Annotated in this window: 52 protein-coding genes; 35 read left to right on the forward strand and 17 right to left on the reverse strand. The window is 37.4% G+C overall.

Going from position 1 to position 57,671, the window contains the following annotated elements:
- Positions 1 to 296: 296 nt before the first annotated feature.
- The 5 genes from ACY9Z2_RS12360 to ACY9Z2_RS12380 are packed head-to-tail and all read left to right on the forward strand — an operon-like array spanning position 297 to position 3,133.
- Entirely contained in the window at positions 297 to 692 is a 396-nt protein-coding gene (locus ACY9Z2_RS12360) for a GntR family transcriptional regulator (protein ID WP_463609958.1), read from the forward strand.
- Positions 692 to 1,801 carry a DUF1648 domain-containing protein gene (locus ACY9Z2_RS12365; RefSeq protein ID WP_463609959.1) on the forward strand — a complete coding sequence of 370 codons (1,110 nt, stop codon included), beginning with the start codon at positions 692 to 694 and terminating at the stop codon, positions 1,799 to 1,801. Before ACY9Z2_RS12360 ends, ACY9Z2_RS12365 begins: the two co-directional genes overlap by 1 nt.
- A gap of 4 nt (positions 1,802 to 1,805) precedes the next feature.
- Positions 1,806 to 2,294 (forward strand): GNAT family N-acetyltransferase, encoded by a 489-nt coding sequence (locus ACY9Z2_RS12370; RefSeq protein WP_463609960.1) that lies wholly within the window; start codon positions 1,806 to 1,808, stop codon positions 2,292 to 2,294.
- 27 nt (positions 2,295 to 2,321) lie between these two features.
- Positions 2,322 to 2,663 carry a bacillithiol system redox-active protein YtxJ gene (gene ytxJ / locus ACY9Z2_RS12375; protein ID WP_463609961.1) on the forward strand — a complete coding sequence of 114 codons (342 nt, stop codon included), beginning with the start codon at positions 2,322 to 2,324 and terminating at the stop codon, positions 2,661 to 2,663.
- Between the two features lie 11 nt (positions 2,664 to 2,674).
- Positions 2,675 to 3,133 carry a DinB family protein gene (locus tag ACY9Z2_RS12380; RefSeq protein WP_463609962.1) on the forward strand — a complete coding sequence of 153 codons (459 nt, stop codon included), beginning with the start codon at positions 2,675 to 2,677 and terminating at the stop codon, positions 3,131 to 3,133.
- A 45-nt stretch (positions 3,134 to 3,178) separates the two neighbouring features.
- Here ACY9Z2_RS12380 and ACY9Z2_RS12385 read toward each other — a convergent pair whose 3' ends face one another.
- Both ACY9Z2_RS12385 and ACY9Z2_RS12390 read right to left on the reverse strand, forming a co-directional pair.
- Entirely contained in the window at positions 3,179 to 4,312 is a 1,134-nt protein-coding gene (locus tag ACY9Z2_RS12385; protein ID WP_463609963.1) for a zinc-dependent alcohol dehydrogenase, read from the reverse strand.
- Between the two features lie 231 nt (positions 4,313 to 4,543).
- Positions 4,544 to 5,584: a bifunctional transcriptional activator/DNA repair enzyme AdaA gene (locus tag ACY9Z2_RS12390; protein WP_463609964.1), complete on the reverse strand. Its 1,041-nt coding sequence runs from the start codon at positions 5,582 to 5,584 to the stop codon at positions 4,544 to 4,546.
- A gap of 210 nt (positions 5,585 to 5,794) precedes the next feature.
- Here ACY9Z2_RS12390 and ACY9Z2_RS12395 point away from each other — a divergent pair, with 210 nt between their 5' ends.
- Both ACY9Z2_RS12395 and ACY9Z2_RS12400 read left to right on the forward strand, forming a co-directional pair.
- Positions 5,795 to 6,622 (forward strand): STAS domain-containing protein, encoded by an 828-nt coding sequence (locus tag ACY9Z2_RS12395; protein WP_463609965.1) that lies wholly within the window; start codon positions 5,795 to 5,797, stop codon positions 6,620 to 6,622.
- A 107-nt stretch (positions 6,623 to 6,729) separates the two neighbouring features.
- Entirely contained in the window at positions 6,730 to 7,548 is an 819-nt protein-coding gene (locus tag ACY9Z2_RS12400; RefSeq protein ID WP_463609966.1) for a squalene/phytoene synthase family protein, read from the forward strand.
- A gap of 51 nt (positions 7,549 to 7,599) precedes the next feature.
- Here ACY9Z2_RS12400 and ACY9Z2_RS12405 read toward each other — a convergent pair whose 3' ends face one another.
- Complete coding sequence (locus ACY9Z2_RS12405; RefSeq protein ID WP_463609967.1) at positions 7,600 to 7,785, reverse strand: hypothetical protein; 186 nt, start codon at positions 7,783 to 7,785, stop codon at positions 7,600 to 7,602.
- A 26-nt stretch (positions 7,786 to 7,811) separates the two neighbouring features.
- The gene (locus ACY9Z2_RS12410) at positions 7,812 to 8,213 is read right to left on the reverse strand and encodes a hypothetical protein (protein WP_463609968.1); all 402 of its coding nucleotides are present in this window, start codon (positions 8,211 to 8,213) and stop codon (positions 7,812 to 7,814) included.
- A 308-nt stretch (positions 8,214 to 8,521) separates the two neighbouring features.
- Between ACY9Z2_RS12410 and ACY9Z2_RS12415 the strand changes: the two genes are divergently transcribed.
- Both ACY9Z2_RS12415 and ACY9Z2_RS12420 read left to right on the forward strand, forming a co-directional pair.
- On the forward strand, positions 8,522 to 9,991 hold the full coding sequence (locus ACY9Z2_RS12415; RefSeq protein ID WP_463609969.1) for an MDR family MFS transporter: 1,470 nt from the start codon (positions 8,522 to 8,524) through the stop codon (positions 9,989 to 9,991).
- Between the two features lie 151 nt (positions 9,992 to 10,142).
- Complete coding sequence (locus ACY9Z2_RS12420; RefSeq protein WP_463609970.1) at positions 10,143 to 10,880, forward strand: MerR family transcriptional regulator; 738 nt, start codon at positions 10,143 to 10,145, stop codon at positions 10,878 to 10,880.
- A gap of 257 nt (positions 10,881 to 11,137) precedes the next feature.
- On the opposite strand, the gene ACY9Z2_RS12425 is transcribed toward ACY9Z2_RS12420, so the two are convergent.
- Positions 11,138 to 11,803 carry a haloacid dehalogenase type II gene (locus tag ACY9Z2_RS12425; protein WP_463609971.1) on the reverse strand — a complete coding sequence of 222 codons (666 nt, stop codon included), beginning with the start codon at positions 11,801 to 11,803 and terminating at the stop codon, positions 11,138 to 11,140.
- Positions 11,804 to 11,877: 74 nt separating this feature from the next.
- Between ACY9Z2_RS12425 and ACY9Z2_RS12430 the strand changes: the two genes are divergently transcribed.
- Positions 11,878 to 12,327 (forward strand): GNAT family N-acetyltransferase, encoded by a 450-nt coding sequence (locus ACY9Z2_RS12430; protein ID WP_463609972.1) that lies wholly within the window; start codon positions 11,878 to 11,880, stop codon positions 12,325 to 12,327.
- A 319-nt stretch (positions 12,328 to 12,646) separates the two neighbouring features.
- On the opposite strand, the gene ACY9Z2_RS12435 is transcribed toward ACY9Z2_RS12430, so the two are convergent.
- Both ACY9Z2_RS12435 and ACY9Z2_RS12440 read right to left on the reverse strand, forming a co-directional pair.
- Positions 12,647 to 13,000: a DUF4383 domain-containing protein gene (locus ACY9Z2_RS12435; RefSeq protein ID WP_463609973.1), complete on the reverse strand. Its 354-nt coding sequence runs from the start codon at positions 12,998 to 13,000 to the stop codon at positions 12,647 to 12,649.
- Between the two features lie 137 nt (positions 13,001 to 13,137).
- The gene (locus tag ACY9Z2_RS12440; protein WP_463609974.1) at positions 13,138 to 14,571 is read right to left on the reverse strand and encodes a copper resistance CopC/CopD family protein; all 1,434 of its coding nucleotides are present in this window, start codon (positions 14,569 to 14,571) and stop codon (positions 13,138 to 13,140) included.
- 303 nt (positions 14,572 to 14,874) lie between these two features.
- On the opposite strand from ACY9Z2_RS12440, the gene ACY9Z2_RS12445 reads away from it, so the two are divergent.
- The 4 genes from ACY9Z2_RS12445 to ACY9Z2_RS12460 all read left to right on the forward strand — a co-directional run bounded on the left by ACY9Z2_RS12445 (position 14,875) and on the right by ACY9Z2_RS12460 (position 21,960).
- The gene (locus ACY9Z2_RS12445; RefSeq protein WP_463609975.1) at positions 14,875 to 18,567 is read left to right on the forward strand and encodes a 5'-nucleotidase C-terminal domain-containing protein; all 3,693 of its coding nucleotides are present in this window, start codon (positions 14,875 to 14,877) and stop codon (positions 18,565 to 18,567) included.
- 426 nt (positions 18,568 to 18,993) lie between these two features.
- Entirely contained in the window at positions 18,994 to 20,040 is a 1,047-nt protein-coding gene (locus ACY9Z2_RS12450) for an ArsR/SmtB family transcription factor (RefSeq protein WP_463609976.1), read from the forward strand.
- Positions 20,030 to 21,247 (forward strand): MFS transporter, encoded by a 1,218-nt coding sequence (locus tag ACY9Z2_RS12455; protein ID WP_463609977.1) that lies wholly within the window; start codon positions 20,030 to 20,032, stop codon positions 21,245 to 21,247. Before ACY9Z2_RS12450 ends, ACY9Z2_RS12455 begins: the two co-directional genes overlap by 11 nt.
- 59 nt (positions 21,248 to 21,306) lie before the next feature.
- Complete coding sequence (locus ACY9Z2_RS12460; protein ID WP_463609978.1) at positions 21,307 to 21,960, forward strand: reverse transcriptase-like protein; 654 nt, start codon at positions 21,307 to 21,309, stop codon at positions 21,958 to 21,960.
- 29 nt (positions 21,961 to 21,989) lie between these two features.
- Here the strand turns inward: ACY9Z2_RS12460 and ACY9Z2_RS12465 are convergent, their stop codons facing one another.
- Complete coding sequence (locus ACY9Z2_RS12465; RefSeq protein ID WP_463609979.1) at positions 21,990 to 22,994, reverse strand: YeiH family protein; 1,005 nt, start codon at positions 22,992 to 22,994, stop codon at positions 21,990 to 21,992.
- Positions 22,995 to 23,098: 104 nt separating this feature from the next.
- Between ACY9Z2_RS12465 and ACY9Z2_RS12470 the strand changes: the two genes are divergently transcribed.
- Positions 23,099 to 23,983: a LysR family transcriptional regulator gene (locus tag ACY9Z2_RS12470; RefSeq protein WP_463609980.1), complete on the forward strand. Its 885-nt coding sequence runs from the start codon at positions 23,099 to 23,101 to the stop codon at positions 23,981 to 23,983.
- A gap of 461 nt (positions 23,984 to 24,444) precedes the next feature.
- Here ACY9Z2_RS12470 and ACY9Z2_RS12475 read toward each other — a convergent pair whose 3' ends face one another.
- Positions 24,445 to 26,430, reverse strand: coding sequence for an acetoacetate--CoA ligase (locus tag ACY9Z2_RS12475; RefSeq protein ID WP_463609981.1), 1,986 nt, complete (start codon positions 26,428 to 26,430; stop codon positions 24,445 to 24,447).
- Between the two features lie 148 nt (positions 26,431 to 26,578).
- On the opposite strand from ACY9Z2_RS12475, the gene ACY9Z2_RS12480 reads away from it, so the two are divergent.
- Positions 26,579 to 27,160 (forward strand): cysteine dioxygenase family protein, encoded by a 582-nt coding sequence (locus ACY9Z2_RS12480; protein WP_463609982.1) that lies wholly within the window; start codon positions 26,579 to 26,581, stop codon positions 27,158 to 27,160.
- A gap of 92 nt (positions 27,161 to 27,252) precedes the next feature.
- The gene (locus ACY9Z2_RS12485; RefSeq protein ID WP_463609983.1) at positions 27,253 to 28,479 is read left to right on the forward strand and encodes a molybdopterin-dependent oxidoreductase; all 1,227 of its coding nucleotides are present in this window, start codon (positions 27,253 to 27,255) and stop codon (positions 28,477 to 28,479) included.
- A gap of 542 nt (positions 28,480 to 29,021) precedes the next feature.
- Here the strand turns inward: ACY9Z2_RS12485 and ACY9Z2_RS12490 are convergent.
- The 3 genes from ACY9Z2_RS12490 to ltaS all read right to left on the reverse strand — a co-directional run bounded on the left by ACY9Z2_RS12490 (position 29,022) and on the right by ltaS (position 31,604).
- Entirely contained in the window at positions 29,022 to 29,270 is a 249-nt protein-coding gene (locus tag ACY9Z2_RS12490; RefSeq protein WP_463609984.1) for a DNA alkylation repair protein, read from the reverse strand.
- Positions 29,271 to 29,381: 111 nt separating this feature from the next.
- Positions 29,382 to 29,552, reverse strand: a complete 171-nt coding sequence (locus tag ACY9Z2_RS12495; RefSeq protein ID WP_463609985.1) for a YfhD family protein — start codon at positions 29,550 to 29,552, stop codon at positions 29,382 to 29,384.
- 108 nt (positions 29,553 to 29,660) lie between these two features.
- Complete coding sequence (gene ltaS / locus ACY9Z2_RS12500) at positions 29,661 to 31,604, reverse strand: lipoteichoic acid synthase (protein WP_491737605.1); 1,944 nt, start codon at positions 31,602 to 31,604, stop codon at positions 29,661 to 29,663.
- Positions 31,605 to 32,164: 560 nt separating this feature from the next.
- On the opposite strand from ltaS, the gene ACY9Z2_RS12505 reads away from it, so the two are divergent.
- A complete protein-coding gene (locus tag ACY9Z2_RS12505; protein ID WP_463609987.1) occupies positions 32,165 to 33,658 on the forward strand; it encodes a peptide MFS transporter in 1,494 nt (497 codons plus the stop codon).
- 774 nt (positions 33,659 to 34,432) lie between these two features.
- Positions 34,433 to 34,597, forward strand: a complete 165-nt coding sequence (locus ACY9Z2_RS12510) for a hypothetical protein (protein WP_463609988.1) — start codon at positions 34,433 to 34,435, stop codon at positions 34,595 to 34,597.
- Between the two features lie 71 nt (positions 34,598 to 34,668).
- On the opposite strand, the gene ACY9Z2_RS12515 is transcribed toward ACY9Z2_RS12510, so the two are convergent.
- The gene (locus ACY9Z2_RS12515) at positions 34,669 to 35,283 is read right to left on the reverse strand and encodes a spore coat protein (RefSeq protein WP_463609989.1); all 615 of its coding nucleotides are present in this window, start codon (positions 35,281 to 35,283) and stop codon (positions 34,669 to 34,671) included.
- Between the two features lie 68 nt (positions 35,284 to 35,351).
- Positions 35,352 to 35,807, reverse strand: a complete 456-nt coding sequence (locus ACY9Z2_RS12520; protein ID WP_463609990.1) for a hypothetical protein — start codon at positions 35,805 to 35,807, stop codon at positions 35,352 to 35,354.
- 138 nt (positions 35,808 to 35,945) lie between these two features.
- On the opposite strand from ACY9Z2_RS12520, the gene ACY9Z2_RS12525 reads away from it, so the two are divergent.
- From ACY9Z2_RS12525 to ACY9Z2_RS12535, 3 genes are all read left to right on the forward strand, one after another.
- Positions 35,946 to 36,893 carry an MBL fold metallo-hydrolase gene (locus ACY9Z2_RS12525; RefSeq protein WP_463609991.1) on the forward strand — a complete coding sequence of 316 codons (948 nt, stop codon included), beginning with the start codon at positions 35,946 to 35,948 and terminating at the stop codon, positions 36,891 to 36,893.
- A gap of 128 nt (positions 36,894 to 37,021) precedes the next feature.
- Positions 37,022 to 38,530 carry a BCCT family transporter gene (locus ACY9Z2_RS12530; protein WP_463609992.1) on the forward strand — a complete coding sequence of 503 codons (1,509 nt, stop codon included), beginning with the start codon at positions 37,022 to 37,024 and terminating at the stop codon, positions 38,528 to 38,530.
- 116 nt (positions 38,531 to 38,646) lie between these two features.
- Entirely contained in the window at positions 38,647 to 40,173 is a 1,527-nt protein-coding gene (locus ACY9Z2_RS12535) for a UDP-N-acetylmuramoyl-L-alanyl-D-glutamate--2,6-diaminopimelate ligase (RefSeq protein WP_463609993.1), read from the forward strand.
- Between the two features lie 85 nt (positions 40,174 to 40,258).
- On the opposite strand, the gene ACY9Z2_RS12540 is transcribed toward ACY9Z2_RS12535, so the two are convergent.
- Positions 40,259 to 40,648, reverse strand: a complete 390-nt coding sequence (locus ACY9Z2_RS12540) for a hypothetical protein (RefSeq protein WP_463609994.1) — start codon at positions 40,646 to 40,648, stop codon at positions 40,259 to 40,261.
- A 226-nt stretch (positions 40,649 to 40,874) separates the two neighbouring features.
- On the opposite strand from ACY9Z2_RS12540, the gene ACY9Z2_RS12545 reads away from it, so the two are divergent.
- From ACY9Z2_RS12545 to ACY9Z2_RS12560, 4 genes are read left to right on the forward strand one after another with little or no spacing between them, the layout of a single operon-like run.
- Entirely contained in the window at positions 40,875 to 41,249 is a 375-nt protein-coding gene (locus tag ACY9Z2_RS12545; RefSeq protein WP_463609995.1) for a GntR family transcriptional regulator, read from the forward strand.
- 12 nt (positions 41,250 to 41,261) lie between these two features.
- On the forward strand, positions 41,262 to 41,951 hold the full coding sequence (locus ACY9Z2_RS12550; protein WP_463609996.1) for an ABC transporter ATP-binding protein: 690 nt from the start codon (positions 41,262 to 41,264) through the stop codon (positions 41,949 to 41,951).
- Positions 41,948 to 42,781 carry a hypothetical protein gene (locus tag ACY9Z2_RS12555; protein ID WP_463609997.1) on the forward strand — a complete coding sequence of 278 codons (834 nt, stop codon included), beginning with the start codon at positions 41,948 to 41,950 and terminating at the stop codon, positions 42,779 to 42,781. Before ACY9Z2_RS12550 ends, ACY9Z2_RS12555 begins: the two co-directional genes overlap by 4 nt.
- A gap of 12 nt (positions 42,782 to 42,793) precedes the next feature.
- Complete coding sequence (locus ACY9Z2_RS12560; protein ID WP_463609998.1) at positions 42,794 to 44,035, forward strand: hypothetical protein; 1,242 nt, start codon at positions 42,794 to 42,796, stop codon at positions 44,033 to 44,035.
- Positions 44,036 to 44,081: 46 nt separating this feature from the next.
- Here ACY9Z2_RS12560 and ACY9Z2_RS12565 read toward each other — a convergent pair whose 3' ends face one another.
- Positions 44,082 to 44,681 (reverse strand): short chain dehydrogenase, encoded by a 600-nt coding sequence (locus ACY9Z2_RS12565; RefSeq protein WP_463609999.1) that lies wholly within the window; start codon positions 44,679 to 44,681, stop codon positions 44,082 to 44,084.
- A gap of 130 nt (positions 44,682 to 44,811) precedes the next feature.
- Between ACY9Z2_RS12565 and ACY9Z2_RS12570 the strand changes: the two genes are divergently transcribed.
- Both ACY9Z2_RS12570 and ACY9Z2_RS12575 read left to right on the forward strand, forming a co-directional pair.
- Positions 44,812 to 45,306 carry a GNAT family N-acetyltransferase gene (locus ACY9Z2_RS12570; protein WP_463610000.1) on the forward strand — a complete coding sequence of 165 codons (495 nt, stop codon included), beginning with the start codon at positions 44,812 to 44,814 and terminating at the stop codon, positions 45,304 to 45,306.
- A gap of 19 nt (positions 45,307 to 45,325) precedes the next feature.
- The gene (locus ACY9Z2_RS12575) at positions 45,326 to 45,805 is read left to right on the forward strand and encodes an ASCH domain-containing protein (protein ID WP_463610080.1); all 480 of its coding nucleotides are present in this window, start codon (positions 45,326 to 45,328) and stop codon (positions 45,803 to 45,805) included.
- A 50-nt stretch (positions 45,806 to 45,855) separates the two neighbouring features.
- On the opposite strand, the gene ACY9Z2_RS12580 is transcribed toward ACY9Z2_RS12575, so the two are convergent.
- Positions 45,856 to 46,725: a YitT family protein gene (locus ACY9Z2_RS12580; RefSeq protein ID WP_463610001.1), complete on the reverse strand. Its 870-nt coding sequence runs from the start codon at positions 46,723 to 46,725 to the stop codon at positions 45,856 to 45,858.
- 489 nt (positions 46,726 to 47,214) lie between these two features.
- Here ACY9Z2_RS12580 and helD point away from each other — a divergent pair, with 489 nt between their 5' ends.
- The 7 genes from helD to ACY9Z2_RS12615 all read left to right on the forward strand — a co-directional run bounded on the left by helD (position 47,215) and on the right by ACY9Z2_RS12615 (position 57,337).
- Positions 47,215 to 49,527, forward strand: a complete 2,313-nt coding sequence (gene helD, locus ACY9Z2_RS12585) for an RNA polymerase recycling motor HelD (RefSeq protein WP_463610002.1) — start codon at positions 47,215 to 47,217, stop codon at positions 49,525 to 49,527.
- 48 nt (positions 49,528 to 49,575) lie between these two features.
- Complete coding sequence (locus tag ACY9Z2_RS12590; RefSeq protein ID WP_463610003.1) at positions 49,576 to 49,926, forward strand: VOC family protein; 351 nt, start codon at positions 49,576 to 49,578, stop codon at positions 49,924 to 49,926.
- 17 nt (positions 49,927 to 49,943) lie between these two features.
- Positions 49,944 to 50,717 (forward strand): 3-hydroxybutyrate dehydrogenase, encoded by a 774-nt coding sequence (locus tag ACY9Z2_RS12595; protein ID WP_463610004.1) that lies wholly within the window; start codon positions 49,944 to 49,946, stop codon positions 50,715 to 50,717.
- 66 nt (positions 50,718 to 50,783) lie between these two features.
- Positions 50,784 to 53,993 (forward strand): AfsR/SARP family transcriptional regulator, encoded by a 3,210-nt coding sequence (locus ACY9Z2_RS12600; RefSeq protein WP_463610005.1) that lies wholly within the window; start codon positions 50,784 to 50,786, stop codon positions 53,991 to 53,993.
- Positions 53,994 to 54,659: 666 nt separating this feature from the next.
- Complete coding sequence (locus ACY9Z2_RS12605; RefSeq protein ID WP_463610081.1) at positions 54,660 to 55,856, forward strand: substrate-binding domain-containing protein; 1,197 nt, start codon at positions 54,660 to 54,662, stop codon at positions 55,854 to 55,856.
- Between the two features lie 25 nt (positions 55,857 to 55,881).
- On the forward strand, positions 55,882 to 56,646 hold the full coding sequence (locus ACY9Z2_RS12610; RefSeq protein ID WP_463610006.1) for an ABC transporter ATP-binding protein: 765 nt from the start codon (positions 55,882 to 55,884) through the stop codon (positions 56,644 to 56,646).
- The gene (locus ACY9Z2_RS12615) at positions 56,633 to 57,337 is read left to right on the forward strand and encodes an ABC transporter ATP-binding protein (RefSeq protein WP_463610007.1); all 705 of its coding nucleotides are present in this window, start codon (positions 56,633 to 56,635) and stop codon (positions 57,335 to 57,337) included. Before ACY9Z2_RS12610 ends, ACY9Z2_RS12615 begins: the two co-directional genes overlap by 14 nt.
- The last annotated feature ends 334 nt before the right edge of the window (positions 57,338 to 57,671 follow it).

The raw sequence follows: 57,671 nt of genomic DNA on the forward strand, positions 1-57,671 counted from the left end.
GCACGAGGAGGCTCACCAGCCGCCCGCGGAAAGCGACTGTCCGCAGCGGAAATCAGTGTTGCTGTTACCATAAACATGAATTTTCATTAGTGCGCTTTTTACTTCAAATGCGAAGTCAAATGCACCAAATTAGAATTACGAATAATAAGACATTTACTATTAAATTATAGTAATCATACCAGAAAACTATGAATTAACACAATTAGATTGTTTAAATTATTCGACTTGCAATTATGTAATAACTGTTATACAATTAATATAACAGTTATACAAATGAAAGAAGAAGGTGGTTCAATGTGTATATTAACCTTGATTTAGAAGCGACAGCACCGATTTACACACAATTAAAAAATCAAATTATAGCAGGGATAGCTAAGAAAGAAATTTTGCCTGGAGAAGGATTACCGTCCGTCCGATCACTTGCAGCAGATATTGGAATAAATCTTCATACAGTAAATAAAGCTTATCAACAGTTGAAACAAGAAGGGTTTATATTAATTCATCGACAAAAGGGAGTAGTTGTCAATCCTGATGGAGTACCTGAAGCGGATGAAGCATATATTAGTCAACTTAAGCATACATTACATCCACTAATTGCGGAATCGGTCTGTCGTGATGTAAGTGAAGAAGAGTTTCTGGATCTTTGTAGAGGGATTTTTGCTGAATTTAGCGAGGGAGAAGGTGGAGAATAATGAATGCAATGATGATTTTTTTGCTGTTAGTTATCATGATTCCGGGGTTTATTTCACTTATGTTTATCCCGTATTGGACACGCAAGACGGAAAGTTTTGGTGTTTCGATACCGGAGGAGGTTTACCACAGCAATATATTACAAGTGATGCGGAAAAAGTATGTTGTTATAACAGGAATATTAAGTGGCATTGTAGCGATTGTTTTTCTCATGATGGGCGTCTATTTTGAAAATGCGGAAACAATGAGTATTTATTTATCCGTATTGATTGGTATATTTATTATCGCAAATTTTTTTATTTATCTTTCATTCCATCATAAAATGAATCAGTTAAAGTCGGAGAATAATTGGTCAGAGAAAAAGTCACAAATGGTAGTAATTGATACAGCATTTCGCAAACAAAAGCTCACACATTCAAATTTATGGTTTATCGTTTCATTTATTATAGCTTTTGCAACTATCTTTCTTACATTTCGATTGTATGATCGAATACCGGATCGAATCCCGATGCAGTTTGATTTTGAAGGGAACGTTACAAATTGGGCTGACAAATCGTATCGGACATTACTCGTTATGCCAATTATGCAAGTGTATCTAGCGCTTTTATTTCTTTTTGTCAATACAGTCATAGGAAAATCAAAACAACAAGTGAATGCAGATAACCCTAAAGATTCAATGCGGAGAAATGTGATATTTAGACGTAGATGGTCCGCATATATCATTATTACCGGTATAGCGTTAACGCTTCTACTTACATTGACACAGCTTTCGTTTATTTTTCCTATTAATCAGCAGGTATTAGTTATCGTGCCGATTGTATTTGGAATTGGGGTCACCATCGGGGCGATTATTTTATCGATTACAACCGGTCAGGGTGGTAGCCGTGTGAAGATGGGAACCGCGGATGAAAAAGGAAATGTCATTGACCGTGACGATGATCGTTACTGGAAACTAGGTATGTTTTATTTTAATAAGAATGATCCATCCATATTTTTAGAAAAACGATTTGGGGTTGGTTGGACAAATAACTGGGCACATCCATTGTCATGGGTTATTATAATCGTAATCATTGCAGGAGCAGTGGGTATACCGATATTGTTAGGAGTATAACAGGATGATAATAGACAACATGCGAGAAAAAGATGCAGAACAAGTATTAGCAATATTTCAAGAAGGCATCGACACAAAAAATGCTACGTTTGAAACGAAGCCTCCAACTTGGGAGGAATGGGATCGTGACCACGTTTCGTCGTGTCGGTTAGTCGTACGTGATGGAGAGCGTGTATTAGGCTGGGCTGCCTTAAGTCCAACCTCTAACCGGGAGGTATATAAGGGCGTGGCAGAAGTAAGTATTTATTTGCGTCTTAATTGTGTTGGGGAAGGTTTAGGAAGTAAATTGCTACAAGCTATCATTGTGGAAAGTGAAAACCATGGATTTTGGACGTTGAAATCAGGCATTTTTCCGGAAAATAAGGCAAGTATTGCTTTACATGAAAAGTTTGGATTCACCATATTAGGTACACAGGTACGGATCGGCTTGATGGATGGAGTATGGCGAGATGTCGTGCAGATGGAGCGTAGGAGTGAAATTGTTGGGGTATAATGGCTAAAACAAAAAGGAGGAACGATAATGGTTGCATTATATGAACTTGAAACAAAAGAAGAATTCGATCAAGTGTGGGAGAAATCAAAACCAATTATCTTATTCAAACATAGTACGACATGTCCGATTAGTGCTGGTGCATTCGATGAATATAATACATTTTTAGCAGAAGTACAAAAAGAAGTCGAATGTTATCTAGTTAAAGTTATTGAGAGTAGAGACGTTTCCAATCACATTGCAGCGGTAACTGATGTCAAACATGAATCCCCACAAGCTTTTCTTATTGCAGGTCAGGAAGTCTTGTGGCATGAGTCCCATTCGAAAATTACGTTTGATAGCCTGAGAAATAGCTTGAAGCAGTTAGATTAGGGGGAATGTCGATGCAAAAGGAAAAAATAATTCGCCATCACCAAGCAATGCTTGATTGGGCTGAATCGTTAAGAGAGGTTTCTGATGAGAAATGGTTTCGTCCAATTGCGGAAGGTAAGTGGAGTCCAGCTGAAATTATTCGTCATTTTGTGCCTTGGGATGAATTTATTTTGGAGAAGCGAATACCGTACTTTGGCACAGATCAAGCATTGCCAAAAGGACCAAGCGATGCCGAGGTATTTAATAAGGAATCGGCAAAAAAAGGTAGGGCAGATAATCAAGGGGCAACGATTGATGTTTTTGTTGAAACAAGGAAACAGTTGGTAAAAGGCATTACGGAGATTAAAGATGAGCTATGGTCAAAGGATATTAAGATTGGTTCAAGCGAACTTAGTTTATTTGATTATTTTGATGGATTGGCTGAGCACGATTTGCATCATAAGAAGCAGGTAGAGGCTTCCATACACTAAGAATTTTGATCCGCACATAGGTATTACGTGCGGATCTTGTTTCGTTTATGGCTTTACTATTACTTTTATATTTCCGTCATCTTTTTTATCAAAAATTTCATATCCTTTTGCCGCATCATCTAGTGAAAAGCGATGTGTAATAATGTCTGTTGGATCAAACTTGTTGTTTTCTATCATATCGTATAGCTTTGGCATTAAATGAATTACTGGTGCTTGTCCCATTTGGATGGAAACATTACGGCTAAAGAAATCTCCTATTGGAAATCTATTAGCCTCCGTACCGTATACCCCAGTGAGTTGGACTGTTCCAAATTTACGGACAGCCTGTGAGGCGGTTTTAATCGGACTAATCGTTCCAAACTGGTTATCAAATTCAGAACCAAAAGTTTCGTTTGGTGGCACTGTGCCGTCCATACCTACACAATCAATTACAACGTCAGCGCCACCTTTTGTTTCCTCATGTAATAATGCACCAATATCTTCATTTGTTTTAAAGTCATATATTTCCGTATTGTTCGTACGTTTAGCGTGTTCTAGACGGTGGTCGACTTGATCAACTGTAATAACTCTATTAGCCCCTTTTAGCTTGGCAAATTTTTGCGCCATTAATCCTATTGGGCCACTACCGAGGATTACTACTGTGTCTCCCTCTTTCATACCACTATGTTCTACACTCCAATAGGCTGTTGGAATTACATCGGATAGAAAAAGAACACTTTCGTCATCTAAATTACTTGTTTCAGGCACTTTAAAGGATGTAAAATCTGCATACGGAACGCGTAGGTATTCAGCTTGACCACCTGGGAAATTACCAAACATTTCGGTGAATCCAAATAAACCACCGACTTCTCCATGTGGATTTGATACATCACATTGGCTTTCCATTTGATTTTTGCAAAAGTAACATTCTCCGCACCCTATATTAAATGGAATTACTACTCGATCGCCTTTCTTTAAATGCTTTACTTCAGGTCCAACTTCTTCTACAATTCCCATTGGTTCGTGTCCGACTACATAATCTTCTTCTGGTTCAATTCCCCCATGATAGAGATGTAGGTCAGAACCACATATCCCACTTGCTGTTATTTTGACAATCATATCGTTCTTCTCTGTAATAGAAGGAGTATCGACTTGTTTCGTCTCCATTTTTTCTTTCCCTTGAAACGTAACAGCTTTCATCTATCTCACTTCCTTTTCTAGAGGTTAGTAACATATTTCCAGTAATCTATTATTCTAAACGTAGAAAAGAATCAGTGATTTATTTATTAAAAGATAATAAAGTATAAAATCTGTCCAGTTCCAGCGCCTAGACACTCAAGACATAAGCAGTCCACTTTCGTGTGGTAAAAACCACCACACTGCAGTGTTCTGCTTATGCTTGTCGTGTCTTTCAAGGCGTTTGCGCTTTTCTTAAGTTAATTTTTCATGATTTAGTAACCATTTTTTCCGAGCTATCCCCCCACCATAACCTGCTAGCTCGCCATTTGAATTGATCACCCTGTGACATGGAATTACAATAGCAAGTTGATTGGCTCCGTTCGCCCGTGCTACAGCCCGGAATGCAGAAGGGTTTTCAATTGTATGGGCAAGTTCCGAATAGGATCTCGTTTCACCGTATGGAATTTTCATTAACATTTCCCAAACACGCTTTTGAAAAGGAGTGCCAAGGAAATACAATGGGGTACGAAATGCTGTTAAGTTGCCATCAAAGTAGAGTGTTAATTCTTTTTCAATAGACTCAATTGGAGTTGTCATGCCAGGAATGATTATTGATTTCGTGCGCTCCCGCAACCGTTCAATTTCTCTTTCTAGCCCCCTTCGATCGACAAACTCTAATAAATATAAAAAATCGTCATCAGCAATCGCTAGCATTGATCCGAGCTGTGTATCTAACCAGTGAGCTTTTAGAACATTATTAGTGGATGATTTGGTGGATGCAGCTCCCATAATACGCGAAAATGCATCTCTAAAACCGCTGTCCGATTCGTATCCTGTTGAGAGTTGTGTATCTATTACAGATTCCCCGGAGCGTATTAGTTTCATCGCGATTCCCATTCGTCTTGCTCTAGCATATTCCACAAATGTCATGCCAAATCGTTTTTTGAAATGTCGACGTGCGGTTGATTCATCGATCGATAGTTCTTGAAAGTCCTTCTCCTTCCATCTTTTTTCGGGATTCGCTTCAACTGCATTCACTAGTTTTTGTACAATTTCAGAAACCTGGTTAGGGTGAGATAAAGGCTGACATCTTTTGCACGGGCGATAGGATGCAAGTAAGGCTTCTTGAGCAGTTTCAAAAAACTCACAGTTCTCAAATTTAGGCTTTCTAGCTGGACATGTTGGTCGGCAGAATACACCGGTTGTTTTAATTCCCGCGTAAAATGTACCTTCGTATTCTGAGTCTCGATGTAACAAAGCTTGATAGAATTCTTCTTGGTTTTTGGTAATCATTTTTTCATCCTTTCGTCACATGCGTTTTTTCTAGTATAAATGATTAACAAAATTACCGTCACCGAAAATCAGGCATCAATTTTTTTTAGTGGAATTGTGTTTTAGTTGTGAGTGACAGGGGGAATCCATTCATAGTATAATATTCATGGATAGTTATACCTTATTCACTAATGTGGATAGATTAAATGTGTAGATGGAGTTGTGGTAGTTTTGAAAAATAACTCATTATCAGAAGAAGTAACATTGATTGGAAATAGGATTGAAGACAGGAAATATGATATTGCACGGGAAATGGCTTCAGATCGGGATAATGATACCGAACAGGCGTTAGAAATTCGCGCTGAGATAGTACATATCATTGCAGACTCTTTTAGATTAGATAAACAGGAAGTCATGGACCGCATAACTGAATGGGGTAAACTAACTGGTGAACAGGCGATTGCTTATGGTGTAGCTTTGGATGACTCACTTAAGAGTACTTCTGCTATTCGCCAAATTATGTGGAAGAAGATAGAGGAAATTGTACAAGATAACAATCTATCAATTGATGTTGTTTTTGAGGTAGCACGAAACATTGATCCAATCTTAGACCAGGCAGTATACGCATATAGTACAGCTTATGTTAAATCATATAAAGAAGTATTAGATAAAGCACAAGAAAATTTTCTGTCTCTATCAGCACCAGTGGTTCCAATTCTTGCCGGTATTGCCGTCTTGCCGATTATTGGTGGCATTGATACTGACCGTGCAGACGTCTTACTCCAAACAGCATTACAGGAATCCGCTCAACAGGATTTAACGCATTTATTTATCGACTTATCTGGTGTTTCTGTAGTCGACACGATGGTTGCTCACTACATCTTTAAAATTCTACAGTCGCTTGAACTCGTAGGTGTAAAAGCAGTTTTGGCTGGTATCCGTCCAGAGGTTGCACAAACGATGGTAACATTAGGAATAAACTTTTCAGAAGTAAAAACATATAGTACGATGCAGCAAGCATTATCCATGCATATGAAATCAGAAAATATGATTAAATAAGGTATCTGGTACTTTTTCAGTTTTTTAGAAAAAGTATCAGGTACCACTTTTATATAAATTTTTGTTATACTTAACTATACCTCGTACTCTACGAAGGAGGATAAATGTTGAGAAACGGAACAAATTTGCAGAAGGATGCAATGCACATATTAAAGCTAACAAGTAGAACTTTTTACATACCAATAAGCCTATTAAAACCTAAGCTGAAGGAAACAGTAGGATCAGCATATTTATGTATGCGTGCGATTGATGAGATTGAAGATCATGAAATGCTGGAATTAGAAGTGAAACGAAGCTTATTACAGTCAACTAGTGAATTGCTGAAAAAAGAATTCGATAACCAAGCATACCTCGAGCTAATAGAACCCTATAAAGAACTTTTACCTGAAGTGACAATTAGACTAGGGGACTGGATTGAATTCTGCCCTGAAGAAATAGTCGAAAAAATTAAGGCGTCAACTAGCGAAATGGCAGAGGGAATGGCCAAGTGGGTAGAGAAAGAATGGCGAATCGAAACGAAAGAAGACCTGAATAATTATACATACTATGTAGCAGGTTTGGTTGGAGTAATGCTTTCCGATATTTGGGAATGGTATGATGGAACGAAGACTGACCGTGACCTTGCTATCGCTTACGGTCGTGGACTGCAAACAGTGAATATTTTACGCAATCAGCAAGAAGACAAAGAACGTGGAGTAAGTTTTATTCCAGATAATTGGACAACAGAGGATTTGTTTGTGTACACGGAAAAAAATCTTCAGCTTGCTGATGAATATATGAAAGATATTAAAACGCGCAATATCAAGTTGTTTTGCAGAATTCCATTGGCTTTAGCAAAACGTACGCTTAAGGCTTTGAAGAGCGGTCGTGAGAAAATATCTAGAAACGAAGTCGAAACAATTGTTGAAGAAATTAGAAATGAATAGTAATGATCAAAAGCACAGCTCTTTCGATGGAGCTGTGCTTTATTCGGAATTTTATTTTCCAAGTAATGCTTTAACGCCAAGGTAAAGTAAAACTAGACTAAAGACAATGACAGCTAATCCACCAATTATTTGGAAAAAGGTTGCAATACCTACTGTAATAACTGATGAAGTAGGAATATTAGCTAATGCAAAGCCTGCTAAAATACAAGCTAGATATAGCCAAACATGTTCCCTCATTTATTATTCCTCCTTTCCGAAAAACGTTAATAACACTGAAACGATTCAACTCGGTCTAAATCAACTCCGTAGTATACCCATCGATAGCCGGTCCATCTAAAACCTGATATGGATCGCCAACCAACAAACACTGGAAAAAACCAAAATGAATCCCAGTTTAACCATATATACGTGAATCGATATAGACAGCCGCGGATAGCACCAGGGTCAACAGCTTGTGTTGTGAATTGCTGTTGGGTAGGGATGAATGCTGGTGGTGGAGTAGTCGGTGCGCCAACGGTTGGTCCGCCACCTGGTGATGGAATTCCAGGTTGACCTGGGCCCGGTCCTGGTAAGCCACCACCTGGAAATCCAGGGAGATAGTCTGAAATGAAATCTGGGATGTTGAACTGTCTTTCATCATCGTGTGAACGATTATTACGCTTCAATCTTTATTCCTCCTTTAAGAACCTTCATAGTATTATATGGTGATCTGTCTAGAGTGGGATTAATTTTTGAGAATTCATAGATGTTTATATCAAAACCAATGTTATACTAATGAGACTATATAATGGATTGGGAATGGAGAGTGTCTAAAAATTTTAGAAAAGGGAATAGCGTGTGGAAACCTTTTCTTCAGACTAATCGTATGAACCAATGGAAAACTATAAAAGAAGGGTCTTATCATGAATAAAAAGGAGTTACATAACGAGTACCTTTGAACAAAATTTGAGTTTACTAAAAGGAGATTTACTTCATGGACGAAAAAAAGAAATATGAATATTTAGCGGATGATCCAAATAGTAAAGTTATGCCGATCATGCTTTCGTTAATTATTGGAGCATTTTTTGCTATTTTAAACGAGACCTTATTAAACGTGGCACTGACAACTTTAATGGAAGAATTTGATATAACGGTAACGACTGTGCAATGGATGGCAACTGGTTTCATGCTCGTGATGGGGATAATCATTCCGACGTCAGCTGTCTTAATGCAGTGGTTTACAACAAGACAGTTATTTTTAGGAACAATGACGGTATTCACAATCGGGACAACAATTTGTGCGATTGCACCGACATTCCCTATTTTATTAGCTGGTCGTTTTTTGCAGGCGGCAGGTACAGGACTGTTGATTCCGATAATATTTAATACGTTTTTACTTATTTATCCGCCGAAACGACGAGGGACGGTGATGGGGATTGTTGGTCTCGTTATTATGTTTGCACCGGCAATTGGTCCAACTTTATCAGGTGTTATCGTGCAGCATCTCGGATGGCGCTATCTATTTATAACCGTTATTCCTTTCGCTGTATTTTCTGTAGCGTTTGCATATCGTTATTTGACTAACGTGTCAGAGGTTACAAAACCGAAAATAGATGTAATATCGATTATTTATTCTACCATCGGATTTGGTGGAATTGTTTACGGATTTAGTTCAGCAGGTGGGGAAGAAAGTGGATTCTTAAGCCCAGTTGCTTATATCCCAATCGTAATCGGTTGTATATCCGTAGTACTATTTTCTCTAAGACAGTTTAAGTTGAAAGAACCTTTAATGGATCTCCGCGTGTTTAAGTATCCTATGTACACACTTGGGGTGCTGATGTTTCTCATTATCATAATGGGAATGTTCGCTTCAGAGATTATTTTACCAATTTATATGCAAGGGCCACTTGCGTTAACTGCTGCTACTGCTGGATTAGTGTTGTTGCCAGGGAGTTTATTGAATGGATTACTTTCGCCTGTAATGGGAAATTTATTTGATAGAGTAGGACCGCGATTGTTAATGATACCTGCTAGTATCTTGTTATGTGGAGTTATGTTTGTATTGACCGGATTAGATATGCAGACACCAGTATGGGTAATTATTGCAAGTTACATCGTATTAATGATTTCTATTTCAGCAATCATGATGCCTGCTGAAACAAATGGTCTTAATCAGTTACCTAAGCATTTATATCCACATGGGACAGCGGTGATGACAACACTGCAACCAGTGGCAGGAGCAATTGGTGTGTCTGCATTTATCAGCATTATGAATGCACGAAAAAACAGTATATTGGATAAAGCAGCAACACCTGATGATCCTATTACGATAAGCAAAGCAATGGTTTCAGGAGTTGAGCTTGTGTATTATATTGCACTTGGCTTTATGATACTCGCGTTTATTTTATCCCTATTTGTCTACCGTGCTGAACCAATAAATGAAGAAAAAAGTGAAACTCATTAATTATATTAGTGGGTTTTATTTTTTGGCTGTTTTGTTGAATTACTATAGTAAGAAAATAAAGGAACAAAAAAATTATGAAAAAATCAATTCCTCTATTGACTCTCACGTTACGTGATATTTTATAGTGATACATGAAGGGAGGTAATAAGCAATGAAAGTAAAAGAAGTTGCCAACATCGTAGGAATTAGTGTGCGCACACTACATCATTATGATGAAATTGGTCTGTTAACTCCTGAAGAAACGACTGAGTCAGGATATCGGATTTATTCTGAAGAGAATTTGGCTACTTTACAACAAATTTTATTTTTTAAAGAACTTGGCTTCCCTTTGAAAAAGATTAAGGAAATTATGGATAGTCCTAGTTTTGATCGAAACGAGGCATTAGAGGTGCAACGAAATATGTTACTTGAAAAACGTCGGAGAATGGATGACATGATTACCTTAATTGATAAGACAATACAGAATACGAAAGGAGAAATAACCATGAGTAGTCAAGAAAAATTTGAAGGCTTTGACTTTACCCATAATCCTTACGAGCAAGAGGCGCGGGAACGTTGGGGCGATAAAGCAGTTGATGAATCTAATGAAAAGCTCAGCAAAATGTCCAAGACGGAACAACAAGCGCTTGGTGATGAATTTAACGCGATATATAAAAATTTAGCATCATTACGTCACAAATCTCCAGAATCCGAGGAAGCTCAGGATGGAATTGAAAAATGGTTCGTTTATTTAAACAAAATGGGTAATTACTCGCTTGAAGCTTTTAAAGGATTAGGGCAAATGTATGTGGATGATAACCGTTTCACAAAAAATATTGATAAATTTGGTGAGGGACTCGCGATATTTATGCGTGATGCAATGGCTGTTTACGCTGATCGTAATAAATAAGACAAGAGGTGAGGTTGGGATAAAAGTAATTTTATCAAAGAGAATCCGAACTATAATTTAAAATGGTGTAAAAAAACCGCTCCGGAAATATACTTCGCTTTCCGCGGGTGGCTGGTGAGCCTCCTCGTGCTTCGCACTCCGGGGTCTCTCCGATGCCATTCCTCCCGCAGGAGTCTATGTATATTTCCGGAGCTAATATAGATCATTGTTCGTCATTTAATGATAGGACTAGATATTTCCCAGCCTCATCTCATTCTTTATTTACACTCAAGAATTCCGCTTAAATCATTGTAAACTTTATCTGGTGGCAATTGTAGACCTTCTATTGGTAATTGTTGACGATTTATCCATGCGGTATGAAATCCGTAATTTTTTGCACCTGAAATATCCCATCCGTTCGAGGACATGAACAATATCTCATCAGGTTTCACATTTAACTTTTTTGCAGCATATTCGTAGGATCTAGGCGCAGGCTTAAAGTGTTTAATTTCATCGGCACTAATAATCTTTTCAAAATTATTATGAAGTATGGAATGCTCGATTAGTGGATCAAGCATGTCGTGTGAACCGTTTGAAAATACAGCAAGTTGCTTATGTGAAAGTTGATCGAGTACATTTTCTACTTCTTCAAAAACCGCAAGCTGTGTATAAGCTTTTAACAACTCCTCTGCAGATTCACTATTGAGCGTTAAACCATGATTTGCAACAGTATAGTACAACGCATCTCTCGTTATTGAGGAAAAAGTATCATAGTTACCCATGATTTCTCGCAAGTTTGCATATTCTAGTTGTTTTTTACGCCAGGTTTGACTAATGTCTTTTCCATTTCCAGGAAATAATTCGTTGCATTTTTCAATAACAGAATGCACATCGAACAGTGTTCCATAAGCATCGAATACAAATGCATTTATTGTTGAATTCACAATGAAAACTCCTTTTCATTTTATTCCTATTACTATAACCTTAGATTGATGAAGTAAAACAAGGAGAGCTACGTATGATTCAGAAGCTAAATTTACATGCCGTTAAAGTAGTCGAGGATATTTTAGAGGTGCAATTGTTGGCATACCAAGTGGAGGCAGAAATAATTGACTTTGATGGGATCCCACAATTAAAGGATACTGTTAGTTCAATCATGGATTGCGGAGAAACGTTTATTGGCTACAAAACGGAAGATAGGCTAGCCGGATTTATTTCCTATACAATCGAAAATAATATAATGGATATTTGCAGGCTAGTCGTTCATCCTGATCACTTTAGGAAAGGAATTGCTAGTTCATTAATGGAATACGTAATGAATAAATATGCCAAGTTGGAAAAATTCATTGTAAGTACAGGTGAGAAGAATACTCCAGCAATTGCATTGTATGAACGCTTTGGGTTTAAGGTCGTTCAAAAACAAGAAGTGGCGGAAGACGTATATATTGTTTTGATGGAGAAGAAATGATAAAAAACAGGCCCAAATTAAGCCTGTTTTTTTATAACGTTAAAAAGTATAAGTTATGGTGGACCTTATAAGAAAAACTTCGGCACTCGCTATTGAGGACGAGGTGAATGCCGAGTTTTTCTAAAAAGATAAGAATGTATAAAATCTGTCCAGCTCCAGTGCCTAGACACTCGAGACATAAGCAGTCCACTTCTGTGTGGTAAAAACCACCACACTGCAGCGTTCTGCTTATGCTTGTCGTGTCTTTCAAGGCACTTTCGCTTTTCTAATCTATCCCGCCTTAACGGGTAGTAAAGCCTTCACTGAATGAAGTTTCACTTTATGCAGCTTTAGATTGTGACTTACCTGCTGGTGAAGCAAATCCTACATAAATTGATGCAAATGCAATGATAAAGTGCAGTACGTTATCTGCCGGTAGAAGAACAAGACCTGCAATGTTCGTTACGAACAATCCAAGTACTGCTACTAGTAGGTAAACGATACCAAAGATTTTCGCGTACATTGCACTTTTTGCTTCGCTTCCACTCACCGCTATTGCGATTACACCTGAAAGTAGATGAACAATGTTGTGTGCAACTGTTAAATCAAAGATGTTTTCCATAGGTAAGAAAAAGCCTACAATTCCTAAGATGATAAAAATAATACCTAATACTTTTGCATACGCTCTAGCCATTTTAATTTCCTCCTTTTGATTTGTTTTTACATTTTATAATCATTGGTGATGATCGGTAGATTGATAGTTGTCATCACTCCTCTCCCAAGTTGCTTTTATATATTAATTCCCATGTTGCAGGAAATTTAATCCAGTAACTATTTCGTCATTTCTGTAGCGGTACTCGATACTTCATTCGTAGAAGTATTAAATTCTGGCTTTGGACTAATAAATGTCAGAATACTAACTAATAAAACAATCCCTATCATTAAGCTGAAGTCCCATTCTATAAGTTTTTTTAATTTGGAATCATCCTTATCCTGCTTCCTCCACGTTTTTCTAATGATTGACGCTAGAATGACGACAAGTAATACAAGGAAAATTTTAAGTAACAATACTCTGCCCCATAGCGTTTCAAAAAGTAACCAAAGATCTGGTAAAAAGATAATTGTCATTATGCTTCCTGTAATTGTGAGCGTAATAATACTAATTAGGGCATACTTTGAAAAATAAGGTAAGAATTCTTTTACAAATGCCCGATGATTTTTCCAAAAGGCAATGATAATTAGTAATCCGCCGACCCATACTGTTGCTGCAATGAGATGGACCATATCAAGTGCTGTGGTAATGAAAAGTGGCTCATAGGAAATTGCATGACCGGCCAATACTTCACCAACTAGTAAGGATATCATCCATAAACCGTCTATAATACGTGAGCGATGTAGGATGAAAAATCCCACTATTGTTATGACAAACATAAGTAACCACGCAAATCCAAACGCTGTTCCAAAAAAAAGTGATTGTAAGTCATTGATGGCAGTTACTAAACTATTAAATTGAAGGTAACCATAACCAATTAGCATGATTAATACTGAAGATCCTAATATTTTTGATCCTTTTAAATAAGACGCTTTTGCAGATGATGCCAATATGGAGGAAGCGATTCCCCAAAAGACCCAGCCTGCAAGTGCCAAAATACTAATGTAATAGAGCAAGCGAATAAGATACGTTGATGTCGGATGATCATGCTGTGTTTCTGCCTTATCTACTTGTGTAGGTGTTTTAGAAGCTGATTTCTCCTGTGTCTTAGAAATTTCTTGTGATGTTGACTTATCTTTAGTTGTAGATTCGTGATGGGAAGAAGATTGTTCTTCCTGTACTGTTTGTTCATTTGTGTCAGGTGTAGGTTGTTCCTCTTCTGTTTTTATTGGTTCAGGAATGGTTAATTTGAATTGATACGTTCCTTCTACCGGGTGTCCATCTGTTGAAACGACTTTATAGCTCACATTGTAGCTTCCTGATTCAAGCTCAGGTAATTTTAACAAAATGCTTTTTTGATCGTCACTGATCGTCTCATTTGTATTTTTAATCTGATTGCCTTGCCCATCACTGATTGTTATCGATGATAAATTAGGTGCAATCGTAGAACTGAATGAAAGTGTAATGTTATTTGGCGTTTCTTTTAGTTCACTATCCGGCTCCGGTGTTGCACTTACCAATGAGGTGTGTGCTTCAACAGGAGTCGGGATTGTCACAAAGAGAATGACTAAAAGTGACATCAGGGTATATAAGATATTTAATTTTTTTCCCATTGAAGCACCCCCTCATTAAAGCTAACGAAGTAAATGGCAATTTGGATCACTGTACAATAAAATTAATCGCAACGAATGTATTCCTACTTATTACCCAAATGATTCAAACGTAAACAGTAAAATAATTATAGGTCCTTCTAACTGTTTTTATAAAAGCCTCTTATTTGTAGTCAGTTTTTACTATAAATTTACAAAATTTGAATTGTATCATTCTATTAAATGTGCCATATTAATAGTGTATTGTGCGCAATTATGTCATATCATAATGCGTTTGTGATACAAAAATTAAATTGGAGGGTACCGATGAGAAATTCTACTGTTAAGAGGTTGTTGAATCTATTTCTTATTTTCACGCTCGTATTTATGAACTATTCTACTATTTTAGCAATACCTGTTTCAGCTGAAAGTAATGAAGTAGCAGCAGAGGATTTATTTGTTTCAGAGTATATTGAAGGCAGTTCCTACAATAAAGCAATCGAGATTTATAATGGAACTGGTTCAGAGGTAGATTTATCTAATTACCAATTAGCGTTATATAGTAATGGTGCAACGGAACCTAGTCAGGCAGTTACATTGTCAGGCACCTTACAGCATGGGGAAGTTTATGTTATTGCACATAAAAGCGCAGATCCTAGTATTTTAAATCAAGCAGATCTACAGGATTCATCAGTAGTTAATTTTAATGGTGATGATGTTGTTGTTTTGAAAAAAGGCGACATGGTACTCGATTCTTTTGGTAATATCGGAACAACGAATGATTTCGCAAAAGATGTTACACAAGTAAGAAATCCAGAAGTAACAGGACCAAATACAACGTATGACCAGGCAGAATGGACTGATTATGCAACAAATACGTTTGCGTACCTTGGTTCTCACACAATGGATGGAGTAGATCCAGGTGAACCACCTGTAGATCCTGATCCAGATGCAGAAGCATATACGATTGCGGAAGCGCGTGGATTAAGTGATGGAACAGCAGTAATCGTAGAGGGCGTTGTGACGGTTGATAATACCGCAATCAGTAACGGTGCACAATTTACAACTTACATACAAGACGAGACTGGCGGTATTAATGTATTTGCATTTGAACAAGGAGATCTACCTGACGTTAAAGAAGGGGATCTAGTAAAAGTAACTGGGGAACTAGCTTCCTATAATGGATTGAAAGAGGTTGTGCCGAGTTCAATTGAAGTTGTTGAAGAAGGACAAGCCTTACCTGATGTTCAGTCAATTTCTCTTGCTGATTTACAGGATCCAGCAGTGGCTGAGCAGTATGAAGGGGAATTAGTTCACGTTACAGGTTTTATTGAAAATATCCCAAGCTCACCAGCTGGCGGAGGATATAATATATCTCTGGTAGATGGTGATTATAATGGTACGACTTTACGTGTAATAGAGGGGTCACTTGACATTTCTTTAATTGAAGCGGATAAATGGTATGATGTTACCGCGATTGTTAGTCAATACGATTCCTATCAGTTAATTCCAACAGAACAAGCTGATATTCAATTGGCAGAAGAGCAGCCTGAGCCACCATCTGCGGCAGGAATCTATGAATCTACTGTTGAAAGTGTGACAGATGGCGATACGATCCATTTAGCTGATCCTGTTCTTGGTGGTACGAAGGTTCGTTTCTTAAATATTGATACACCAGAAACGTATACAGCACATAACGATGATCCAGCACGAGATGAAATTAATCAGAACCAAAAAGCGAAAGGCGAAGAAGCAAAAGCTTATATGAAGGAATTGCTTCAGCCTGGTGATAAAGTGTTAGTGAAAATTGGCGAAGAGCCTACTGATCAATATGGTAGATTACTAGCAGAAATTATTCGTAAGGAAGACGGCGTCAATATTAACGTTGAAATGGTTCGTCAAGGTTACGCGGTAACGTACTTTATTGCGCCATTTGACGAAGAAGTATACCCGACGTATCAAAATGCTGTAAAAGAAGCGAAGGATGCAGGACTTGGTATTTGGAATCCAGAAGACACACTTCTTGAACTTCCATTTGTTTTCCGAGCAAATGATGATCAAAAAGGATTCTCTAAATACGTTGGAAACTCCGATACAATGAAATATGTTTTACCAGAAAATTGGACAGATGTTCCAGTGGAGAATCGCGTATTTTTCTGGGATGAGAAAACAGCACAGGAGTATGGTTACACATTTGTTGGAGATGGGGATGGAAACACGGAGAATCTTCAAGTCCAATTATTAAGCATGAATGATTTACATGGAAAAATTGATCAACAATATGAACTAGACCCTGATGGCGATGGTACATTTAGCACGTATGGAAAGATGGATTATGTTGCAGGTGCAATTAAGGCACGTGAACAAACCAATCCAAATACATTAGTCGTTCATGCTGGTGATATGATTGGTGGTAGCTCACCAGTGTCTGGATTACTTCAAGATGAACCAACTGTTGAAATCATGGAGGAAATTGGTTTTGACGTTGGAACAGTAGGAAATCATGAATTTGATGAGGGCACAGACGAGTTATTACGCATGGTTAATGGTGGTGAACATCCGGAAGGTACAGAGAACTATGATGGAATGAATTTTCCACTGCTTTGTGCAAACTGTGAATACAAAGATACAGGAGATACATTCTTACCTCCATATGTTGTGAAAGAAGTAGATGGTGAAAAGATCGGATTCGTTGGCGTCATTACGCAGGAGGCTGCAGGTATGGTTATGCCGGCTGGAATTCAGGATATCCAATTTACTAATGCGACTACTGCAACGAATGAAGCTGTGGCTGATTTGCAAGCGGAAGGTGTTGAGGCAATTGTTTTACTTGCTCATATTCCTGCAGAGCAGTCAGGTGATAGTGCTACAGGACAAGCAGCTGATTTAGCAAATGAGGTTAATGATGAAGTGGACGTTATTTTTGCAGCACACAATCATATGGTAGTCGACGGTGTTGTTGATAATAAGTTAATCGTTCAGGCTTCCGAGTACGGAAAAGCATTTGCAGATGTTGATCTTGAAATTGACCGTGCAACAGGCGATATCGTATCGAAAGAGGCGGAAGTTGTTTTTGTAGATCAAAGTCAGGTTACACCTGATGCAGAAGTTACTGCTATTTTACAAAAATATGCTGAGCAAATCGCACCAATTATGAACGAAGTGATTGGCTATAATGCAACGGATCTAACTGGTGATTATTCCAACAATGGTGATCACGGATTGGGTAATCTAATTGCAGACGGTATGAAGGCAACAATGAATAGTGATTTTGCCATGATGAATGGTGGTGGAATTCGCGCTGATTTACTAGCAGGTGAAGTAACGTGGGGAGATTTGTATAACATCCAACCGTTCGGCAATACGTTAATGAAGTTTGAAATTAAGGGAGCAGATCTTTATCCGATTATTCAAGCACAATTGTCGGAAAAATATGGTCCAGACTATAGCATCAGCGGCTTTCATTATACGTGGAATCCAGAAACGACAGAGGTTGTAAGTGTAACATTACCAGACGGAACACCTGTTGATATGGATAAGACTTATACTCTAACCGTGAATAATTATATGGGCACGTCAACTGGTTCAAAGTATGCGCCGATTAGTGAATTGGGTAAAAATCCTGTAATGGGACCCACTGATTTGGATGCAACGATAGAGTTTGTGGAAAGCTTGAATACTACAGAAGCTGATCCATTTGAATATGGCCCGGAAGGACGAATTACTACTACCACTGAGTTGCCGGGTGAAGAACCACAGCCAGAGGTAATTGTGGAACCAAAGAAGAACAACGGAACTGCAACTGTTCATACAAGGGATATAGAAGCTCTTGAAAATGGTGTTCGCGTTGTGATTAATATTCAAAACGATAAGAAGCCACGTCGCTTGTTGTTAAATAAGAAACAGGTAGATATTTTGAAAGAAAAGGAAGTTACATTGGTAGTGAAAAATGATGTAACATCGAAGACTTTTGAAATGATAGAAATGCCAAGCGGTGTGATGAAGGTTAGTTTAGATTAATAGCGTTAATTTTTGTGGGATCCAGCTTTGGTGCTGGATCCTATTTTTGTTTGGAAATTTTTTTATCATGATATGCGGACACAGGATCCCTTATTTGAACAAAAAGACCACAATTTAAGGGTTTAGCGGACAGAGGATTCGCTATTTGGCAAAATGGATGCTGGTTTAGGGCAAATTGCATGAAATAGAGGATCTGGAGTCCGTCAACGTGTTGAAATTGGCTTTTTTTATGGAAATAGTGGAACCTGTGTCCGGTAAACTACTTTCCTCTGAGTTAATGGAAGTTGCATAACGCTGAATCTTGGATAATCTGAAATAAATTTGGATTACATTCAATATTTTTTAAACATTATATTCAATTATTATTGAATAATTTGTTCAATTAATGTAGAATCAAATACAACCATAATCAAATGAGGTGATTAAGTGAATGTATTAAATATGACGAATCGAAAGAGAGAAACGTATCAAATTAAGTTAGAGTATTCGTTACTGTGGGAGTGTGCACTAGGAATTGCTGCGGTTACAAATGAAAGATTGATTGATACATTAGAAAAGACGAATGATTATTGGAGTAAAGTGAAACAATCGTTATCAGCTGACATGATGGTGCAGCTTAACTATGTGCAAAAACACAACACATGGAAGGCATTACTGCAGCTTCTTCATCAAGATAGGTTTACAACTTTACCTGAATTTCTTGCCTATATGGAAAAACTTACTTCTGAAGAGATGAAATTCATTTGTATTCCTTATCTTGGAGAAGGTTACCAACAGGAACGACGAGATGCTGCAAAAGGAGATAAGTCTGCAGTCGAACAGCTAAAGAAAGCTTCAAGCGATAACCCATTTTTTCCTACATACATTGAATATATCTGTACAGTTGATTCGGGAGTGTTAAAAAATCATCTTAGCACTACGATGGAAGGTTGGTATAAAGCCGCTATTGAACCCGAGGCTGAAAAAATACAAGCGATTTTAGAAAGAGACTATCATGCTAAGAAACAAATGCTTGAAAAATTGAATTCAGAAGAACTAGTGGAGTGGGCAACGGGGGGAAGTACCTATTACCCTGAACCGAGTGTGTATCATGTGCTGCTTATTCCTCACTTTGTGTACAGGCCTTGGAACGTTGAGGCAGATATCAAAGGCACGAAAATATTTTATTATCCAGTTGCAAATGACAGTGTTTATCCAGGTGATCCATATCAGCCAAGTCAATTTTTGGTGAATAAATACAAGGCACTCGGGGACGAAGTTAGAATGAAAATCGTCAAGTATTTGGCAGAAAGTGATGTTACGTTGCAGGATCTTACGAATAAATTGGAAATGGGAAAGTCAACCATTCACCATCATTTGAAAATACTTCGCTCGGCTAAGCTTGTAGAAATTAAGGATTCTAAGTATTGTTTAAAAAAACACGCATTAGATGTTTTAGGTAAGGAATTGGAGCAGTTTTTGTATGGAGGTTAACGCTACGAAAGAATTAGATTACCCGAAGCTATCCAAAAATTATCCTGTATTCCGTTTCATGGGCGGTAACCTCATTTCATTTTTTGGTGATCAAATTTATTTGATTGCGATACCATTAATTGTTCTGGCATTGACGGGGTCTCCGTTGGCGATGGGTACGGTGGCGTTTCTGGAACGACTTCCAATTATTTTACAGCCCATTACGGGCATACTTTCCGATCGGTTGAATCGAAAAATGCTTTTGTTAATTTGTGATTTTGGTCGAGGGATACTAGTTGGCGTGATTGGGGTACTGTTTATAGTCGACCGATTGGAAATGTGGCAACTATATAGTGGAGCGTTGACAATTGGATTTTTGAGCCAAATCTATAATACGTCACAGTTTGCATCGGTACCAAGCATGGTTCGAAAACAAGATCTTCACACGGTTAATTCTATTAATACCGGTATATTTAATACAGCGGTCCTTGTGGCTCCTGGACTAGGTGGCATATTAATCAGTTTATATAACCCTGGATATGCTTTGATACTTAATGCAATAAGTTTTTTCATAGCTTTTTTTGCGGTATTAAGTATCAATATTGACTTTGTTAAGCCGATGTCAAAAAAAAGAACCTTTGTCGCGGATATTAAGGAAGGATTTCAGTATGTAATTCAAATAAAGCCAATTTTATTTACAAATTTGGCGATGCTAGCATCCGTTTTCGGAACGACGCTATTCTTAACGATGATGATTTTTTATTTGAAGGATGACATGCAGCTTGCTACAACAAAGATTGGTTGGTTATTATCTATTGGAGGTATTGGTGCCATTTTTGGAGCGTTAGCCACCAATTTGTTACGGAAAAAATTTTCGTATCGAAGAATTTTATTTCTTGCATCTTTTGCGGGTGGAGTCTCCATTATTCTTTTCAGCGTTGCACATACATATATGGCATTAGTTTTATTCAATCTTATGGGAACGGTGGCAGCTTCCATGATGAATCCGTGCATTGCTACAATTAGACAGACCTTAACGCCAGATCATTTACTAGGACGTGTAGTAGCTACAAGTCGATTTATGACTTGGCTTCTGATGCCGGTAGGAGCATTCTTGGCTGGAGTTATGGCAGTGCAAATTGGAACGGATACGACTATATTAATAGGTGGAGCAATCTCCACTCTCGCATCATTTGTTTATCTACATCCATCGTTAAGCTATAAATAGGTTGAAGAATATTTTCCCGTCACTTAGGCTAGATTAAAGATGCAAAAGGAGCGGAGAAGATGAAGGTTAAACTGAAGTGGATCTATAAAGGGAAAAAGACAGATCAAATTGAATTGGAGTCGGAATGGACAACACAGGAATCGTTGGAAAAGTTGATTCCTGATATAGAAAACACGGGCCGGGCAAAAGAAATTGTCATCATTGATGAAATGGGAAATGAATGGACGAAGAAGGAATTTACGAAACTGAAGGAAGCGATTGAACAAGAGCCGCATGATGTGGAAATATATTTTGATGGAGGGTATGATCGTAAATCAGGAAATGCTGGGCTAGGTGTTGTTATTTTTTATAAAAAAGGTAAGGTACCGTATCGATTGCGAACGAATCATTTTATTGAAATGATGGAAACGAATAACGAAGCAGAATATGCCGCGTTATTTTATGCAATTACACAACTGCAGGAATTGGATGTGCATCATTTACCATGTACATTCCGAGGTGATGCACAAGGTGTTTTGCGTCAGCTTTTAGAGGAGTGGCCATGCTACGATGAAAAGTTAAACGCTTGGTTAGATCGAATAGAAGGAAAGCTCCATGAAATGGGAGTTAAACCGTCGTATGAGGTAATTAATCGTAATGACAACAAAGAAGCGGATTGGTTGGCGGGACAAGCGCTTAAACGCGTAACGATTCATAGTACGAAGGAAATATAGCCCAGTTAATGTAAACTGGGCTTTTCCCGTTAAACGGTAAAGAGTGTCCAGATAGATAACAAAATCGACGTGATGATCATAGCAATTAGTGGCTTCAATGCTTTGGTTCTTAAGTCGCGTAGACTAACATTTAACCCTAGTCCCACCATCGCGGCAGTAAGTAACCAAGATGTTGCTGTATAAATACCGTTCATCACATTTTCGGTTACGGGAATCAATTCACCTAATACATAGCTACCAATAACACTCATCACAATGAATCCTACCAAAAACCAAGGAAATTCCACTTTTGCTTGTGAATCTTCAGTGCTTTGGTTTTTTCGTTTCATGATAAAAATAAAAATAAAGCAAAGTGGTACGAGTAAAAATACACGGCCAAGCTTGGCAAGAAGGCCAATTGCCAGTGCCTCATTACCTGCTGGTGCAGCAGCAAGTGCAACGTGTGCAAGCTCATGTAAACTAGATCCTGACCAAATTCCATATTCTACTGGAGATATAGGGAGAAGCGGTCTTAAAACAGTATAAATAAGTGCAAAAATAGTCCCCATTAAGGCGATAATTCCAACTCCGATGGCAGTATCCTCGTCTTTTGCTTTCACAATTGGCGCCACTGCTGCAATTGCTGCAGCACCACATACACCAGTACCGACTCCTAGTAATAAAGAAATTGTTTTATTAGCTTTTATAAACTTGGCAAGCCAAATCATAACGAGTATCGCAAAAGTAATTACAAGTGCATCACGAATCAGTAAGGTTAATCCATCATTAATTACGGTATCGATGTTTAGTTTTAATCCATATAGAACAATCGCAATTCGTAGTATTTTTTTGGATGAAAAGGTAATTCCTGATCGGATCACTTCAGGATAACCGAAAAATTGTCTGTAAATGATTGCAATAATAATGGCACAGGCAAGCTGGCCGACGCGGTCGAACCCAGGAACCAACGCTAACAAATAGCCAAGTAGTGCTATAAAAAATGTAAATGCAATTCCGCCTATCCAGTTTCCAAAACTTGTTTTATGTAGTGTCATCGTGTCACCTCCATTATTTATGATAATTGTTTGTTGTTTATAAGAAAAATAATTTATTATAATAGGTATGATAAGTAAATGATTATGAATAGGGTGGTATTAAGATGGATCAGCATTTACAAGTTTTTGTAACAGTTGTAGATAAACAAAATTTTTCTCGTGCAGCTGAAGAATTACATATGACCCAACCCGCAGTTAGTCAGTATATACGGACACTCGAAAATAATATTGGAACAAGACTACTCGAACGAAGCAACAAGTACGTGCGTTTAAATAAAGTAGGAGAAATTGTATACCACCACGCAAAAGAAATTTTAGGTTTATATACAAAAATGCAAACATTAGTCGACGATGTTACGAATGTTGCTAATGGTCCAATCGCTATCGGCGCTAGTTACACGTTTGGTGAATATGTTCTCCCCCATATTATTGCGAAATTACGGGCGACTTATCCAGAGATTCAACCGTCTGTAACGATTGGGAATACAACTGAAATTGCAGCTTTAGTAGATAGCTATCAACTTGATATTGGTATAGTGGAAGGGCATTTTAAAACCAAAGAACTTACGGTGGATGAATTTGCTGAAGATCAAATGGTCGTTGTAGTAGGAGCAGAGCATGAATTGGCAAAAAACTTTACTAACACAGCTGATCTTGAACGAGAAACATGGATAGTTCGTGAGGAAGGTTCCGGTACGCGTGAAGCAACCGATAATATGTTAAATCAACTAGAAGTATCTCCTACTCAAATAATGACCTTTGGGAGCACACAACCAATTAAAGAGTCCGTAGAAGCTGGCTTGGGTATTAGCCTGTTATCAAAGTGGGCAATACAAAAAGAATTAAAAAATGGTGAATTAGTTTCGTTAGATGTGGAGGGGCTGCCATTTTCAAGACAGTTTTCTATCGTCACGAAATCGATGTTCCAGACAAAAGCATTGGAAGTGTTTATTTCATTGTTGCGAAATGAGAGGATTACGGTGGAATGATGCAAGTGATGTTTAGTTTTTTTGTTTAGATTGCATTTCAGTATTTCGGTTGATGTAATTTGCGAACTAGTGAAAATTCATTTTTATAGTAACTGAACGTTGATTGCAGTTGCGGGCAGATCGGTTTGGAGCGAACATTGTGTGGCTTGAGTGAGTTAACGGACTCACGATTCCTTATTTGTGAAAAATAGGGGCATTCGTGGCAGTTTGCGGACAGATGATACCTTATTTGGCTAAAAACAGGTGAAAGGTATGCTTTTTTATCTGAATAAGACATCCTGAGTCCGTTAATCCTTAAAATTACTTCAAAAAGGTTAAATAAGGTATCCTCTGTCCGCTAAAGATTGTGTAGTACTAGTAATTGTTTTTTATCATGTTGTATACAAAACAACTATCTATTCGAATGGCAGTTAAATGAAAAATAATAAACTGCCACCTCAGAATGGTGACAGTTTATTATTTTATTCATTTGTTTGCTTTTTAGCAAATTCAACAAAATAATTCAATGAATCGGGATTACTAAGCGATCCTTGATTAACGACTTTATCTATAGGTTTACCCATTAAAATTTTCTTAACAGGAATCTCGAGCTTTTTGCCGTTTAATGTTTTGGGAAGGTCTGGAACACTATATATTCCTGTTGGAGCATGCCTTGGCGAACACTGCGTTTTAATTTGACTTTTAATAGATTGCTTAATCTCGTCGGTTAATTCTGCTCCATTCTTCATCGTTACAAACAATGGGACGTAGGAATCGCCATTTCCATCAGGTATATCGACTATCAAGCTGTCAGCAACCTCATCTACTTGATCAACTGCTCGATAAATTTCACTTGTGCCGATTCTAATTCCGCCACGATTTATCGTTGCATCAGATCGACCGTAAATAACACACGTATGCCGATCAGTGATTTTTAAATAATCACCATGTCGCCAAGTTCCTGGAAATACATCAAAGTAACTATCATGCAAGCGGCTACCATCTTCATCGTTCCAGAAATAAATTGGCATGGAAGGGAAAGGTTCAGTTAAAACAAGTTCACCTACCTCATTTATTTTGGGTTCACCGTCATCAGTAAAACTCTCGATTTTAGCGCCTAGTCCTCGACATTGTAATTCACCAGCATACACGGGTAAGATCGGTGCGCCTAATATAAATGCGGTACATACGTCAGTCCCACCGCTTGCTGATGCAATCCATAAATCTTCTTTTACATTGTCATAACACCACTGAAAGCCTTCTGGTGGAAGCGGTGAACCGGTTGAACTGATATTCGTTAAATAACGTAGATCAAATTCTTCTTTCGGGATAAAATCATCTTTCATACATGTAGTAATATAGCTTGCACTTGTTCCAAAAACAGTCATTTTCGTTTCTTCCGCTAATTTCCAAAGCATTTTTTTATCAGGATAACCTGGATTACCATCATACAGCACAATAGTACTACCTGTTAGTAACCCGCCAACAAGAAAGTTCCACATCATCCAACCAGTAGTCGTAAACCAAAAGAAACGGTCATTTTCATCAAGATCACAATGGAAAGTTAATGCTTTTAAGTGTTCCATTAAAATGCCACCTTGACTTTGGACAATAGGCTTTGGTTTACCAGTAGTTCCGGAGGAGAATAATACCCAAAGTGGATCATTAAACGGAACCCGTTCGAAGTTAAGTGTTATTTCTCTGCCTAAATTTACGGCGTGTTTCCACGTAGTAACGTTTTTTAAACAATCAAAATTGGCATTTTCATTTAGGTAGGGAATTGCGATTGTTGCATCTAACGTAGGTAACTCAGCCTGAATTTTTTCTACTACCGATAAGCGGTTGAAATCTTTTCCACTGTAGCGATATCCATCTACAGTTACCATTACCTTAGGTTCAATTTGCTTGAAACGATCAATCACGCTTTGTGTACCAAAGTCTGGCGATGCGCTTGACCAAATTGCCCCGATACTTGATGTCGCAAGAAAAGCGACTACCGATTCATAGATGTTTGCAACATATGCAACTACTCGATCTCCCTTTTTAACTCCTAAATGCTTTAAGGTTAATTGTAATGCGGCAGTATCTTGGTATAATTTATCCCATCTAACTTCTTGTGTTTCTCTAACTTCTGATGTATGAATAATTGCAGGTTTATGTCGGTTGAAATTTTTAAAAATGTGTTCAGCATAGTTAATCTCAGTACCAGTAAACCACTCTGCCCCTGGCATTTTGTGTGAGGATAGCACTTTTTCATAATCAGTTTTGGATTGGATATTGAAATACTCCCATAATGATCCCCAGAAGTCTTCCATATCATCTACAGACCATTTCCAAAGTGAATGGTAATCGTCAAATTGCTTATTTTTGTGTTTTTGCAACCAGTTCATATATTGGTAGATGTTTGATTGTTGTTTTCTTTTTTCGGTCGGTTCCCAAAGCAAGGTTCCTTCTTCTGTTTGTGCCATTGTACCCCTCCTGAATTGATCAATCATTACTCCTATTATATGAAACCGCTTACTGGGTGTAAAGCATACGGTGGTATACTAGTCTTGATTTTACTAACACGTGTGCTACTATTTTAGTAGAATAATTGAATTCCAAGGAGGAGAAGAAATGGTGGAAAAAGTTCAGAGCCCATATGTTCTGTCTGACTTTATTAAGGAAATGACAGATGTAGTTGAGTCGTATAATGAAGATGCACAACGCGTCATACACGCTGAAAAATTGGTTGGTAAATTAGTTCGGACAAAATCGTGGCTAGAGAGTGAAAAGTTAGAGGCGAACGAAAACCATTATGCACGTTATTCGTTGTATCACGATCCAAAAGATCGATTTGAAGTAATAGCACTTGTATGGAAGCCTGGACAACGAACTCCATTGCATGATCATGATGGAACATGGGGTGTAGAAGGTGTTTATGCAGGCCGTATCAAGGTTCAGAACTACTTACAAATCGAAGAGGTTTCTGAGGAAATTAGAAAGCTATATCATACAGGATCGTTAACGGTAAGTGAAGATAGCACAGCTCAGCTCCTCCCGCCAGCAGATTGCCACATTCTTGAGGCTGATGGAGATGAAACGGCGATTACCATCCATGTTTATGGAAAGCGACTGAATAGTTTTTTAATTTTTGATGCCCTAAATGAAAAAGATACATTTGCAATTCGCAAGAAGCAGATAGGTTATTCTTCTTAACCTTTTAGGGTGAAAAATATCATTGCAATCAAGTTATTATACGAAAGTGTATTTTTGGTTTAGTATAGACAGAAACGAAGGGAGAGGAGCGAATGAACTGGAAAATGTTTTTTAAACAAAAAATAAACTTTGGAAAAAAACTTGTTCGGATTCACCATACGAATGCTATTTTGTTCTTATTGCTTTCCATAAGTGGAATCATTTTGTTTTCTACTACATTCCGTTCAACCTTTCCCGGAATTCGTGTGGATGTAAAAAATATTCATATAATAATTGGAATGATTAGTATCCTCCCGTTACTCGTTTATTTACCTAAGCTAAAAAGACATTTAAAACGATTAAGACAACGTTTAAATCATCGCAACAATCTATTCTTCGTCCTTCTAATACTAATCACACTTATTATTTCTGGATTATTCCTAACCTTTCATCGAACATTTCCACCATTTATAAGTACGTTCATGTTGTTCCTGCATGATCTTGCTACATGGATTGGTGTTCCTTACATTGTTTATCACAGTGTTACCCGAAGTAAATGGTTCAAACGAATGGAAAAGAATGCTAGCGAAAAGAGGAAACTTAAACACCCAGTACCTATTGAAGATCATAATCCTGTCATCAGAAGAAGGACATTTTTACGAAAGCTTACAGGTGTATTAATTGCGATTATTTCCATCCCGTTTATTGGAAATTGGTTAAAAACATATTTTCCTTCATTAGGAGAGTTTTCTAAAGATGTAAAAGCAAATCACTTTGAACCACTACCACAACCAAAGCCTAAATCAAAGCCCCCAATTGGCGGTGGGAGAAATGGAGATTTTCGCTATTATACTGTAACAGAAATGCCTACATTAACGAATGAGAATTGGAGTTTTACGGTTGATGGACTTGTTGAGAACCCAAACACTTATCGCTGGAAAGATTTTTTGAAGCTCAGTCGAGAGGTACAGGTAAGTAATTTTCATTGTGTAACAGGTTGGAACGTATACGATATTACGTGGGAAGGGATTCCACTTAAGCAATTTATTAAAAAAGCGGGGATTAAGCCTGAGGCAAAGGTGTTGAAATTTTATTCGGCAGATGGTGTCTATACTGATACACTAACTGTGGAACAAGCAATGCTTGATGATGTTATGATTGCGATGTTAATTGACGGGGAGCTTATCAGTAAGAAAAATGGTGGACCAGTCCGATTAATTGTGCCAAAAATGTATGCGTATAAATCGGTAAAATGGCTGAACAGAATTGAGCTAATTGATCATGAGCATACTGGTTTCTGGGAACAGAGAGGGTACTCAAAAGATGCTTGGGTGAAGTAAAAGTAGGAAAAACAGTATCACTTCGTGTGATGTGATACTGTTTTTTCATTTGATTGTTTCCTAGAAGATTTTTGTTTTGTTACAAAAACAATTTAATGTGAACTTTATCAACTTAAAAAAAGAGTAGTCGCGAATCCTTCCTAGTAGCGGACACAGAAGTCTCTGAACTTATAGTACGTCAAGGACACTGCTTGGTATCGGACTGAGGATGCCTTATTCACCTTTTTTTACCTTTATTTTGAGGATTAACGGACACACGATGCCTTATTAGGCTAAAAAAGATGATTTTCAACTGTTTTTACCCAAATAAGGAATCCTGAGTCCGATAATAACCGCATTTACCCTTATTTTTCACAAATAAGGAATCGTCTGTCCGCTAGCTGACATCCTGCATACAATCATTCCGTATGCTCGAAAATGTTACTTCACTAGCCTTACCCGAAGTGGAAATCAACGTTACTATAAATATGAATTTTCACTAGCCCGCAGTTTACATCAATTGTAAATTTAAAGAGTGATAATCCTAGAAATGTAGCCATATTTTATGGTTTGTTGTTATACTCCGCAAACTTCACAAATGATTGTTCGTCTTCAACTAATCCGCAAGCACCACATTGAACCTTGTACTTTGGTCCATTATAAAGTGTGTGAAATACTTCCACATTATCTGTTGAATAATCGTTTGTAACCTCACCGGATTGTGGATCTAATTTCACAGGTCGAGCGACTTGTTCGATTAGGTTAAAACGAGAACGATTTGTTTTACAGTTCGGACATAAGTATTTTTGCATGGTAGCACCCCCTACCTTTTGTTTATAACGTCGGATATTATAAATTATGGTAGACATTATAAGAAAAACTTTGGCATTCGCTATTAAGGACGAGGCGAATGCCGAGTTTTTCTAACCTTTTGCTCGTTTATCGGCAGCACGACTTCTTTCTTGCGCCTCTTTATCTTCATGGTCAGCAAATTCTTCAATAAACTCAACATCTCTACCATCAGTTAAGTTACTCTTTGGTGTTTGTGGCATGCGATTTTTTCCTTTTGAATGGTTATGTTCATCTCTACCCATTGTTTCACCTCTTTTGAAATAGTTTCTTTTAGTATGTGCAATGGTTACATAATTAACCAAAAAAATAAGCAATCAAATGGACGAAATCCATTGATTGCTTATTTATAATTATTTACTTTCCTCTTCTACGGTCGAACTATCTGTATCATAGGAAATCTCTGATGCATCAACAGGTTCCCATTTTTTCGTTGGTGTATAGAATCGGAGAAGGTCTCCGTATAAAACCTTATCAGATAACTCGAGCTCATGTCGTACTTTTTCTTTTAATTCTTTCATTTTTTCTGTTGGCTTTTCTATTTTTTCACCAGTTTCATTGTCATAATAGGTGCCAGAAATGAAACTATATTTATCAGTGATGAAATCTCCATCACGTAGTGCAATATATTCTTTATGATCTTTAGAGAACATGTCTGTTCCAAATTGAATATAATTTTGTGCGTCAATTCCTACTAGATGTAGAAGTGTTGGCATGACGTCAATTTGACTTGAATATTCGTGTACAGTTCCTTTTCCGTCAACACCAGGTATTTTAATCATAAATGGAACACGTTGCAATTGTGCGTGTTTGAATTCTGTAATTTCTTCTCCAAGCAATTGTTTCATTGCGGCATTATGGTTTTCTGAAATACCGTAGTGATCTCCATATATCATAATTACCGAATCCTTATATAGGCCGGCATCTTTTAGATATTGGAAAAACTCTTTTAGTGATTCATCCAAGTATCTTGCCGTTTGGAAGTATCGATCAACTGATGGATCGCCTGTTTCTGCAGGTTTAATAGATGCTTCCTCAGGACTTATTAGATATGGATGATGATGTGTTAATGTCATCATATGTGCATAAAAAGGCTCTTCTAATGACTTTAACATCGGCATCGATTGCTTAAAGAATGGTTTATCTTTTAGACCATAGTTAATTACATTTTCTTTATTCATATCGTAATGAGCAGAATAAAAGAACTTATCGATTCCAAATTGTTTATATACTTCATCACGGTTCCAGAATGATTTGTTATCACCATGAAATACCGCTGATGTATATCCTTGTCTCTGTCCCAGTATAGCTGGTAATGCTTGATACGTGTTGTTACCTTTTGTCACGAATGCTGCGCCTTGCGGTAATGGATACAAGGATGTGTCCAAGAGCAATTCAGCATCAGCAGTTTTTCCTTGTGCTGTTTGATGGAAGAAATTATCAAAATACGTGAAGTTTTTACTTTCATCATGCACTAGTGAATTTAAAAATGGTGTTACTTCTTCTCCGTGCAATTTGTAATCAATCAAAAATGACTGAAACGATTCAAGGTGTATTTTAATAATGTTCTTTCCTTTGGCAACCCCAAAGAGTTCTGGATTTGGTTCAGCATATTTATTTTTCGTATAGTTTTCTACTTCTGTAATATCGCTACTATCCGCTAAAACACGTTGAGTTGAAGAGCGTAACGTTTGAATAGCATCATAGATTGCAAAGTTATAAGAGCCTAAGTACTTCACAATATAGTTACGGTCAAAGGTTCTAGTTAATAGCTGCGGACGATCTGCTTCTGCTAATCCTAGATTGATAGAAAAAGCTAATACACCTACAGCAAGAACCATTACTGGCTTTTTCTTTTGCATTTTGCTTGCAGACCAGTTTTTCTTTGTCCACACAAATAGTGCAATAAGAATAACAATGTCAAGAGCATAAAATAAATCATGCCATGCTACTAAACTAGCAATACTGCCACCTAAACTTCCGAAATTACTAGTTTGTGTAAGTGTTGGAAGTGTAATATAATCCGCTGCGGACCGGTAGTAAACAACATTTGCATACAACATAAAACTCATTAAGAAGTCTATTATAATAATCCAGATACCCGCCCGTTTACCTTTCGCAAACAAAGCAAAACCTAGGAATATTAATGCAGAACTAAGTGGGTTAAAAAATAATAGAAACTCCTGCATTCCATTTTGAATATCAAGATCAAATTCATAAACATATATAATATAAGATTTTATCCAGAGTAATAGTACAGCAACAAAAAAGAATCCCATTTTTGAAGAAAAAGGCATATTCTTCATTGTTTTCACCTCAAATTTTTATTATTTGTAATCAAAGTTATAAACATGAACTTCGATATTCTAGTGTAATCAAATTCTAATTTCAAAGCAAGCCTATTCACAAATTGTACATAGATTTAATCTGTTTGTAAAAAGAATTTTAATTACGGTATTTTAAAATTTTTCGTCAATTGACAAATGAAAAACGTAGAAATATTATTGTTCTATTGCAGTTTAACCTAGGGCGTATTACCGTCCGAATTAACAGAAAAATTTTTACTTTTGACTGATAAGAATAGTTAGAATTATTTTCACTGATAGACGAAAGTTTAATTTCTAAGGATATCAGTATAAGTGTAAGTTAGGCTGCTAATAAAGCTTAGCGGTAAGCTAAGTTTTCTAACTAATATCAGTATTAGTGCAACGAGAACATTGGTCTTATAAGCTAAGCTTGACGAATGTGGAAGTTGTCCCATGTTTTTTTCCTACACATATTTGTATGTAGGAAAATGAAGTATATGAAAACTTTGTCCATCTTTTTCAATAACACAAAAAAGGAGTTTGTAAACATCATGTCAAAAATTGATCGACAAAAGATTGTTCAAAGTGTTCCGCAACGTGGATTTTTTGGACAACCTAAAGGGTTATTCACATTATTTTTTACAGAATTTTGGGAGCGCTTTTCTTACTATGGAATGCGTGCAATCCTGCTTTTCTATATGTACACGGAGGTAGTAGATGGAGGGCTAGGAATCAGTACGGAGGTTGCAACTTCCATCATGGCGATTTACGGTGCACTTGTATATATGACAGGTGTAATCGGTGGGTGGATCGCTGACAGATTATTAGGTACCCAGCAAACAGTTTTTTATGGTGGGGTACTGATTATGATCGGACATATCGTCCTTGCATTACCATTACAAGTTACAGGGTTATTTCTATCCATGTTCTTCATTATTATTGGTACTGGTTTATTAAAGCCAAACGTTTCGAGTGTAGTTGGGGACATGTACAGCCCAGAGGATAAAAGACGGGACTCAGGCTTTAGTATCTTTTATATGGGAATCAACATGGGTGCGTTAATTGCCCCGTTAATTGTTGGTACAGTTGGACAAGAATATAGCTATCACTATGGCTTTAGCTTAGCTGCAATCGGTATGTTTCTTGGCCTAGTTGTGTTCCTAGTTACACGCAAAAAGTATCTAGGACTTGCCGGTACGTATGTTCCAAATCCACTTGGTGACGGAGAAAGAAAAAAGGTTATCATGCAATTTGGAATTGGTGCGGTAATCATTGCGATTTTACTGGCAATAACTATTCCTACAAATATCTTAACGATTACAACGTTTACCTATTTAATTAGCTTTTTAGGTATAGCGATACCAACTGCCTACTTTATTGTTATGTATCGTAGTCCGAAAACAAATGATGATGAGCGTTCGCGGATTCTTGCTTACATTCCATTATTCGTCGGATCAATGGTTTTCTGGGCTATCCAAGAGCAAGGTTCGATTATTTTAGCTCTTTATGCTAAAGAACGAACAGAATTAAGTTTCATGGGAATTGAATTATTTGCTTCATGGTTCCAATCATTAAATCCATTATTCATTATTTTCCTAGCGCCAGTATTTGCTAGTATGTGGATTAAACTTGGCGATCGTCAACCGTCAACACCAACAAAATTTGGTTTAGGTATTATTCTTGGCGGTATATCGTTTATGGTATTAATTTTCCCAGCTTTAATTAATGGCACTGAATCACTTGTAAGCCCATTATGGCTAGTGCTTAGCTTTTTCTTAGTAGTACTTGGTGAACTTTGCATTTCGCCAGTAGGATTATCTGCGACAACAAAGCTTGCACCTGCGGCCTTCTCAGCACAAACGATGAGCTTATGGTTTATGTCAAATGCAGCTGGTCAAGCAGTTAATGCTCAAATCGTAAAGTTATATGATCCATCTACTGAAGTATTTTACTTCGGGTTAATCGGTGGATTCGCTGTACTACTTGGATTTATCCTATTAGCTTTTTCGAAAAAAATTCAAACATTTATGCGTGGAATACTTTAGTAACTACCTTCCCGTTAACTTGCTTCAAGCAGGTTAACGGGATTTTTATAAAAAATATGAATGTATAAAAATTGTTTTATCAACAAAGTAACATAAAGTAATGATTAGATAGATTCGCAGTCGAAGTAAATTGCGAACTAGTGTAAATTCATGATTATGGTAGCTGTGACGCTGATTTCCGCTTCGGGCAAGGCTAGTCAAGTAACATTTCCGAACGTACTGGAATGATTGCGTGCAGGATGTCAGCTAGCGGAGTTAACGGACACACGATTCCTTATTTGTGAAAAATAAGGGTAAATCCGGTTGTTATCGGACTCAGGATTCCTTATTTGGGTAAAAACAGTTGAAAATCATGTTTTTTAGCTGAATAAGGCATCGTGTGTCCGTTAATCCTCAAAATAAAGGTAAAAAGGGTAAATAAGGCATCCTCAGTCCGATACCAAGCAGTGTCTTTGTGTACTATTCGTTCAGAATGTTTTGTTTACGCTGCGGGCAGTCGCGCACCTTAGGGGACGGCCTTCATTATTAACCACTCTGCGGGGTCTTCAAACTCGTGCTCGTCGTGTTGCAAGTTAATTATTATTTTAAAAACGCTTCATAGCGATAATGAAAGGTAAACCAAGGAGATTATTGGTCCAAAAACGCTTCACAGCATTATGAAGGGCAATTCAAGGCTAGTTTGCATTAGTAACCGATTTTACTGATGCATATTTTTAACAAAAAAGATAGAAGCTAGTTGATGATGAAAAAGAACATTTGAAAGGATGAAGCAAGATGGTTGAAAGACAAAATACATGCCCAGCTTGTGAAGGGACCGGCATGCTATCTGATGATGAAGGTTGGCAATACAAATGTAGTGTGTGTGATGGTCAGGGCTTACAGAATGCACAACCAACAAGAATCCTTGAAGTAGATGAAACGAATCGTCTTTTAGATTAAGATCGAAAAACAACCTATCCACGATGTGAATAGGTTGTTTTGTGTCTAAAGCCGTAAGTTACGGTGAACACTTAATGTGGCATGGTTCCCTGGATTGGTGCAAAGCTATTCATTATGGTTTGCATATCCTGTGGAGGTAACTGAGGAACCTGATAGTATTGATTTTTATTTTGGAATAAAAATACTTCATATGCCATTTCGACGATGTTTGGAACGCTGTCTGAAATAACGCGTCGTAGAACAGGATTCGTTACTTCAAGTGCTGTCATTGTAAATGCTGATGCAGTAGACTTCATAACACCTAACATATACCCTGAAACACATTCATCATTAATTTGACTAACGGATTGACTTGGAGACTTTGGTGCTGACGGTTGCATACCGTAAATTACATCGTTACTTTGTTGCATATTATACGTTTGTGTTTTAACAGTAGGTTCTTGTCCTGTTTTTAACGTTTCAACAATTGTATTGTAAAGCTGTGTCAAAAATGTGCGATGACGTTGATGCATCGTCTTTAATTCAGGACTTTTTATATGCTGTTCATATAATAAATATTGTTCAATACCACCTGTTAATGTTGATAATGCTTCATGCGTATCAAATAGCTCATGTCCGCCATGGCTTACCTGAGCTGGCATTTGTGATGTACCTTGTAGGTTTTGCTGTTGGTTTTGATTTTGCACGAATAAAAGCCTCCTTTAAATTAGTCAAATTTATTTTGTGTTGTCTTGTCTTTCCTATGCATCCTTAATTAAGAGGAAGTTGTTCCAATTTTTTTCTTAAATGCGTTTAGCTTTTTCTCCGTATCATCGATATGTCCTATAATCTGGACCAGGTTTGGTTTTTCTTTCTTAGCCTCAGCGAGTAATGGGTATAGACTTTTTTCAATGTTCTCGTAGTCCTCTGGATATTTTTCCTCTACCATTTTTTCAATTTCGTCCCATTTTTCACCTAGGTTCTTGGCTTTATTTTGAATGGATCCAACTCGTTCTGGAGATTTTTTTGTAACGTTTTTTAGTTCCTTCAATGAATCTAGAACACGACCGACTCCTTTTTCTAGTGAAGAAGAACCACTATCCGCTACTTGAATGGCTTCTCGATTATTTGTATCATTCTGTTCCACTTGTTTAGCTTCTTCATTAGAGTCATTTAGTGCAACAGTAATGAACACGACGACTGTCAGTAAAAAGTAAATTATGCTTTTCATTTTACTTACCCTCCTAATGGTTACTATTGCTTAGTATGGTAAATTTTTCTCGCATTATGCGGATGTTTTGATAAAAAAGAATGGAACAATGTTATAATTATTTAGAATAATTATTTAATGAAGGCTAGGTGAAGAGAGATGGAAGCTAAGCGACCAATTCGAATTGATAATCGGATTTATTTAATTGACGGTTATGATTTAGGTAAACCTGAACGCACGGGTACATATGTTATCGATGAAGAAAACCTAACATTAATTGAAACTGGACCCAGTCCATCTGTTAAGTATGTAAAACAGGGACTTAAATCATTGGGATTTTCATTAAGTGATGTAAAATATATCGTTGTTACACATATTCACTTAGATCATGCAGGAGGTGCGGGGTACTTATTAAAGGATTGTCCTAATGCAAAGGTGGTTGTACATCCAAGGGGTGAGCGTCATTTAGTTGATCCAAAACGCTTAGCTGCTGGTGCACGGGCAATATATGGGGAAAGCTTCTCTGAATTATTCGATCCAATTGTTCCTGTACCCGAAGACAAAATCATTGTTAAGGGTGAAGGTGATGTATTAAATATTGGATCAGAATGTACGCTTGAATTTCTGGATACTCCTGGTCACGCTAAACATCACTTCAGTATTTATGACCCAGTTAGTAATGGAATATTTACAGGAGATACAGTCGGTATACGATACGATCAATTGATTCGTGATGGTATAGACTTATTTCTACCTTCGACTTCACCCAATCATTTTGACCCTACTGCGATGCAACACGCCATTAGTCGTGTGAAAGAACTTAATGTTGACCGGATATACTACGGTCATTTTGGAGTGACTACTAATATTAACGTTGCGCTTGACCAAGCATCTAAGTGGCTAGAACTATTTGTGGAAGAGGGAGAAAAGGTTTATTTCGCTGGAGAAGGCTATGCAGAACTTGCGAGAAGGTTATTATTTCGTGTTAAAGAACACTTGCGTACACTCGATGTTCCGGATGATCATGATGTGTACATTCTGATAAACCTTGATATGCAAGTTAGTGCATTAGGCATTATTGATTATTTCCAAAAAGTAAAAATGTAATAAAAAGGGCGCTTCTTCCGGATTGTGGAAGGAGTGCCTTTGTGTTTAGCGCGATAATAATTTGGGTATAGGTTTTGGAAATAAGGCAAATGCTTTAAAAGAAAAAATTTATACATAAGAGGTGGAATATGAGGAACGTCACATCCGTTTTTTGGAGTGCACTTATCATTTGTGTTGCTGTTGTAGTATGGGGTTCAGTTGCTCCAAGTAATTTACAAGATGCAACAGCAAAAGTAACGGAAGCTATATCTGTGCATTTCGGTTGGTATTATTTAATTATCATAATGATTATGTTGATTTTCTGTGTGTACTTAGCATTTTCTAAGTTTGGAAACGTTAAATTAGGTAAAGAAGGGGATAAACCCGAATTTAGCATGCTTTCATGGTTTGCTATGCTATTTAGTGCAGGAATGGGAATGGGTCTTGTTTTTTGGACAACCGCTGAACCAATTTCACATGCATTTAAAAGCGCACCTGAAGCTGAACTTGGTACTGATGAAGCGGTAAAAGAAGCGCTTCAATATTCATTCTTCCATTGGGGCATTCACGCTTGGGCAGTTTATGGAATTGTAGCACTAGTTTTAGCCTATTTTAAATTTCATAAAGGAGCTCCAGGACTTATTAGTGCAACACTCGTACCGTTGTTCGGTGAAAAGGCGATGCAAGGTATTCCTGGTAAATTGATTGATATACTTGCAGTTGTTGCCACAGTAGTCGGTGTAGCTGCAACCTTAGGGTTTGGATCTGCGCAAATTAATAGTGGGATTTCATTCCTTTACGGCATCCCTGATACATTTGGAATGCAATTAATTGTGCTTGCGGTAGCGACTTTATTGTTTATTGGTTCCGCATGGTCAGGAATTGGCCGTGGAATTAAATATTTAAGTAATATTAATATGGGTCTAGCTTTTATCTTATTGCTAATGCTATTTATTGTTGGACCTACGTTATATATTTTGAATATGTTTACAACTACACTTGGTAGTTATGTTACAAACTTTTTTGATATGAGTTTTCGCTTAGCACCACTAGATGGTGATAACCGTACTTGGATTAACGGTTGGACAATCTTCTATTGGGCATGGTGGATTTCATGGGCACCGTTCGTTGGAATTTTCATTGCGAGAATTTCGAAAGGTCGTACCGTCAAAGAATTTATGCTTGGTGTATTATTCGTGCCAGCATTGGTTTGCTTTATTTTCTTCGCTGTATTTGGAGTATCTGCTTTAAACCTGGAGCAAAATGGTATCGCGACTATTTCGAAGTTATCGTTAGAAACGTCAACATTTGGTGTGCTTGATCATTATCCACTAGGAACGATAATGTCTGTAATAACCATATTTGTTGTCGCTATTTTCTTTATAACATCTGCTGACTCAGCTACATTCGTTCTTGGAATGTTAACTACTTCAGGTCATATCAATCCTGCTAATTCGGTGAAAATAGTATGGGGATTAGCGCAATCAGCAATGGCAGCAATTGTTGTTTATTTTGGCGGAACACAAGGGTTACAAAATGTGTTGATTATCGCAGCATTACCTTTTTCACTCGTCATTATGTTGATGGGGGCATCCTTCTATAAGGCGGTAAGTCAAGAAAGGCGAGAAAAATTGAAAGCAGATTCGAGTTCAAAATGATTCGAATAGCATGTTTTTATAAAGCGAAAAATACGTTACACTGAGAAAAATCTCCGGCACTCAGACAAGTGTAATCTTAATGTATCTATTGGTGAAAACATTAGCGAGGTGCAGCCATGAATATTAACTTCGAACAAGACATTGATATAGGTATCTTAAACATATATGGACCAAAACAGAATAGTATTTCGTCGATAACGTACGATTCTCGTAAGGTTTTTGATAAAACAGCTTTTGTTTGTATCGCTGGGGAAAATGAAGATGGGCATTATTATATAGGTGATGCAGTTAGACAAGGAGCAACTGTCCTAGTAGGGGATAACGATGTCGTATTAAAAGAGATGAGCAGTCAATTTCCTAACTGTACCTTTTTATTAGTAAAAGATGTCCGTAGCGCAGTAGCGAAATTAGCTTTACATTTTCACGACTCCCGTTACAAAAATTTATATACCGTTGGCATTACAGGTACAAATGGGAAGACTACTGTAGCAGCCTACGTAAAGTCTCTATTAAATAATTTAGGATTTCCTACTGGATCAATCGGGACAACTGGAGTTTGGACATCGAATAGTAAGATGGATTTTATGCAGAGTACCCCTACTACTCCTGAATCTACAGATCTTCACCATATATTTGATCAATTGTATACTTCTGGAGATAAAGCTGTAGCCATGGAGGTTTCTTCCATTGCTATGGAGCAAAAACGTGTTGAAGGGATTATGTTTGATGTCGGTATCCATACAAACCTTTCACCTGAGCATATTGAGTACCATAAAAACTTTGAAAACTATAAAAGAGCAAAGCTAAAAATGTTTAAGCAAGTAAAAACCGCTGTCGTAAATGTGGACGACTTTGAAATGGCTCCAGATCTGTTAAAAATGTATAAAGGTAATGTTTTCACCTATAGTATCTCGAGTGATTCGAATGCCGATGTAATCGCCACGAATATTCGTGTGAGTGATAATGGATCGATAATTGATTTAGCTATTCTTGGTGACACATTTACGGTACACACGCCTGTTTTCGGTGAATACAATATTGCCAATTTAATAGCGGCAGTTTGTGTAGCTTTAGACGCTGGCTTCGCTAAAGAAAAAATTGTAGAAGCATTAGCATTCATCGAAAACCCTGAAGGAAGATTTGAATTGCTTCAACAGGAAACTGCAGGTAGAAAGATTATTCTTGATTACGCACATACTCCGGTTGCATTACGGAATTTGTTGACTGAGGTGCGAAAGCTTGAACACAATCGATTAATCGTGATGATCGCAGGTATTGGGATCCGTGATTTTGAAAAAATGCCAAAGATGGCAGGTGTCGTCGATGGCGAAGCCGATTCAATCGTGGTTACAGTGGATCATCCTGGCTTCAATGATCCTAATAGGGTTGTAGACCGGGTTCTTGATGGATTTTCAAATCGAAATGCCGACAACATCTATCCGACCTTATCTAGGGAAGAAGGTGTAAAAGAAGCTCTCGCATTAGGTGAAGCGGGAGACATAATCTTGCTTACTAGTGGTTGTATTAATGGAGCGCAAATCATCAAAGGTGAGAAAGTACCACACTCTGATGAAGCGATCATTAAAGACTATTTTTATGAATTAGAACATAGCGCAGAACATGAATTGCAAGAAGGCATATAGGTAAGAAAAACACAGAGTCATCGACAATACGTGAAAAAGCCTGAACCAAATAACTTAGGTTCAGGCTTTTTCTATGCTAATTCACTTATTTTTCTTCCGTACGTAAAAATGTAAGAATAAAAAATAGTACAAAGCTTAGAAGCATGATGGATCCACCGACAATAAAAAATACATTGGTAACCGTATCGTTTAAATCAAATGGACGTACATAATACAGCCACATACCTGAGGTTAAGCCAATCGCCCCTATAATTGCTGTCCATACATGGAGTGTTGATAATACTTTATTTGCTGGAGTAAACACCTTATAGAAAACTGACCACGCGAATAAGGATAACCAGCCAACTACCAAGATATGAGCATGCACTGTTTTAAATGCATAGCCGCCAGACCCTGCCATGTGTGAACCAATGAATGCCCCAATCAAGGCGAACGCCGCCGAAAAGCGAAGTAATACCTTGCTATATTTATTCAATCTAATCACTCCTTTATTTCCACAACTTCCATTTTCAATCATTATAACAATAATGTACAGTACGAGTATGAATGGAATATGAACAACGTGTAACAAACAATAAAAAAACACTATTGACATAAAAGTGTATTAATCATATAATACATTTACAATATGTATGAACCACTTAATACACACACTTAATACTACCAAGAAAAACATCTAAGCGTATATAGGAGTTGTTTTGATGAATGTAAACTTTAATAACCGTGATCCCGTTTATTTACAGGTTGTTCGTTATTTTAAAGAACAAATTGCTGTTGGTGAATTAGCACCTGGTGAAGAAATCCCTTCAAGACGCGAGCTTGCGAATCAGATCAAAATTAATCCGAACACCGCACAACGGGCTTATAAAGAAATGGAAGAGCAGGGTCTAATAAACACGGAACGTAATCATCCAAGTAAAATTACCTTTGATGAAAAGATCCTAGGGAAGGTGCGAGAGGAATTGTTGGAAAAAGCAGTTAATGATTTTGTTGAATCTGTAAAATCGATTAATGTACCAATGGAGGAATTACTTCGTTTGGTTGAAGAAGCTTATAAAACAAATAGCAATCAATAAGGGGGCAGAGAAATGATTGAAGTAAAAGAACTGACAAAGAAATTCGGTCGAAAGAAAGTTTTAAAAGGCGTATCTTTTACAGCTAATAAAGGAGAAATTACTTGTCTGATTGGGATAAACGGAGTCGGAAAAACAACGATACTAAACGCAATTATGGCTCTTACACCTATGAATAAAGGACAAATATTAATTGACGGTGAAGCAATTAATAAACAGTCATTTGAAAAAGTAACCTTTATTCCAGACGCTATCACTATGCTACCACATATGAAAATAGCCGAAGCAATGGAATTTATGAAAGACTTTTATAAATGCTGGAATCAAAAACGTGCTACAGAACTACTTGGTTTTTTTAATTTAAACGAAGACGATAAGATCTCTTCCTTATCAAAGGGGAACACAGCAAAGGTAAATTTATTGATGGGACTAGCGATGGATGTGGATTACATATTAATGGATGAGCCTTTTTCTGGAATCGATATGTTTAGTAGAGAACAAATTGCGAATGTGTTTACAAGTCATTTGATTGAAGATCGTGGCGTTATCATTACAACGCATGAAATTAGCGATATTGAGCATTTAATCGATAAAGTAGTTTTGTTGGACGAAGGAATTGTATTAAAAGAATTTAGTACAGAAGAGGTTCGTGAATCAGAAGGTAAATCTGTAATTGATGTAATGAGAGAGGTGTACCAAGGATGAATCGATATTTGAAGCTAGTCAATTTTGAATTTAATCGATTTGCAAAGCTGTTTATGGTTTTATTGGGGATTACAGCGGTGGTTCAAATTATCGGTGTAATAATAGAAGCAAGAAAATATTTGAGCTTGGCTAATGACAAGATCAATGAAGAAATGATGTCTAAGGCAGATTTTATTATGCAAAACGGAGAAATGAGCTTTTTTCAAGTTGCTAGAAGCGTTTGGTTTCTAGGTCCCATTGCGCTATGTGTTGCCGCGGTAGCATTCTATATATTCTTTATTTGGTATCGTGACTGGTTAGGTAAAAATACATTTATTTATCGGTTGTTGATGTTGCCAACTGCAAGATTAAATGTGTATTATGCAAAAATAACGACAATTATGCTTGCGACACTTGGTTTTGTGGCATTTCAATTAATTTTATTACCAATCGAAACTACCATTTTAAAGTGGATGATACCAAGAGATTTTCGATTGGATATGGGAGTAACTGAAGTTATTGGAAATCTGCCGGAGCTTCAAATTATTTTTCCTACCTCAATCACAGAATTTATTTTATATTACAGTGCAGGTTTAATGGCTGTATCAATTTTGTTTACAGGTATTTTATTTGAGCGAAGTTTTAAGTGGAAGGGAATAATTGCTGGGGCACTATACAGTGCTTTTGCCGTGGTCGTAATTCTATCTCCACTTTTATTGCAAGAGTTTGTATTGGATGGCTTTTTCTACCCAATTGAATTATTGGTGTTTACAATCGTCATGGGAATAATCGTTTTAGTAGGTTCCACATGGGTGAGTGGCTACTTACTAAAGAAAAAAGTAACGGTGTAAGGAGGGATTATGATGAAAAAGTATTGGAAACTGAGTGTAATTATTGTTTTGGTCGTATTTGGAATTGGTACATTTTTCGTAAATGGTGCAATGACTGCATCAACCTACCCGGAATTTTATATTAAAAAGATGAGTGGAAACGAAAAAGTTGTTGAAAATATTTCTCTAAATGGATCCTATGAAGTAGTGGAACAAGGAAGAGCAGGCAGTGGGTTAGAGATAACATCAAAAGGGACAGAATACCAAGTTGAAGAGATCTTTCTTAAGCAGCTACTTGGAACATACAACCCGAAAATTGAGTCATTACAGGAAAAGTACCGAGACTTTATGCGCAGGAAGTCTGTGCAGCTTCAACACTATTACGAAGATGACCAATTTCTCGTATATGCAGAGGTGGATTACGAAACTAGTTCTTTAAAGCCGGAAGACTTCAGACTCGAACTAGCTGTTTTGGATAAAAAAACCGATAAAACACGATCCTTTTCTGTTGAGGTTCCTAAAAATCAAAAAACCAATTATATGTTTGTAGAGGACGTCCAGTTGATAAACGGAAATATAAAAGTTCTTACAGAAACGCTCGTTCATGAGGAAGAAAGCTATATAAATGAGGAACATTTGTATACGATTGATCAATCAAAACAAAAGATAATTGATAGTGAGCTAGTGTATGTAGCGAAAGATTTCCAAAGTCAAGGTTCAACCCATGTGGATGTGAACATGGTTCCTGAATCGAACTATTTGGCACCTCACAATAAAATTGTATTTGTTAAATCGGAGACTAAACAGTTAATGCAATCCGAAGGTTCGACTGAAATGCCTGTGGAAAAAACAAAATTGGTTAATCTTAATGTTTATAATTTGGAAACAAATGAAATGGAAAAAATGGATGTTTCAAAAGAGATAAATAACTTAGGCTATCCAGATAGTTTTAATGGTACTAACATATATTTTTCAAAGTTAAATGAAAAAGAGTTTGTTGTTACCTCGCTCAATATCGAAACCAAGAAAACGAACGAACTTGTAAAAATGGAGCTTGAAAATGTGAAAAAGGAGGAAGGTTCATTTCTTAGCACGATAAAAAACGAGAAACTTTATGTATATATAAAAGGCAACTATGACGAAGGAAATGATCAGCTTAAGGTTTACGATCTAAAAAACGGTGAGTTGGTTTTCGAAGGAGAAGTAAGAACGAAAGATCCGTCAAAAAATGGTGCCCAAAAAAATGTTCATTTATATCATATGACTGTAAATTAAAGCAAGAAGCTGGTTCTGGAAAAAATCCGGTACCAGCTTCTTTCATTTAATATACCTCGAAATTCTGTCCAGTCTGCAATCCGCATACGCTTTTTTTAAACGCCAGTGCCACCCGACTGGCAGGTACCGCATCATACCCTTGAAAGTAGTCTTGAAGTCTCTCCCATGATTCTTGGACAGCATTGGGGCTGACACTATTGATTCGAATTCCACGAGGCATTTCGATAGCGGATGCTTTAACGAATGCTTTTACACCGCCATTTGCCATTGCAGCAGAAGCACCCTGCGGAATCGGATCATCCATCATAATCCCGGTCGTTAGTGTAAAACTACCATTGTCATTTACGTGATCTAACCCTAGTAGAACTAGGTTGATCTGTCCTTTAAGTTTACTTTTCACTCCTTTTTCGTTCCGTTCAGGTGTTAACTCGGTAAGTGGACTAAATGCTGCACCTCCAGCAGCGTTAATTACTGCATCCACACGTCCCACTTGTTCATACATATTTTTGATGCTATCAGGTGAGGTGATGTCTACGACCACATCTGAGCCATTCCGTCCTGCGCAAATTAAATCATGGTCATCTTCCAATTCTTTGAAAATATGTTTACCAATCGTTCCACTAGCACCGACAAGAAGTATTTTCATATTGACCAACCTTTCTATAGTATCTATCATTGATTTATTCCAAAAAAGGCGTATATTCTAGGTAGTATAAGAGTCCCTGTATTAAATTTATGTAACGTATTGAAATTTATGTATGAAAGGGGAACTTAAAATGATAGTTACCGAGCGCTTACAGTTAAGGAAAATGTGCATGGACGATGTTAATAATCTTGCAGAAATATTCACAGATCCTGTAGCCATGGCACAGTATCCATCTACGAAAAATAAAGAAGAAACGATGAAGTGGATTGAATGGACATTGGATAATTATCGGAGATTTGGCGTTGGCCTTTGGATTGTGGAGAATAAAGGGACTAGTGAGTTTTTAGGACAATGTGGCATTGTCCCGCAACAATTTAATGATGAAGTGAAGATGGAAATTGGATACTTATTTAAAAGATCGGTATGGGGAAATGGCTATGCAACGGAATCCGCTTTGGCTTGTAAAAAATATGGTTTTGAGGAAAACAATTATACAAAATTGATTTCGTTGATTGATTTAAATAATGAACCTTCCATAAAGGTCGCTGAACGAATTGGTATGAATCAGGAAGGCGTTGTTCATCGGTGGGATAAGGACATATTTCTGTATTCATGTACCAAATAAAAAAGGAGAATGCAATTTGGTGAAAGAATCTGTTGAAATAATGTGGAAAAATTACTTGCAAAGTCTACCTGAATCAGAAAGAGAGAGTAAAACGTATACATCCTGGGCTTTTGGTAGTGGTCCGGAAATGGCTGAAGAATTAGCGGAATTAGTAATTCGAGGTGAGAAAACAGCTACTTGTTCTTTGCATATATTTTATGAAACTGGTGAGGAAGAATTACCTTTTGTAGGCGAACTAAACATAATAACCGATTGGAATGGTGAGGCAGAAGCGATTACAGAAACCATTGATGTGCAAATTATTCCTTTTAATAAGGTTAGTGCAGAATTTGCTGCCAAAGAAGGTGAAGGAGATAAATCTTATACATATTGGCGACGTGTCCATGTGGAATTTTTTACGGAAGAATTGAAAGAGCTAGACAAAGTGTTTGACGAAAATATGTTAGTGGTTTGTGAGGAATTTAAGGTTGTATATAAAAATGGAGGAAAGCAGGTATAGACCTGTTTCCTCTATTTTTTCATCACTTATGGTTTTAAGCGGATCCGACGCTACAACTTTTGCCCGTAATACTTGTCCAATGAGAATCCACGTCCGAGAATTTCGGATGCGTTAAGGAAGATAACAAATGAAGTTGGCTCCTCTTCCTGTAGAAGTTTTTTCAAGCGAACGGCTTCCGCTTGTTCTGTCACACATAATAGCATTGTTTTATCTTCCTTAGAATAGCCGCCAACGGTCCGAATTTTTGTAAGGCTTCGGTCGATTTCATTTCGAATTAGTGCTTGGATCTGTTCTTCTTTTTCGGTAATAATTAGGATCAGCTTGGTAGATGATGTACGTAGCTGAACCCGATCAATTACTTTACTTGTTACATAAATACACATTAATGCAAATAGCGTTAGTTCTAAATTAAATACGATTATAGAAGAAATCACAACAGCGCCATCAACGATAAGCTGGGAATAGCCACTTGATAAGCCAGTGAATTTCTTTACGATCTGGGCAATCGCAGCAGTTCCACCAGTTGAACCATTGCCCTTATATACTGTTCCAAGACCAATTCCTAAAACAATTCCCCCATAAAGTGCACCTAAAAGCGGGTTAGTGATGGTATAAGGAATATCTGCAGATAACCAAATAATAAATGGCACCCAAAATGTACCTAGTAGCGTTTTCCAGCCAAAGTCATTACCAAGTAACAACCAACCAATAAAAAAAACAGGAATATTAATAAGAAATTGAGTATATGCAGGGCTAAGTTCATAAAGCTCAAATAAAATAGTACTTATACCAGAAATTCCACCTGCAGCTAGTTTAGCGGGTAATAGGAACATATTATATGATAATGCTACTAGTGTTGCTCCGACAATTACAAATATATATTCTTTTAAAGATTGATTCGTTTTTTGTTGATTTTTCATAGCTGTATTTTTCCTTTCTATGTATGGACGACTAGTATAGTGTAAGTTTGTTTCGTGTAACTGTCAATTTACCTCCGTATAAGAAAAGCGCAAGCGCCTTGAAAGACACAAACAGCATAAACAGAACGCTGCAGTGTGGTGTTTTTACCACACGGAAGTGGACTGCTTATGTGTCGAGTGCCTAGGCGCTGAAGCTGGACAGTTTTTATACATTCTTACCTTATAAGAAAAACTTCGGCGTTCGCAAAAGTCCTTAATAGCGAATGCCGAAGCTCTTTAATATGGTCTACCATAATTTCTGACGTTATAAAAAGAACCCCCTGCTGATGGAGGCTCTTAATTAAGGTTGCTATATCTGATACAAAGTGCTAAAATAGGAATACTGTTGACATTTTTAATTTTGACTATAAATATATCCATATATATTTTATCATATAAAATTAATTACGTCAACTATAAAAGTGAATTCGTAAAGGATGGGGTTGTTTTATGAGTCGGGAGATGGAAGATCGAGTTGCTGAACAGAGACGCGTAGATGATGTAGTACAGGAAATAGAAAGAAAAGAAGAATCATTAATTCAGAAGGCTCGTGTACTAAAGGACAACGTCGTTAAACTCAGAAAGAACTTTTGGGAGGATGTAACGGTAAACCTCGATGAACCTGATGATGTCATTGAGACACAAGCAAGTATAAAACAACAAGCAGAATTACTATCGGAAAAAGAAAGAGGTCATGGAAAAATTGCTCAACAGCTTAAAACGCTGGATCGATTAAAGGGTTCTCCTTACTTTGGGCGAATTGATTTTTTAGAAGACACCGAGAGCGCAGAAGATAGTATTTATATTGGAATAGCATCATTGATGAATCGTAATGATGAAAACTTTTTGATCTATGATTGGCGCGCCCCCATCTCAAGCATTTATTATGACTTTCCTCCTGGAAAAGCAAGTTATGAGACTGTAGATGGTTCGATTTCAGGGGAGATCACCTTAAAAAGACAGTTCATCATTAAGGACAAAACTATTAAAGGAATGTTTGATACAGGTGTGACAATACAAGATGAGCTTCTGCAAGAGGCCCTTGGAAATAACGCGAGTACCTCCATGAAAAATATTGTAGCAACTATACAAAAAGAACAAAATCAAATTATCCGAAACGAATCAAGTAAATATCTTATTGTGCAAGGGGTTGCAGGAAGTGGAAAAACATCGGCTGCTTTACAGCGAATTGCATATTTAATGTATCGTCATCGTGAATTGCTAAGCGGAGAAAATATTATGCTGTTTTCCCCGAATTGGCTGTTTTCTAGTTATGTAGCAAATGTCCTTCCCGAACTTGGAGAGGAAAATATGAAGCAAACTACTTTTTTGGAGTACCTGGAAGCTAAAGTAGGTTCGTCTATTACGATTGAATCTCCATTTGATCAAATGGAGTATGTGCTAACCGGATTGAATGACACGAATCATACATGTAAATTGGAAGGTATTCGTTTTAAATCAAGCATGGATTTTAAAAAAGTATTGGATGATTATATTTCCCATTTAAGTCATGATGGGTTGCTTTTTAAAAATATCATTTTTCGTAAAGAAGTACTTATTTCTAAAGAAAGGATACGTGATTTCTTTTATTCACTTGACCCAATCGGTACTCCGAATCGAATGGAACTCGTCTCTAAATGGTTACTCGATGAGTTAAGCAAAGCTCAACGAAAAGAACAGGAAAAGGATTGGGTATTAGACGAAATAGAATTAATGGATAAAGATGAATTCTTGAAAGCGTATAGACATGCACAAGATCAGGATGAGGAGTCATTAATAGAAGAAGAAAAATACTTGAGAAAAAAAGTAGTGAAAAAAAGGTTCTCATCGTTAAAGATACAAGTAAAAAAATTTGGATTTGTTAACGTTCTTGCGACATTCAGGAATCTATTCAATGGTTTCGAACATGCGGAAACTCCTAATAATTGGGAGGGAATATGTAAACAAACATTCAAAAATTTATCGAATAAACATTTATCTTGGGAAGATGCAACACCATTTGCGTATTTTAAAGGAAAAATAATTGGTGATGCCGAGAATCGGTCAATTCGTCATTTGATTATTGATGAGGCGCAGGATTATTCCGTATTTCAATATGCCTATCTACAGGAAGTATTTCCTTATACAAGAATGACCTTGTTAGGCGATTTCAATCAGGGAATCTATACACATGCAACACATGTAAATACATTTTTGCCGGAAGAAATGCGAGAAAGAATCGAAAGAATTAATTTAACAAAAAGTTATCGATCTACTAGACAAATTGTTGAGTTTACAAGGAGTTTTGCAGCAGAAGATGGCAAATTCATAGAACCTTTTAATCGTGACGGAAAATTACCCGTGCTTGCTGAGATAGATAATATTGTAGATAGAAATGAACGGTTGCTTACAACAGCAAAAAACTTACAAATCATTGGTCATGAAACAGTAGCGATTATCTGTAAAACATTAGAAGAATGTGATGTAATTTTCCAAACGTTAAATGGAAAGCTATTAGTTACAAAAATAGATGAAGAGACTCATTCCTTTCAAAAAGGAATACTAATTTTACCGGTTTATTGGGCAAAAGGTATTGAATTTGATGCAGTAATAATTCCTAACGCCTCCAATCGACATTATGTTAATGAATCCGAACGAAACCTTTTCTATACTGCTTGTACTAGGGCAATGCATGAACTAATCATGTTAACAATTAATGAACCCTGCATGTTTATTAAAGAAGCACCGTTGAACACATTTAGTCAGGAAAAAAGGAATTTTTGAATTGGTGTCGAAATGGAAACTAAGTAGAATCTGAAAAGGAGCGTTTGTATGAATCCGATTATAAATCAAATAGGAACAGTTTTTATTCCGGTTCGTGATATTGAAAAAGCTAGAAATTGGTATTGCGATATTTTAGGGTTGCCTGTAACAGAAGAGGTTTTATTTGGTCATTTATATGTGATACCTATGCAAGGAACGGGGATTGTTTTGGACAGTAAAATCTATCAGCCTGACCGTGTATTTCAGACTCCACCGTTTCATTTAGACACCTATGACATTGAAAAAGCGTTTGATTTCATGAAAGAAAAAGGGGTTGAAATCATTACGGAAATCGAACACAATCAGTGGTTCAATTTCAAGGATCCAGACGGAAATGTATTGATGGTTTGTGAATGTTAAGGGAAGGGGGGAGTTTCTTGCGTAATCATAGAGTAATATTTATTACAGGTGCGGCTCAAGGAATTGGTTTAGAAATTGGAAAAGTCTTTGCTGAAGAGGGCGATACGGTCATACTAAGTGACTTGGATGAAAAAGTAATTACGGTAGCCAAGGAACTAAGAATACAAGGTTTTGATATTGATGGAGTTGTATGTGATGTAACATCTGAGGATGAATTAACATCTTCATTGAACAAAACGGTTAAAAAGTATGGCAAGGTAGATGTGTTAATTAATAATGCAGGATTACAGCACGTAGCACCGTTGGAGGAGTTTCCAACCAAAAAGTTTGAGCAGTTAACAAAGATAATGCTAACTGCTCCATTTATTGCGATCAAACATGTCTTTCCTATGATGAAAAGCAACGGATTTGGACGAATCATTAACATGGCATCAATAAATGGCTTAGTTGGGTTTGCAGGAAAAGCTGCTTATAACAGTGCAAAGCATGGGGTGATTGGATTAACAAAAGTTGCTGCCCTTGAAGGAGCGGAGCACGGCATTACCGTAAATGCTATTTGCCCAGGATATGTAGACACACCGTTAGTACGGGGACAGCTAGAGAGTTTGGCTGAAACACGAAATGTTCCTCTAGAAAAGGTCTTAGAAGAAGTTATTTATCCGCTTGTTCCGCAAAAACGTTTGTTAGATACGAAAGAGATAGCAGATTATGTTTTATTTTTAGCAAGTGAAAAAGCGAGAGGTGTGACGGGGCAAGCCGTTGTACTGGACGGTGGATATACAGCGCAATAATGGTTACAAAATAAGTCAGAATTATGGTAAAATAACGATAATAATAAGTTCAGGGGGACATTTAAGATGGAGAAGACTTTTCCAATCTTTCAAACGAAATTCAAACCTCCTCAAGTAAAAAACGCAATCCTAAGACGTTCATCATTGGCAAAAAAGTTGCAAGACATTCCCCAATATCCACTAACGGTCATTCAATCCGGGCCAGGTTATGGAAAGAGTACAGCGCTTGCAGCTTACTTAAAAGATAGTGGCGTGACATATTGTTGGTTAAGCCTATCAAAGCAGGATGACGATATCATACCTTTCTTATATTACATCATCCATTCTATTCGATCACAATTCAGTAACTTTGGTGATCAATTATTGAAACGGTTGGAAAGTATTGTTGATGATGAAGAGGTAGGTTTACTTTGTGCTGAATTTGTAAATGAACTAACAACAACTGAAAAAGAAATCACTATCATTTTAGACGATTATCATTTAATAGCTCATTCCACTCGTATCGAGAGCTGGATGCTAAGTTTAATTGAGTATTTACCAGACACTGTTCACCTTGTATTGGCCAGTCGTACAAAACTCACCTGGGATCTCCTCAAAAAACTTCGGGTAAAAGGGGAAGTTTTGGAACTGAATGAATCTGATTTTACCTTCAGCCCAGCCGAGATAGAAGTTTTTATTTCCGATGCTTACCAGGAGGATCTTTCATCACGGCATGCCTCACTTATTTTTCAAAAAACGGAAGGATGGATTATGGCGATCCAAATGATTGGAACGCAATTAGCCAAGGGAGAAAATGTACATGCAATACTTGGTAATCGCACCGAAACATTAGAAGATTTATTCCAATTCCTCGCATTTGATGTTGTTTCTAAACAGACAGAAAAGGTACAATTGTTTCTATTAAAATCGAGTATATTTGAAGAATTGGACCCTGTTGTACTGGAAGATGTCCTAGAGATCCAGGAAGGGAAAAATTATCTCCAATTGATCGAACAAGAAAACCTTTTTTTAACTTCGCTCGAGGACAATCAATATCGTTATCATGCTTTATTTAGAGAGTTTTTAAGTAACAAACTGAAGCGTGAAGACCCCACATTGTATCGGAAGTTGCATCATAAAGCAGGAGTCTACTTTCAAGAAAATCACCATTATGAAGCGGCCATTCATCACTTTGAATTAATCGGGGAGTGGCATGCCTCTGCGAGAATACTAGACCATTATGGTCAGAACATGCTAGATTTAGGTTTGTTAGAGAGCCTGAAGGATAAAATTGCATCACTACCGATAGAATTGAAGAATAGCTTTCCTATGTTGTGGATCTATGAAGGGGATATAAATCGTTATCGATGTATATATGAAGAGGCTGTTGAATGTTACAAGTATGCCGAAGCAGCCAGTGAAACCGGCTATACAATCCAGCTATTGGCGTTACAAGGGATTGGCAGAATTTATCTAGATACAATACAGCCTGACAAGGCGGAATATTACCTAAAACGAGCCATAGCTATTCATCCTCATGCTAACATGACGAAAGATGAAACGATTCAATTGTACCGGCTAATGGCTGAGAATCTACTAAATGCTGGGCGTGCCAATGAAGCGGAAAAGTGGGTTTCAAAGGGAATTGACCTCTCCCATTCAACTTACTATAAAGAAAACTTAGAAGCTAGACTGTGGCTTAGGACTGGCAAATATGATCAAGCTCTATCCTTTTTACACCATCAATATGAGCATGAAAAAGAACAGAGGTTGCAGCAATCACATCGAGAGACAGTACTATTATTATCGCTTATTTATAGCTTTAAAGGTGAAGTTGACGAAGCAGTGAGTTATGCAGAAGATGGGATCGAGCAAGGTAAAACACATCTCGCTCCATTTACAGAAGCATGTGGTTGGATCCGCCTAGGACATGCACTGCAATTGTCGAAAATGGAAAATGAAATAGAGGCCGCTTCATGCTATAAAAAGGCTTTGCATCTAATGGACCGCGTGAATGTATCACGAGGAAAAGCGGAACCACTAATGGGTTTATGCCTGTTATATAGTATGAAAGGGAATTATGAACGGGCCACGTTTTATGCGGAACAAGCGCTGCGGGAGACCGATTTAGTACATGATGGATGGTTATCAGCATTGATCAAATTAAGCTGGGGGATTTCTAGTTATTACAAACAAGATATACCTCATGCGAAGCAGTTATTAGATGATTGTGTTTCCTTTTTTGAAACGTGTAACGATCAATATGGGCTAGCTGTATCCCTATTGTGGCAAATGATTATCTCCTATCAGGAAGACAATTGGAAGGTATTTGAACAGTCGAGTAGTCGCTGCTTTAATGTAACGCAAACGAACAATTATCATTTTCTGTTTGAACGTCGTACGCTGTTTGGACCATTCGATTTACAGGTGCTTTCACCAGTATTGCTTGAGGTTGAGAAACGGCAAATACATGTCGGGTATGTAACCGATTTGATTGCCAAGTTAGGTATACGTAAGAGTCCTACTCATCCAGGATATACATTGCGCATTCAAACATTAGGATCATTTACTATTTGGTTAGGTAATAGGAAATTAGATGAAAAAGATTGGCGAAGAGATAAGGCGAAGGAATTGTTTCAATTATTGTTATCAAAACGTGGAAAATTCACTACGCGTGAAGAAATTTTTCGTACGTTATGGCCGGATCAAGATGAGGCAGCTTCATCAGCGGGTTTAAAGGTCGCTATTAACGCGTTAAACAAAGTACTAGAACCAGATAGAAAAGCGAGATCAGTTCCATATTTTATTGAACGTCAAGCTACATCGTATCGACTTAATATGCAAACTGGAATTGAGTGGGATGTGTTAAATTTTGAACAATGGGTAAACGATGGCTTAAAAGAGGTTGACCGCAAACGTTCGATGAATTGGTTAAAAAAAGGTTTAGACTATTATAACGGGGACTACTTACCAGAACGCCACTATGAGGATTGGTGTATCAAGGAAAGGGAGCAAATTAAAACGCTATACCTAAGGGGAGCAGAGAAGCTCACACAAATGTACGTGAGTTTTGAGCAATATAGCGAAGCAATTGTTTGGTGTGAAACAATTTTGCAGCTTGATCCAAACTGGGAAGAAGCATATCGCTTATTGATGTTTTGCTATTACCAACAAAATAATCGTGCACAGGCTATCAAGTATTACCACATGTGTTGCGATCAACTAGAAACGGAAATTGGCGTAGGACCAATGCGTGCAACAAAACAAATGTATGAAATGATCCTAGAAACGAGTTAGTTTTATTAGAAAAGCGTAAGCGCCCGTTTAGCAACGTACAAACTGCGCCCACACAACGTGGGTGGTTCGATGTTGCACGCAAAGTGCGGTTTTAATCGAACTTCCTACCCTCTGAGATAAAGGAAACATGCCCCTGCAAAAGGGGTATGCCGACGTTGTGCGACAAGCACGGTTTTAGTCGACCTTCCTTTTTGTACGAACCGATGTTGACTTATCGCAGTGGAGGAGTGTGAAGTTTGATAGTTGCTGGGCGCTGGAGCTAGACAGCTTTTCTTTTATACTTTCTTTGCTTATTAGAAAAAACTCGGCATTCGCCTCGTCCTTAGCTAGTGCCGAAGTTTTTCTTATAATTCTAACTTATGCTTTCTGACGTTAAAACAACAAGAAACCAGCAGACGGTTTCCTTGTTGTTTTTTCTTTTGTCGAGAATGCGGTGTTCTTGATGAGGGGCTATATAATTCATAGTCTTATAGGAGGCAAAATCTAAAATACTGGCCAATTCTCGGAAATACAAGCGAGATTTCAGAAATACAAGCCAAGCTAACCAGTCGCCTCCGCTTTTATAATCACGTTGTAACTAATTTGTAACCGCTTTCTTTTATAACTAAAGTACACTTAAATAAGGGGGAAAGGTCAGTGAAAAAAACTCGAATTGGAATTATATTGATGTTTTTCGTTTTGGCATTATTTTTAGTAGCTTGTAACGGTTCAGAGGAAGCAAATGGCGGTGGAAATGATGGTGGGGAGAATGGCGAAAAAAGCCCAATTAAAATTGGGGTATTAGCTTCATTATCGGGAGCTTTAGAAGCTTACGGTGAACAAACGAAGCGTGGTTTTGAGCTGGGAATCGAGTACGCGACTGATGGAACAAATGAAATTAACGGACATCCGATTGAAGTAATTTATGAAGATACAGAAACAAAGCCTGAGGTAGCTGTACAGCGAGCAGTTTCATTATTAGAGGAAGAGGAAGTTGACTTCTTAGTGGGTTCTTCTAGTTCTGCAGACACATTGGCGGTTGTTCCGCTTGCAAAACAATATAAGAAAATCATGGTTGTTGAACCAGCAGTTGCAGATAGCATTACTGGTGAAAACTTTAATGAATACATTTTTAGAACTGCACGTAATTCCTCTCAGGATGCGTATGCAGCTGCGGCAGCAATTGCTGACGAAGGTGTAACCATTGCAACATTAGCACCTGACTATTCTTTTGGTAGAGATGGCGTTGCAGCATTTAAACAAGCGGCGGAAGAGCTTGGGGCAGAAATAGTTTTAGAAGAATATGCAGATCCAAATGCAACAGACTTTACAGCAAATATCCAAAAAATTATTGATGCAAAGCCTGATTACTTATTTGTTGTTTGGGCTGGAGCAAATACACCTTGGGGTCAATTACAGGATATGAATGTTCAAGGGCAAGGAATTAAGATTTCAACTGGGGCTCCAGATATTGCAGCATTAAAAACAATGGGAGCAGTAGTGGGAATGGAAGGATTTACAGTATACCATCACACGTTACCAGATAATGAGATTAATGATTGGTTAGTTGAAGAGCATAAGAAACGATTTGACGGAGAGGTACCAGATTTGTTTACACCTGGTGGGATGTCAGCAGCAATCGCAATTGTAAAAGCAATCGAGGAAGCTGGAGTAGATGCCTCTGGCGAAGATTATATTAAAACGATGGAAGGCATGTCATTTGAAACGCCAAAGGGTACGATGACGTTCCGAGAAGAAGATCATCAGGCATTGCAAACCATGTATCATATTAAATTACAGGAAAAAGAAGGATTTGATTATCCGGTCCCTGTTTTAATTGATGAATTATCTCCGGAACAAACAGCTCCACCTATTCGAAATTAACATGTTGTAAAGGAGCGGAATAGGAATGACATCTATTTTAGAAACAAAGGATTTATCTATTGCATTCGGCGGTCATAAGGCCGTCGATGCAGTTAATTTATCGGTGAAAGAAAATGAATTTAAATCGGTAGTCGGTCCAAATGGTGCCGGTAAAACTACGTTATTTAATTTAATTAGTGGTCAATTAAAACCTACAAAAGGTACTGTTCTTTTTAAAGGAAAAGATATCACAAGGCAGACAACGACGAAGCGAACACGACTAGGAATTGGTCGTTCGTTTCAGTTAACAAATGTGTTTCCGAACCTAACTGTGCTAGAGAATGTTCGTTTAGCAGTTCAAGCACAAGCAGGGATCAGGTACCAAATGTTTCGTCATTTTTCTTCCTATAAGGAATTTGACGTAAAAGCGCAAGAGCTTTTAGATACCGTATTATTGGATAACCAGGCATTAGCTCTTGCTAAAAATCTGGCTCATGGAGAAAAACGTAAGCTAGAAATTGCGATGTTACTTGCTCTTGAGACAGAACTTTTATTGCTTGATGAACCAACAGCTGGTATGTCGATAGAGGAAGTTCCAACAATTTTAGAAGTAATCAAAAAGATCAAAGATCAGCGTGATCGAACAATTCTATTGATTGAACACAAAATGGATATGGTACTAGATTTATCCGATAGTTTAATGGTTCTTCATAACGGAAAACTGCTAGCCGATGGCTCACCAGATGAAATAATGGAGAATGAAATGGTTCAATCTGCTTACCTGGGAGGTTTTTACGATGACGTTTCTTAAAGTAGATAATCTTCATACGTACATTGATCAATATCATATCCTCCAGGGTGTATCGTTTGAGGCAAGTAAAGGTGAGGTTACAGTATTGCTTGGCCGAAATGGAGCAGGAAAAACAACTACTTTACGAAGCATTATGGGATTTCATGATGTAAGAGATGGAGCTATTGAATATAAAGGTTCTTCTATTGAATCGTTGCCCACGTATGAAATTGCCAAGAAAGGAATTGGATATGTTCCAGAGGATCAAGGCATTTTTGGTGGACTAACAGTAAAAGAGAATCTAGATGTAGCAGTTCAAAAATATAACGATAAAACAAAAGAAAATCTAGACTATGTATTAAATTTATTTCCGGACTTAAAGACTTTTTATCACCAAAAAGGTGGCAGGTTAAGTGGTGGCCAAAAACAGATGCTTGCGATTGCAAAAGCATACGTAAATGACAACGAATTAGTTCTAATTGATGAACCAAGTAAAGGGCTTGCGCCAGTAGTAATCGAAAAAGTTATGCAGTCAATCATTGAAATGAAGGAAAGAACTACGGTTGTACTCGTTGAACAAAACTTTATGATGGCGAGTCAAATTGGCGATAACTATTACATTATTGATGAAGGGAAAACTGTAAACCACGGTACAATGAATGATTTGAAAAACGATGATTCACTACGGAAACAATATTTAGGCATAGCTTGATCTGTCTCTTGGTTACAAAAAATAATGAATTTTGTTGTTGCAACGCTCCTGCTTTCCTGAAAAATGAGAGTGAGGTTAATATTGGCGGACACCAAATCTGTTATTTGTATGAAATGGGGGTAAATGCGAATGTTCGTGGACACAGGATCCGTTATATTGAAAAAAATAGTGATTTCATCGTATTTTCACCTAAATAACGTATCCTGTGTCCTCTTACCCCATAAAACTTGATCTAAAAGTAAAAATAAGGGATTCTGTGTCCGCTACTGATCCGTCTTCGCCTCTACTATTCGAGAGGGAGAAGTATGTGGCAGTTTATACATTTGGTGAAAAA

It is taken from the genome of Virgibacillus sp. GM2-2 (assembly GCF_055329585.1).

Coding starts and splice junctions, on each gene's coding strand:
- ACY9Z2_RS12365 (WP_463609959.1), top strand. CDS start 692: ATGAATGCAATGATGATTTTTTTGCTGTTAGTTATCATGATTCCGGGG.
- ACY9Z2_RS12370 (WP_463609960.1), top strand. CDS start 1,806: ATGATAATAGACAACATGCGAGAAAAAGATGCAGAACAAGTATTAGCA.
- ytxJ (WP_463609961.1), top strand. CDS start 2,322: ATGGTTGCATTATATGAACTTGAAACAAAAGAAGAATTCGATCAAGTG.
- ACY9Z2_RS12380 (WP_463609962.1), top strand. CDS start 2,675: ATGCAAAAGGAAAAAATAATTCGCCATCACCAAGCAATGCTTGATTGG.
- ACY9Z2_RS12385 (WP_463609963.1), bottom strand. CDS start 4,312: ATGAAAGCTGTTACGTTTCAAGGGAAAGAAAAAATGGAGACGAAACAA.
- ACY9Z2_RS12390 (WP_463609964.1), bottom strand. CDS start 5,584: ATGATTACCAAAAACCAAGAAGAATTCTATCAAGCTTTGTTACATCGA.
- ACY9Z2_RS12405 (WP_463609967.1), bottom strand. CDS start 7,785: ATGAGGGAACATGTTTGGCTATATCTAGCTTGTATTTTAGCAGGCTTT.
- ACY9Z2_RS12415 (WP_463609969.1), top strand. CDS start 8,522: ATGGACGAAAAAAAGAAATATGAATATTTAGCGGATGATCCAAATAGT.
- ACY9Z2_RS12420 (WP_463609970.1), top strand. CDS start 10,143: ATGAAAGTAAAAGAAGTTGCCAACATCGTAGGAATTAGTGTGCGCACA.
- ACY9Z2_RS12430 (WP_463609972.1), top strand. CDS start 11,878: ATGATTCAGAAGCTAAATTTACATGCCGTTAAAGTAGTCGAGGATATT.
- ACY9Z2_RS12435 (WP_463609973.1), bottom strand. CDS start 13,000: ATGGCTAGAGCGTATGCAAAAGTATTAGGTATTATTTTTATCATCTTA.
- ACY9Z2_RS12440 (WP_463609974.1), bottom strand. CDS start 14,571: ATGGGAAAAAAATTAAATATCTTATATACCCTGATGTCACTTTTAGTC.
- ACY9Z2_RS12445 (WP_463609975.1), top strand. CDS start 14,875: ATGAGAAATTCTACTGTTAAGAGGTTGTTGAATCTATTTCTTATTTTC.
- ACY9Z2_RS12455 (WP_463609977.1), top strand. CDS start 20,030: ATGGAGGTTAACGCTACGAAAGAATTAGATTACCCGAAGCTATCCAAA.
- ACY9Z2_RS12460 (WP_463609978.1), top strand. CDS start 21,307: ATGAAGGTTAAACTGAAGTGGATCTATAAAGGGAAAAAGACAGATCAA.
- ACY9Z2_RS12465 (WP_463609979.1), bottom strand. CDS start 22,994: ATGACACTACATAAAACAAGTTTTGGAAACTGGATAGGCGGAATTGCA.
- ACY9Z2_RS12470 (WP_463609980.1), top strand. CDS start 23,099: ATGGATCAGCATTTACAAGTTTTTGTAACAGTTGTAGATAAACAAAAT.
- ACY9Z2_RS12475 (WP_463609981.1), bottom strand. CDS start 26,430: ATGGCACAAACAGAAGAAGGAACCTTGCTTTGGGAACCGACCGAAAAA.
- ACY9Z2_RS12480 (WP_463609982.1), top strand. CDS start 26,579: ATGGTGGAAAAAGTTCAGAGCCCATATGTTCTGTCTGACTTTATTAAG.
- ACY9Z2_RS12485 (WP_463609983.1), top strand. CDS start 27,253: ATGAACTGGAAAATGTTTTTTAAACAAAAAATAAACTTTGGAAAAAAA.
- ACY9Z2_RS12490 (WP_463609984.1), bottom strand. CDS start 29,270: ATGCAAAAATACTTATGTCCGAACTGTAAAACAAATCGTTCTCGTTTT.
- ACY9Z2_RS12495 (WP_463609985.1), bottom strand. CDS start 29,552: ATGGGTAGAGATGAACATAACCATTCAAAAGGAAAAAATCGCATGCCA.
- ltaS (WP_491737605.1), bottom strand. CDS start 31,604: ATGCCTTTTTCTTCAAAAATGGGATTCTTTTTTGTTGCTGTACTATTA.
- ACY9Z2_RS12505 (WP_463609987.1), top strand. CDS start 32,165: ATGTCAAAAATTGATCGACAAAAGATTGTTCAAAGTGTTCCGCAACGT.
- ACY9Z2_RS12510 (WP_463609988.1), top strand. CDS start 34,433: ATGGTTGAAAGACAAAATACATGCCCAGCTTGTGAAGGGACCGGCATG.
- ACY9Z2_RS12520 (WP_463609990.1), bottom strand. CDS start 35,807: ATGAAAAGCATAATTTACTTTTTACTGACAGTCGTCGTGTTCATTACT.
- ACY9Z2_RS12525 (WP_463609991.1), top strand. CDS start 35,946: ATGGAAGCTAAGCGACCAATTCGAATTGATAATCGGATTTATTTAATT.
- ACY9Z2_RS12530 (WP_463609992.1), top strand. CDS start 37,022: ATGAGGAACGTCACATCCGTTTTTTGGAGTGCACTTATCATTTGTGTT.
- ACY9Z2_RS12535 (WP_463609993.1), top strand. CDS start 38,647: ATGAATATTAACTTCGAACAAGACATTGATATAGGTATCTTAAACATA.
- ACY9Z2_RS12545 (WP_463609995.1), top strand. CDS start 40,875: ATGAATGTAAACTTTAATAACCGTGATCCCGTTTATTTACAGGTTGTT.
- ACY9Z2_RS12550 (WP_463609996.1), top strand. CDS start 41,262: ATGATTGAAGTAAAAGAACTGACAAAGAAATTCGGTCGAAAGAAAGTT.
- ACY9Z2_RS12555 (WP_463609997.1), top strand. CDS start 41,948: ATGAATCGATATTTGAAGCTAGTCAATTTTGAATTTAATCGATTTGCA.
- ACY9Z2_RS12560 (WP_463609998.1), top strand. CDS start 42,794: ATGAAAAAGTATTGGAAACTGAGTGTAATTATTGTTTTGGTCGTATTT.
- ACY9Z2_RS12565 (WP_463609999.1), bottom strand. CDS start 44,681: ATGAAAATACTTCTTGTCGGTGCTAGTGGAACGATTGGTAAACATATT.
- ACY9Z2_RS12570 (WP_463610000.1), top strand. CDS start 44,812: ATGATAGTTACCGAGCGCTTACAGTTAAGGAAAATGTGCATGGACGAT.
- ACY9Z2_RS12580 (WP_463610001.1), bottom strand. CDS start 46,725: ATGAAAAATCAACAAAAAACGAATCAATCTTTAAAAGAATATATATTT.
- helD (WP_463610002.1), top strand. CDS start 47,215: ATGAGTCGGGAGATGGAAGATCGAGTTGCTGAACAGAGACGCGTAGAT.
- ACY9Z2_RS12590 (WP_463610003.1), top strand. CDS start 49,576: ATGAATCCGATTATAAATCAAATAGGAACAGTTTTTATTCCGGTTCGT.
- ACY9Z2_RS12600 (WP_463610005.1), top strand. CDS start 50,784: ATGGAGAAGACTTTTCCAATCTTTCAAACGAAATTCAAACCTCCTCAA.
- ACY9Z2_RS12605 (WP_463610081.1), top strand. CDS start 54,660: ATGTTTTTCGTTTTGGCATTATTTTTAGTAGCTTGTAACGGTTCAGAG.
- ACY9Z2_RS12610 (WP_463610006.1), top strand. CDS start 55,882: ATGACATCTATTTTAGAAACAAAGGATTTATCTATTGCATTCGGCGGT.
- ACY9Z2_RS12615 (WP_463610007.1), top strand. CDS start 56,633: ATGACGTTTCTTAAAGTAGATAATCTTCATACGTACATTGATCAATAT.